This is a genomic window from Streptomyces albicerus (genome assembly GCF_008905045.1).
Taxonomy (GTDB): Bacteria; Actinomycetota; Actinomycetes; order Streptomycetales; family Streptomycetaceae; genus Streptomyces; species Streptomyces albicerus.
Genome location: NZ_VWMY01000083.1, coordinates 1 through 41,944 on the forward strand (window position 1 = coordinate 1; position 41,944 = coordinate 41,944).

Below are 41,944 nucleotides of genomic sequence, written 5' to 3' on the forward strand. Positions count from 1 at the left end.
GAAGCCGAGAGTGGGGGAGAAGCCGAGAGTGGGGGAGAAGCCGAGAGTGGGGGAGAAGCCGAGAGTGGGGGAGAAGCCGAGGGTGGGGGAGCGACCAGCCACGGACGGCCCGCGGTCGTAGTACCGCACATCCCGCGGACCGCTTTGCGCCGTAGTTGCGAAGGCACCCTCGCCGCTACCGTCGTGGGTGACGAAGGGCGCACATCGTCGTGTGTCCTGCTAGGTCCTGCTAGGTCCTGTCGTCCAGGTCCTGCTGGGTCCTGTCGTCGTCCGTGTACGCCGCCCTGGTACGTCCTCCGTGAAGGTGGAAGCTCGTGAAGGCCATCCGCAGATTCACCGTGCGTCCCGTACTCCCCGAAGCCCTTCACCCCCTCAGCGATCTGGCGCGCAATCTGCGCTGGTCCTGGCATGCCGAGACCCGTGACCTCTTCCAGTCCGTGGACCCCGAGCGCTGGGCCGCCTCCGAACGCGATCCCGTACGCCTCCTCGGGAGCGTGTCGCCCGGGCGGCTGGCCGAGCTGGCGGAGGACCGGCGCTTCCTGCGACGGCTCGCCGCGGCCGCCGACGACCTGAACGACTACGTGACCGGCGACCGCTGGTACCAGTCCCAGTCCTCCGAACTTCCCGCCGCCATCGCCTACTTCTCGCCCGAGTTCGGCATCACGGCCGCGCTGCCGCAGTACTCCGGCGGCCTCGGCATCCTCGCCGGGGACCATCTCAAGGCGGCCAGCGACCTCGGCGTACCCCTGATCGGCGTCGGACTCCTCTACCGGCACGGCTACTTCCGCCAGTCGCTGTCCCGGGACGGCTGGCAGCAGGAGCACTATCCGGTCCTGGACCCGAACGAACTGCCCGTGTCCCTCCTGCGCGAGCCCGACGGCACACCCACCCAGGTGTCCCTGGCCCTCCCCGGCGGCAAATCCCTCCACGCCCGTATCTGGCTGGCCCAGGTCGGCCGGGTCCCGCTGCTGATGCTCGACTCGGACGTGGAGGAGAACGACCTCGGCGAGCGCGGCGTGACGGACCGGCTCTACGGCGGCGGCAGCGAGCACCGGCTCCTCCAGGAGATGCTGCTCGGCATCGGCGGGGTGCGTGCCGTACGGACCTACTGCCGCCTCACGGGCCACGCGCGGCCCGAGGTGTTCCATACGAACGAGGGCCACGCGGGATTCCTCGGTCTGGAACGAATTCACGAACTCTCTTATGACGACATGGAATTCGACGCAGCACTGGAGGCGGTCCGGGCCGGGACGGTCTTCACGACCCACACTCCCGTTCCCGCCGGAATCGACCGCTTCGACCGGGAGTTGGTGGCCCGGCACTTCGGCCCGGAGGCGGAACTCCCGCGCATTGATGTCGAACGCATTCTGCAATTGGGAATGGAGACATACCCGGGCGGCGAACCGAACCTCTTCAATATGGCGGTGATGGGCCTGAGGCTGGGCCAGCGGGCCAATGGGGTTTCGTTGCTGCACGGGCACGTGAGCCGGGAGATGTTCTCGGGCCTCTGGCCGGGCTTCGACCCGGACGAGGTGCCGATCACCTCCGTGACGAACGGGGTGCACGCGCCCACCTGGGTGGCACCCGAGGTCTTCCGCCTCGGCGCCCGCCAGATCGGCGCGCAGCGCACGGAGGACGCCATGACCGTCGGCGCCTCGGACCGCTGGGACGCCGTCGCCGAGATCCCCGACCAGGACATCTGGGACCTGCGCCGCGTGCTGCGCGAGCAGCTCGTGGTGGAGGTACGGGAGCGGCTGCACGCGTCCTGGCGGCAGCGCGGCGCCGGCACGGCCGAACTGGGCTGGATCGACGGCGTGCTGGACCCGGACGTCCTGACGATCGGCTTCGCGCGCCGGGTCCCGTCCTACAAGCGCCTGACGCTGATGCTGCGGGACAGGGACCGTCTCATGGATTTGTTGTTGCACCCCGAGCGTCCGATCCAGATCGTGGTGGCGGGCAAGGCGCACCCGGCGGACGACGGGGGCAAACGCCTGGTCCAGGAGCTGGTGCGGTTCGCGGACGACCCGCGCGTACGGCACCGGATCGTCTTCCTCCCCGACTACGGCATGGCGATGGCGCAGAAGCTGTACCCGGGCTGCGACATCTGGCTCAACAACCCGCTGCGCCCGCTGGAGGCATGCGGGACTTCGGGCATGAAGGCGGCGCTGAACGGCTGTCTGAACCTCTCCGTCCTGGACGGCTGGTGGGACGAGTGGTTCCAGCCGGACTTCGGCTGGGCGATCCCCACGGCGGACGGCACGGCGGTGGACGACGACCGCCGGGACGACCTGGAGGCCTCCGCGCTCTACGACCTCCTGGAGCAGCGGGTGGCCCCGCGTTTCTACGAACGCGGCCAGGCCGGCCTCCCCGACCGCTGGATCGAGATGGTCCGCCAGACCCTCACCCACCTGGGCCCGAAGGTGCTGGCGGGCCGCATGGTCCGCGAGTACGTGGAACGCCTCTACACCCCCGCGGCCCACGCCCACCGCGCCATGGACCCCGCCTCAGCAAGGGAGTTGGCGATCTGGAAGTCCCGCGTCCGCACGGCCTGGCCGCACGTCACGGTCGACCACGTCGAGACGACGGCCGCCACGCAGACGGCCGAACTCGGCACGACGCTGTCCCTCCGGGTCCGCGTGGGCCTGGGCGACCTGGCCCCGGACGACGTCGAGGTCCAGGCGGTCTCGGGGCGTGTGGATTCGGAGGACCGCATCACCGACGCGGCGGCGGTGCCGCTGAAGCCGGCGGGCGGTCCGGACACGGAGGGGCGGTGGGTGTACGAGGGCCCACTGTCCCTGGACCGCACGGGGCCCTTCGGATACACGGTGCGGATTCTGCCTGCGCATCGACTGCTGGCGACCAGTGCTGAGGTGGGGTTGGTGGCGGTGCCTTCTGAGGGGATGGGGGAGGGGGCGGGGGTTTTGATGCGGTGAGAGCGAGGGGCCCGTCTACTTGAGGTGACTGCAGGGTTGGCCTTGAATCTCCTTCCCGTTCACCTTTCCTCGGGCTAATTCCAGCCTTTTCCTGAGCTCGAGCCGAAAACGCCCCGCTCATATCGCGCGTTTGACTTCATAACCGCTCTGGAGTGATGTGGATCACTCTTGACCGTGGGAATGGCTGTGCGTTTCTGTTCGCCCTGGTATTTGTGTTGTTCCTGTGACGCCGGGGTGGGGATCGTGGGCGGGGAGACGGGGGCTGGGCAGGCACATACGCGGCGCAGACGTCTGTGTCGAGTGGTGTCTGCCGTGGCCGCGTGGTGTGTTCTGGGGTCGGCGCCTGTGGCGCTGTCGGTCGCCTCACCGACGGGGGCGGCACCGCCCTCGTCGGTGAGGCAGCCGACAGCTTCCGAGAAGGCGGCAGCGTCCGGGGAGGCGGTGGAGGACACCGCCCAACGCACGGAGTATTCACAGACGTTCGCGAATCCGGACGGGACGTTCACGCTGACGCAGTCGACGACGCCGGAGCGGGCTCGTGACGCGGACGGGGCATGGCGGGACATCGACGCAACGCTGGAGCGTCGTGCCGACGGCACCGTGAGACCCAAGTCCGCAGTGGTGGACCTGGAGTTCTCCGGTGGCGGAGATGGCGACGACATGATCCGGCTGGGACAGGGAGGGCGGTCGTTCACGCTCGGCTGGCCTGGGCGCCTGCCCGAGCCCACGCTGGAGGCTGCGACCGCCACGTACGCGGAAGTCCTTCCCGGCGTGGACCTGCAGCTGACCGCCACGGCCGAGGGCTACCGGCAGGTGCTGGTGGTCAAGTCGTCCGAGGCCGCGGGCAGTGACGAGTTGGAACGACTGAGTTTCGCTGCCGCTGGTGACGGCCTTGAGGTGGTGCCGGGCGCAGGCGGTGGGCTGCGGGCCGTCGACGAGGACGGCAACGCCGTGTTCAACGGTCCCGCCGGTCAGATGTGGGACTCCGCCGGGGACCAGGACGCCGGTACGCAGACCCAGTTGCTGCGTTCCGCTGCTGCGGCACAAGGCCCCGAGGCCGCCGCCGAGCGGGATCCCGCACAACCCGGTGCGGGCGATGCCAGCGCCGTGCTGCCGGTGCGGGTCGAGGCCGGGACCGTCACGGTGAATCCGGACCTCGACCTGTTGCGCGGCTCGAAGACCGTCTATCCCGTCTACATCGACCCGCCCGTCGGCCTCGGCCGCTCGGAGCGTACGAAGATCTCCTCGGACGGTGACCGGTTCTGGCAGTTCAACGGTGACCTGGGCGTGGGCCGGTGTGGCACCGCGGACGGCTACTCCTGCGGAAACAACTACATCGACCGGATGCTGTTCGAGTTCGGGCCGGGCAAGTTGAGCGGCAAGTACGTACTGGACGCGACGTTTCGGGCGTACGAGACGTGGTCGTTCAACTGCGACGCCAAGTGGCTGAACCTGGTGCGTACGAACAACATCTCCGAGGGCACGCGCTGGCCGGGGCCCTCCACGATCGACCACATGGGAGACCGGCTTGTCTCGGCGGGCCGCGGTGACAATTGCTCCCCCGATCAGCCAGACAAGTGGATCGAGTTCAACGACGATCCCGCGCAGCCGGAGGAGAACCTGACCTCGACGGTGCGTGCGTTCGCGGACGGCAAGTTCTCCCGGCTGACGCTGATGTTGTGGGCGAAGGACGAGAGCGACCCGCGGGCGTGGAAGCGGTTTGACGACAACGCCGAGTTGCAGGTCACGTACGTGCCCCGACCGGGTGTGCCGACGGACGTGGGGCTGATTCCGGGCGACGGCAAGACCGCGTACTGCGAGAAGGCATCCACCAAACCGCTGATCGTCACCCGCCTCGATCCCATGGTGCAGGCACGTGTGCAGACCAAGGTGCAGCCGGGGAGTGGTGAGGAAAAGGGGTCGCTGCAGGCCGAGTTCATCGTGGAGAACAGGCACTCGGACGGAGTGTGGGGTACGGCCTGGTCCGGCGCCCAGCCGTCATCCGGATGGCATCCCGACGGCACGCTGGAGAAGATGCGCACCAATGACCGTGGGGATGGTGGGGTCTACCGCTACAAGGCGCGTACGCAGTCGCACTGGGCGTATGGCGGCAAGAGCGGGGATCTCTATTCGTCGTATTCGTCGTGGTGTTACTTCAACGTGGACGCCAGTGCTCCGAAGGTGCCGCAGATCATCAACAACGGTCCGTACCAGGAGTGCACCGACAACGACTGCCCGGGGCTCGGTGGTCCCGGAACGGCGGGCTCTTTCACCTTCAAGCCCAACACGGCTGACAAGGACGTCACGGGCTTCAGGTGGAAGCTCATCGCCGGTTCCACGGGCCGGGTCAACGAAGTCACCGGAACCTCGCCCACCGTTTCGGTCGTCCCTCAGCTCGGCGGCACCCAGGTGCTGTCGGTATGGGCCCTCGATGTGCGCGGCCGCGACGGCACTCCGGCGGAGTTCATCTTCAAGGTGGCACCCCCTGAGGCGGAATCAGGTCGCTGGCACTTCGACGACAACGCCCGCGAGGCGGGTACCCGAACGGCCCTGGACACCGCCACGGTCGGCACCCGGCACCCCGCCACGCTGACCAACGCGGGCGCGGGCTGGTCGACGATGGCTCGGCGCGGTGACGCCGATCAATCGCTGTGGTTGAACGACACCTCAAACGCGGACCAGCAGACCGGTTACGCCGTCACCTCGTCCCCCGCCGTCATCACCAGGGACTCCTTCACGGTCTCGGCCTGGGCCTATCTCACCGATGCCGCCGAGACGCGGGTCGTGCTGTCGCAGTCGTCGGCCACGCTGGGGCAGGCTCTGTCCCTGTCGTACTCACCCGGCGACCAGAGGTGGGGCTTCAGCCGCTCGGCGACGGACGCCAACAGCCCGGCGTGGATCCGTTCGCCCGCCGACCAGCCGGCCACGCTGAACGTGTGGACTCATCTGGCCGGTGTCTTCCAGACCCAGGGTGACACGGATCCGAAGAACGACACCGTCCAACTGTTCGTCAACGGGCGCCCGCAGGGCCAGCCGATCAATCTCTACGCCAAGTCGTCCGCGTATCAGCCGTGGACGGCGAGCGGTGGACTGAACATCGGGCGGTCGCCTGGGGGGCAGTACTTCCACGGGCGGGTGGACGAGGTGGCGGTGTGGCAGTACGCGCTGACACCGGCGGACATCGCGCAGGAAGCGCGAGCTCTCGGCCCGGACCGTGTGCCGGTCAACGAACTGGTGGCCCAGTGGGACGCCACGTCCGCCACGGGGGCCGAGATCACCGAGCGGACCGCCTATCCACGGCCCGCGATGAAATTGTCGGCATCGGGCGCCGTACTGAACGAGGACAGCAACGCGCTGACCCTGGACGGAGCAGCGGGTTACGCCTCTGCGACAGGTCCCGTGATCGACGAGGGCGGATCGTTCACGGTGTCCGCGAGCGTGCAGTTGGAGGCCGCAAAACTGGCGGCCAAGCCGGTCGGGTACCGAGGACAGGTGGCCGGGCAGCGGATCGGCGGGGAGTCGTCCTGGGCGCTGTGGGTGACGAAGCCCGGGGACAGGGTGTACCAGTGGAAGTTCACCCGCACGGCCGTCGGCTCGGACGGGAAGGTCACGCAGAGCGCCGAAGTACCCGCCGTGGACATCGCTGAGACCGATACCTGGGTGCAGTTGACTGGCGTCTTCGATGCCCAGGCAACGTCGGATCAGGATGATCTCCAACGCGGCCGACTCCAGCTCTACGTGGGGCAGGACGAGCAAGGCGACTCCGATGCGATGGGCTTCACCGCCGTCCAGCAGGGCAGCGGAGAGCTGGCCATGGGCCGGGGCGCTGTCGGCGGATCCACCGGCAATCACCTGCTCGGAAACCTCGGCGACTTGAGGATCTGGACCGGAGCCATGAACCGCGAGCAGATCCGCTCCCAGGTGATGGCGGAACCGGATACCACCTGACGCTCATTCTCGTTCGGCGCCTGAGGCGTGGTGGCGGGGCATGCCCCGCCACGCCACCCGTCGAGGCGGGCGCCCCCAGACCTTCGACTCACCGATCCGTGCGGGCCGCACCGGCCCATGCCTGAGTGCACTGCCATCTGCGGCGCGCAGGGAGAAGACGCGATGAAACTGTTCAGGACCGCGAGACCCGTACGTATCAGTGTCATGAGCCCTTCAGGGGCCTGGGCCCGTCGGGCGGCCGCCTCAACGGGCCTTGTCATGCTGTGGGGCCTGCTGACCCCGGTGGCCTTCGCGGCCGACGCGGACCCGCTGGGAGCGCCGAAACTGCCGACTTCCCACAGCCAGAAGGTCAGGACCTTCACGGCGAAGCCTGACAAGAAGGCCGCTGCGGCGGTGGCGCGCGCGGAGGCGGCGGACGATTCGGCAGCGGCCCGTGCGCGCAAGGACCAGCAGCGGAAGGTCACCTGGCCGACCGCGGGGCAGGCCACCGCAACACTGCCTGCGACGGGTTCGGCGACGGTCTCCCCGGGTTCGCTGCCGGTCACCCTCGCCAAGCCCTCCGAAGGCGAGGCGGCGAGCGAGGTCGCGGTCGAGGTCCTGGATCAGAAAGCCTCCGAGCGACTGGGGGTACGAGGAGTCGCGTTCCAAGTCAGCGCGAAAGAGGGAGGGGCGGCTCAACTCACCCTGAACTACGGAGCGTTCGCCTCGGCCTACGGCGGCGACTGGGCCGGCCGTCTGCAACTGCTGCGCCTGCCGGACTGCGCGCTGTCGGACCCGGCCGCCGCGATATGCCGTACACGCGACACCCTCGACTTCACCAACGACCGCTCCGAGCAACGCCTTTCCGCCCCCGTCTCACTGTCCGTCGACGGTGCCCCGATGGTGCTGGCGGTGGCGGCGGGCACCAAGTCCGGCGCCGGTGACTACAAGGCGACCCCGCTGTCGGCGTCCTCGACCTGGGACGCCGGCGGTTCGTCGGGCAACTTCACGTGGTCGTATCCGCTGCGGGTACCGCCGTCGGCGGCCGGGCCCAAGCCCGATCTGTCGATCTCGTACGACTCGGGCAGCGTCGACGGCCAGACAGCCTCATCCAACAACCAGGGCACGGCCATCGGTGCTGGCTTCGACCTGACCTCCTCATACATCGAGCGCAAGTACGGCTCGTGCGACGACGACGGGCAGACGGACAAGTTCGACCTGTGCTGGAAGTACGACAACGCGTCGCTCGTGCTGAACGGCAAGGCCACCGAGTTGGTCAAGGACGACATCAGCGGCAAGTGGCGGCTGAAGAACGATGACGCGTCCACGGTCACGCACTCGCCCGGCGCCGACAACGGTGACGACAACGGCGAGTACTGGACCGTCACCACCGGGGACGGCACCAAGTACGTCTTCGGCCTGAACAAGCTGGATGACGCGGGCGCCGGTGACCGCACCAACTCGGTCTGGACCGTGCCGGTCTTCGGTGACGACCCCGACGAGCCCGGTTACGACAGCGGCTCCTCCTTCTCCGGACGCGCCAAGAAGCAGGCCTGGCGCTGGAACCTCGACTACGTCGAGGACACGCACGCCAACGCCATGACGTACTGGTACGCGGCCGAGACTAACAACTACGACCAGCTCGGCGACGACACCACCGGCACCGGCTACACCCGCGGCGGCTATCTGAAGGAGATCCGTTACGGCCAGCGCGCCGGCGCGCTGTTCTCCGGCAGCCCGGCCGCCTCCAACAGGGTCGTCCTCTCCCACGCCGAGCGCTGTCTCGCCTCCGGCACCGGCTGCGACGAGCTGAAGGACGGCACCCGCGACAACTGGCCGGACGTGCCCTTCGACGCCGTTTGCAAGGACGGCGACAAGTGCACCGGCAATGTGGGCCCGTCCTTCTTCACCCGCAAACGCCTCACGGGTGTCACCACCTACGCGTGGAACGCCGCCGCGTCCACACCCGCCTTCGAGGCCGTGGACGCCTGGGCGCTGAAGCAGCGGTACCTCGACCCGGGCGACACGGGTGACTCCACGGACCAGTCCCTGTGGCTGGAGGAGATCAGCCACACCGGCAAGCACGGCGCCGAGCTCTCTCTGGACCCTGTGAGGTTCGGTCACGAGTTCCGGGCGAACCGCGTCGACGGCACGAGCGACGACATCCTTCCGCTCAACAGGCCGCGCCTGAAGACGGTCGTCTCCGAGACGGGCGCGCAGACCATCGTCAGCTACGCGGACGCCGACTGCACAGCAGGTCAGAGCAAGCCCGCCCTGGACAGCAACACCCGGCGCTGCTACCCGGTGTACTGGTCGCCGAACGGCGAGAAGGACCCGGTCCTGGACTGGTTCCAGAAGTACCCGGTCACCTCCGTGTCCACCACCGACCCGCAGGGCGGCGGGGAGGCCGTGCAGCACACCTATCAGTACTCCACCGAGGGCGGCGCCTGGCACTACAACGACGACCCGCTGACGCCCGAGAAGCAGCGAACCTGGTCCGTCTGGCGCGGCTTCGGCAAGGTCACCCACCTCACCGGCGCACCGAACGGCCCGCGCTCGAAGACAGTGACCGTCTACTTGCGGGGTATGAACGGCGACCGCGTCCTCGGCGCGGACGGCAAAACCCCGGACAAGGACAAGCGCAAAACGGCAGAGGTCACCGGCATCAAGGCCGGGAAGATCACCGACTCCGACCAGTACGCGGGCTTCACCCGGGAATCGGTGACCTACAACGGGGACGCGGAAGTCTCCGGCACGGTAAACGATCCCTGGTCGAAGAAGACAGCCACCCAGCACAAGTCGTACGCGGACACCGAGGCGTACTACGTGCGTACCGCCGCCACACACACCCGCACGAACATCACGAGCAAGCTCACGCCGTACGACCGAGTCCGCACGGTCAGAACCACCTTCGACGACTACGGCATGGCCGAGACCGTCGAGGACCAGGGCGACGACTCCGGCAGCGGCGATGAGACCTGCACCCGCACGTGGTACGCACGCAACGACGACAAGGGCATCAACTCCCTTGCCTCCCGCGTCCGCAAGGTCGGCAAAGCGTGCACGACATCGGACGCCGCCCTCGATCTCCCGGCCGACGCCGGCCGCCCTGGCGACGTGATCGCCGACACGGCCACCGTGTACGACGACACCGGCGCGACCGCCTGGTCGGCGTCCCAGAGCCCGACCAAGGGCGACGCCGTGTGGACGGGGCGTGCCAAGGGATACGGCGGTGACGACAACCCCGCCTGGCAGAAGGTGACCACCGCCACGTACGACAGCCTGGGACGCGGACTGACGGTCAAGGACACCAACGACCTCACGACCGCCCACACGACCTATGTCCCGGCGGGCACCGGCCCTCTGACCTCGACCACTGTCGAGGACGCCAAGACCTACAAGACCACCACCCTGGTGGACTTCACGACCGGCTCCCCGACCAAGATCACCGACTCCAACGGCAAGGTCACGGAGTCCACCTACGACAGCCTCGGCCGCACCACCCAGGTGTGGCTGCCCGACCGGCTGCGGATCCTGGACGCCAAGCCCAACTACGTGTACGCCTACCACGTCACCAGCGCCGAGAGCGACATCTCGTGGGTGTCCACAGCTTCTCCGACAGGCAACGGCACCGGCTACAACACCACGTACGAGTTCTATGACTCTCTCCTGCGCTCGCGCCAGGTGCAGACGCGCAGTCCGGCCGGAGGTCGGCTGATCTCGCTGACGCTCTATGACTCCCGGGGCCTCGCAGTCGGCACCCGCAGCGACATCTGGGATTCCGGCTCGGCGCCCACCGGCGAATTCGTGGAGACCGAGGGCAATCAGGCGCCGATCGAGACCAACACCACGTACGACGGAGCGGGGCGCGTCAGCCAGACGGTCACCAGTGGCCGCGACATCTCCGTCACGGACGCTCCGCTGATCCGTCGCCTGACGGTCAAAACCGCCTATACCGGTGACACCGTCTCCGCCTCCGCTCCCGCTGGCGGGCAGGCCACCGCGGTCGTCACCAACGCGCTCGGCCAGACCACGCAACGCCGTGAGTACGCCGGCCCGCAGCCCACCGGCACGGCCTTCACGACGACCGACTTCACCTATACGCCGGCAGGTCAGCAGAAGACGATCACAGGCCCGGACAAGGCGCAGTGGTCGTACGAGTACGACCTGTTCGGCCGCCAGGTCAAGGCCGCCGACCCGGACAAAGGCACGTCCGTCTCCGGCTACGACGCGCTCGACCGTGTCACCAGCACCGAGGATGCCGAGAAGAAGAAGCTGCTGTACGAGTACGACCTGCTCGGCCGCAAGACCGGTATGTGGCAGACCGACAAGACGGATGCCAACAAGCTCACCGCCTGGACGTACGACTCGCTCGCCAAGGGACAGCAGGACACCGCCGTACGCTACGAAGGCGGTGCGGGCGGGAAGGCGTACACGCAGAAGGTCACCAAGTACGACAACCTCTACCGGGCCACAGGCAGCGAACTGCAGCTGCCAGAAGCAGACCCTCTGGTTGCCGCGGGTGTGCCGAAGACCCTGCCGTTCAGCGGCCAGTACAACGTGCTCGGCGCCCTGGCGGCGACGACCGAGCCCGCGGTGGGCGGCTTGGCGGCGGAGGCGGTCAGCTATGAGTACAACGCCACCGGGCAGGCGCTGAGTTCTCAGGGAACGACCAACTACCTTCAGGATGCCGCCTATTCCCCGCAGGGGGACCTGACGCAGCTCAGGCTGGGCACCGACCCGACCAGCTCGGCGAAGAAGGCGTACCTCAACTACACCTACGAGCCGGGCTTCCGACGCCTGACGAACTCGTTCGTCACGGATGACGTGCACGCGTACCGCACGCAGAGCCTGAAGTTCAGGCAGGACGACGCGGGCAACGTCACGTCGGTCTCCGACGGAACGACGCAGGGCGGCACGACGAAGGCCGACCACCAGTGCTTCGCATACGACGGTTACAGCCGCCTGACAGAGGCCTGGACCCCGAAGACGGAGGACTGCGCGACTACGGGCCGTACGGCGGGCAACATCGATGGTGCGGCCCCGTACTGGACGTCGTACACGTACAACGAGGCCGGGCAGCGCAAGACCGAGACCGAACACAGTGTCGGCATACGCCAGGGCCAGGACGCAGAGCGGAAGTACTCCTACCCTCCGGCGGGGGCGGCCCAGCCGCACACCTTGTCCGAGGTCTCCACGAGCGGTGACGGTTCGCGCAGCGAGTCCTTCACCTACGACAAGGCCGGCAACACCGACAAGCGCAGCACCACGACCTCCCACCAGTTCTTCCGCGCCGGCTGGAAGCTCACGTCGGGGGAGGAAGCCCGCTCCCAGCGCGCCCGCCTCGTGATGCGCGAGGACGGCGACCTGGCCCTCTACGACCGCAAGACGGGAGACATCGCCTGGCACACCAACACGGGTGGCCACGCGGGCGCTTGGGCCACCATGCAGGAAGACGGCAACTTCGTCGTCTACGACAAGGACAACAATCCCCTGTGGGACTCGAAGACCTGGGGCTCGGGCTACTTCGCCACGCTCCAGGACACCGGGGTCTTCGTCGTCTACAACAAGGACTGGGAGCCGCAGTGGAGCGCGGGGGTGTGGCTGGGCTCCGAGCCCGTCACCTCCGGATCCCAGCAACACACCTGGAACAGCGAGGGCAAGCTCGCCACCACGACCAATCCCAAGGGCGAGCAGACCAGTTACCTGTATGACGCGAGCGGTGAGCTGCTGATCCGGCGGGCTGTGGGGGACGGGGACACGGTCCTGTACCTCGGCGGCACCGAGGTCCGCCTGACGACGAAGGGTGCGACGAAAACCCTCTCCGGTACCCGCTATTACTCAGCCGCCGGCCAGGCGATTGCCGTGCGCACGGCGACCGCAGGGGTCTCGGGCACGAAGCTCAACTTCCTGGCCGCCGACCATCACGGCACGTCCAGCATCGCGATGGACGCCACCACGTATGCGGTCACGAAGCGCTACACGACGCCGTTTGGCGCTTCGCGTGGTGAGAAGGCTGCGGACTGGCCGGATGACAAGGCGTTCTTGGGCAAGCCGGCGGACGACTCCACGGGCCTGACCCATATTGGTGCGCGCGAATACGACCCAGGCCTGGGCCAATTCATCAGCGTCGATCCTCTTCTTGAACTCGACAAGCACCAGACCCTCAACGGCTACACGTACAGCGTCAACAATCCCCTCACCTTCTCCGACCCCACGGGACTTGGCCTGGCTTGCGGCAAAGGATTCGCCGAAGGATGCGGAAACGGTGTCGTCACGCACGGCGACGGCAGTCTCTCCAAGAACGGGAATGCAACGGGTGGCGGGGTCGCGTCTGGTTGGGGTCGCACTGGCGGCACGTCTCATACAAACAGCACGGGGAGCACCAGCAGCGGTGGCGGCGGCGGTGGCGATCCCAAGAAGGGGCCGGGGGATGACGACCAAGGGTGCGGTTCCTGGGGATTCCTGTCCGGGATCTGCTCCAGCGTTGGAGAGACCTTCTACGGCATCGTAAGCAACGTTCCCCACACCGCAGAGTATTTCGCCTGGCCTTTCGACGGCGATTGCCGAAATGGCGGACCTGGAACTCCGGGCTGTGATTATGGCGCCCAGTTCGACGGATGGGTAGCCGGCCACGGCTACGACATTTCAAGCGACGAATATCGAGCGCCCAGCACATTGGCCGCAATTTTCGGAACACGGGCCGCTGGAACACCGAGCTCGGTCAGAGGAACGCGAAATCCCGGTCGCCTGTCCGACCCGCTGCCCTTTGCGAATAAGGGGTTCTCCAATCACTTCGTTAATGCCTACGACGATATTAGGGCAGGCAGAGGGACCCCGCAGGTTGATCCCGGCACGAGGCAGCAGAAGGTTTTCCGGGGCGATAAGACGCACGAAAAGCCTTGGCGAGGGGCAAAGGAGTGGCGCGTTCCGGGAATCACGAAGCATGACAAGGCTAGAATTCTGGAATTGGAGATTCCTGGCGGCAGGACCGTGATGGGATGGACGAATGACCATTACGCAACGATTCATAAATTCACCGGCCCGCACTTCCCTGATTCTGATTGGAGGTAGACCGATCTCATACCGTGGCTGACGGTGCGTAGCTGCGCCTGTCCACCCAGGTCGTCAGGCGCAGCTGGTTCAATACGTAGTATGATTCTGTGCCTAGCCTATTAGGTTTGAAACCTTTCGGAGATTCCGTCGTGAATCATGTCAGTCTGCGAAACGGATGCTATCTTACCGGAGAAGAAGGGGGAGAGCTTTGGGGGAAAGCGCGTAATTCCACTGGGTTGTTCGCCTCGCTGGGGGGCGGGCTGCGCCGGGTGAACATTGAAGGGATCGCCCCGCAAGGTCGACTGATGGACTGCGTCAACCGGATCGGCACGAGGCGTGCTGTGGCTGGAAATGCGGACCTGGTGTTGCTGGACGTTGACGGTGCAGAAGTCGGTAGCTACTTTGTTGCTGATGTCGTCGTGGAAAAAGCAGAGCCATCGTCCAACGGTGCTGACCTTATGGACGTGACCGTCACATTGGATTGTGAGGACCTGCTTCCGGACGCCGAATGGCCATGGGGTCTTATCCGCGCCGGAAAGCTCAATCGCATCGGGTTGTGGCGCTCGCTGGACGGCGCTGGGCGTCATGCCTGGCTGTCCGTCGCTCTTAATCATCATTCTTTCCGACGGCTTAGTGACGCTCGCGCTGGGACGATCTACGAAATGGATGGGCGGCATATCGTCGATGAGTCCAGCTTCTATTGTGCTCTTGGAGAAGCGGTCAACGGGCCAGGTGGATATTTCGGCTGGAACCTGTCCGCTTTGGATGATTGCCTATGCGGTGGCTGGGGAGCCTCGCGACCGTTCGTGCTGAACTGGAATCACTCTATGGAAGCCAGGCGGCGAATCCTGGCCGACTCAAATGTGGACCAGGATTATGAGGGTCGATTCCTTGAATTGGTAGCCGAAATTTTCGACGGGCGAGGGGTCGAAATCAATCTCCTATAAATTTAGGCAGGCGACCTTTTGGACGGATAAGCGTCAGTATCTTAATGCGCAATCTGAATCTCGGCCTCTGTGTGATTCACCCAGGAATAGGAGAACGTCAGGGTGCGGGGATGGCTGATGCGTCAATTCGCTCATAGCGCATCATCAAGATGATATCGGCTGAAGATGACCTGCCTGGCTCCCGTTGCGCGGTTGGTATTGCAGATGGTGAGTTCGATTCCCAAGTATGGTGCGCATGTTGTCATGCGTCGGCGGCCAGCTTCCTTGCAGTTCCGACAGCGAGGTCCCACGGGTATGCCTTCGGCTTCCCCGAGCCAGGCGCATTGGGCATGAAACCGTCCTCCCCGTACAACACCGTGACCCCTTGCTCGCGCAGCTCCCTGACGCTGCGGTCAAGCTGCCGGTGTCGTGCATACGCGGCGTTCACGCAAGGCATCGTCACCGTGGGAATGCCCTTGCCGATCCCCTCCGCGACGACACCGACCACGAACGACGAAGTGAGGCCCAGCGCCCATGCGTTGAGGCTGTTGAACGTCGCCGGGGCGAAGAGGATCACGTCTGCCTTCGGCCAGACGTCCGGCTGACCCGGGAGCTTGTACTCGCTGCGGACCGGGTGCCCGGTCTGTGCGGCCAGGTCGGCGAGGCTTTCCTCCAGCCAGTGTGCCGCTGTGGGGGTCAATCCGAGGCAGACGTCCCAGCCGTCGGCCTGTGCGGTCTCGACGACCTCCGAGATGTCGAACACCGGGGGCGCGGCCGAGGCGAACAGGTACAGAGTCCGTGAGGTCATGACCGCATCCCACCCTGCGCCGTTGATTACACGCAACCACCCACACCTTCAGGGGGATCAGCCGGGGAACCAGGGCGATCGACGGTCCAGTGCCTCAGTGCGCGGGTACCGTTCCAGACGGCGAGTCAGGAACGGAGTTCCAGCATGGCCACGGGCAACGACACCAGGACCCGGATCATCGAGCAGCGCAAGCTGGCCGGGCTCACGCAGCAAGGGATGGCGCTGAAGGCGGGGTATTCCTACAGCCTGGTTCACCAAGTGGAAAGCGGACACAAGAACCCAAGTCCCGGATTTGTCGCGGCTGTTGCACGGGCGCTTCACATCGACGTCACGGTCCTCACCGGCCAGCCCTACATGACTGAGTTGCAACAGGACCGTCTGGCCGAACTCATCCGGCCCATCCGTGAGGCCCTCGATCTGTACGACCTCGGGGCTGACCCCGATCTGACCACTCGGAGCGCCGAGCAGCTGGTCGCAGGAGCGGCGGACTTGTGTCAGCGTGTACGTGCGACGCAGCTCAACAATGCGGCTCGCGCACTCCCCGAGCTCCTTGCCGAACTGACGACGGCCGCGTACCGCACACCGTCGACGGACCTGTGGGCCGCGCTCGGCTCGGCGTACCGCAGCGCCCACGACGTCACTGTGAAGCTCGGGTTCTACGACCTGTCCACCATCGCGCTGGATCGCATGGAGTGGGCGGCACAGCGCGCGTCGGATCCGCTGCTGTCCGCCGTCCGCCAGTACATGCGCGGGCTGGTGTACTTCCGGGAAGGCGAGCACACCATCGGGCTGCGCCTGATCGACGCCGGACACCGCGCGCTCGGGCAGGCCGACGAGACCACCGACGCCATGGCTGTTGCCGGGCAACTGCACTTGGGTGCCACGGTGATCGCCGCCCGAGCGCGTGACGAGAGCGCCGTACGGGCCCACTTGGACGAGGCGCGGCAGATCGCCGGGCGCACGGGCGAAGTCGGCCATGTGCACTGGCTCAGCTTCGGCCCGACCAATGTCGACTGCCACGAGGTGTCCGCGCTCGCCGAGAGTCGTGAGTACGGGAAGGCTCTGGAACGGGCGAAAAAGGTGGAACTGCCCAGTTCCTGGGCGATGTCTCGTCGGGCGCACTTCTACGTGGACCGTGCTCGAGCCGAGATGGAGACGGGCCGTTGCGAGGCGGCCCTGGGCTCCCTCCTCACTGCTCGGGAACTCGCACCCCAGCAGACCCGCTACCACCCCGGAGCCCGCGAAACGGTCCAGGGCCTCGTGCACCAGCAACGCCGAACCCCTGACACGCTGGGGCACATGGCGGCATGGATCGGCTTGTGACACCGACTGTCACCGAGGAGTGACACTCAGGCACCTTGCCTGCCGTCAGCCTGGTCTTGGACCTGATCAGCGATTGACGGCAGGGGCAACGACCAGTGGATGCTCGGGCGACGAACAGATTCATCAGCGAATGGCTGGCGCGAGCCCATCCTGTAGCAGCGCAGGCTCACGCCGAGTGGGCGAACCAGGGCGTCGCGCTGCTGCCCCTCGGCGGCCGGTTCGCCGCGGTGCGGATGAGGGCGGACATGGTGTTCGCCGCTCTCGGCTCCGAAGATCCGGACAAAGCGGCAGCGGCCATGGCAGACCTGTTAGCTGGCCCGGTCATCCACGACCACCGCAGCACGGGTGCCACGTACTACGCGCTGATCCAGGCACACGCCGGCATGGTCTGGGCGCACGAGGAAGCCGCGCCCTGCCTGGGCCAGGGAACCTATCTGGGCGTCCCGCGTATCGACCGCTGTGAGCCGCCCGGTACGTACTGGACCGTGCGACCGCGGTACGACGGGAACCTCTGCAGGCCTCGCTCCGTCGCTTTGCTCGTCCAGGCTGGTCACGAACGGCTCGCCGCTGGCCATAACTGACCTTTTTGCAAGGCCGCGGGGTCGTCGAACTGGTGCTGATCGACGACCCCGTTCATCCGGGCGGCAGAGTCGGCGGTCGGCTCGGCTTCGAACCGGCACCAGTTGGTTTCGAGTTCATAGGCATGCCACGAGGACGATCTCGATCACGAGCCCGCTGGTGCGAGGCGCTCGGCCACGGACGAGGCGGCAGGACCTGACGACAGCAGGCCGCACACGTTGTTGTCGATCTCCAGCCAAACGGGGTCGAGGCGGAGGCTGTCATCGGATATGTCCACGCTCCGATCGTGCCTGATACCGACCAGGGCGGCCACGCATAATTGCGGACCATGGACCTGCGCCCTGAGCTGCTTCCACCCCCCGTTGACAAGCGACAGCTTGACGAGATGTGCGCGGAGATCGAGCGAATCGGGGACCTGGTCAGTCGCGGTGAGGCAGTCGCTGCCTCCGCTGTCGCTGCGTTCAATGAGCGCACCGGTCATGACTACACGTTCGCCGACTTCGTCGGTTACTACGGTTGGCGCAGTCTGGAGGAGTTCGCTGCGGAAGCCGCCCGACCGGCATGGCCCAGGGTGCCCGGCATCACGCGTGAGGAACTCGTCGAAATCGTCTCCCGGATCCTGGCCGAAGACCCCGAGGCCGAGTACTACTTGCGGCTTCTCCGGGCCAACGCGCCTCATCCTCAGGTGAGTGACCTGATCTTCCATCCCTCGCCCGAACTGGAGGACGCTTCCCCGGAGGGGATCGTCGAAGCGGCGCTGAGCTACCGGCCGGTCGCGCTGTGATGCGTCAAGGCGTTTGACGGTGTTCCTGTGATGCCGTGACGACCCTACGCCTCGTCCACCCCAGCACACATCCGCCGCAACACCGCCCCACACCTTCGCGCATACGCATGCTGCAACCCCCGAGTCGCCGCCCCGCCGGCCCGTGCGTACCACTTCGCCGGGCGGCTGAACGCCGTGATCGTGAGCCAGACCGTGCCGTCGCCCGTGCGGTCGACGACGAAGGCCTCCTCGCCGCTCTCCGGGTGGCCCGGGAGCGTGCCGTAGGCCCAGCCGACGCGGCGGGGTTCGTCCACCGTCCAGACGATGCGGCAGGGGGCCTGCACCAGACCCAGGCCGACCGTCACGTCCACGCCGGGGGCCGCCTGCGGCGCGTCCGTTGTGATCTTGACGCCCACCGCTCTGTGGAGTTCCCAGGTCATGACCGCCTGGGTCGCCATCTTGAAGAGGTCGTGGCCCTCGCCGATGCGGGTGCGGACGTGCAGGGGGTGGAAGCCGGGTGGGCACCGGCCGTCGCGGGTCGCGCCCACGTCCTCGTACGTGAAGGGCATGGGAACCAAGGGTAGGGCGGTACCCGGGAATGCCTTCGCCCCGGGTACCGCCCTACCCCTTACAGCCCAACTACAGCCAATTACGCGAGCGTCAGTTCACGTTGACCGCGGCCCAGGCCGCCTGAACCGCCTTGTACTCCGTGCTCGTCGTGCCGCCGTACAGCGCCGACGTCGCGTTCAGCGTCGCCGTGCGGGCGCCCGCGTACTTCGTCGTGGACGTCATGTACTCGGTCAGCGCCTTGTACCAGATCTTGACCGCCTTGTCGCGGCCGATGCCGGTGACCGTGGAGCCGTTCGACGTGGGGGAGTTGTAGCTGACCCCGTTGATCGTCTTGGCGCCGCTGCCCTCCGAGAGGAGGTAGAAGAAGTGGTTCGCCGGGCCCGAGGAGTAGTGGACGTCGATGCCGCCCAGGTTGGAGGACCACGCGTCCCTGGACGAGCCGTCCTTGCTCGGCTTGTCCATGTAGCGCAGCGGGCTGCCGTCGCCGTTGATGTCGATCTTCTCGCCGATGAGGTAGTCGCCGACATCGGACGAGTTGGCCGCGTAGAACTCCACCGCCGTGCCGAAGATGTCCGACGTGGCCTCGTTCAGGCCGCCCGACTCGCCGCTGTAGTTCAGGCCCGCTGTGTTGGACGTGACGCCGTGGGTCATCTCGTGGCCCGCGACGTCGATCGACGTGAGCGGCTTCGCGTTGCCCTCGCCGTCGCCGTACGTCATGCAGAAGCAGCTGTCGCTCCAGAACGCGTTGACGTACGCGTTCCCGTAGTGGACACGGGAGTAGGCGGCCTTGCCGTCGTTCTTGATGCCGCTGCGGCCGAGGACGTTCTTGTAGAAGTCCCAGGTGACCTGGGCGCCGTAGTGCGCGTCGACGGCGGCGGTCTGCGTGTTGGAGGCCGCGCCGGTGCCCCACGTGTCGTCCGCGTCGGTGAAGAGGGTGCCGGTGCCGGACGTACCGCGGTTGAGGTTGTACGTCTTGTTGGCGCCGCGGGAGGTGTCGTTCAGCTGGTACGTCGAGCCCGAGAGCGAGGTGCCGATGGTGACCTTGCCGGCGTACTGGCTGTTGCCGGTGCCGGTCTGGATCGCCTCCCACTCGTACAGCTTCTTGCCTGTCTCCGCGTCGGTGATGACGTGCAGCTGCTGCGGGGTGCCGTCGTGCTGGAAGCCGCCGACGACCGTCTCGTACGCGAGGGCCGGGGTCCCGCTCGCCGCCCAGACGACCTTGCGGGGCGCCTTGTCGGCCGCCGACTTGGTGCTGCCCTCGGCCTTCGCGGCCTTCAACGCCTGCTTCTCGGCAGTGGACTTGGTGATGTCCGGGGTGACGTCGGAGACCTTGATGGCGGCCTTGGTCGCCTTGGTGATGCTCTCCGTCCTGCCTGACTTCGTCTCGTGGATGACCAAGTCGCCGCCGAGGACGGGGAGTCCGTCGTACGTGCGCTCGTAGCGGGTGTGCGTCGTGCCGTCCGCGTCCTGGACGACGTCTCTGACGACCAGCTTCTCCTTGGCGCCGAGACCTATCTCGTCGGCCGTCTCCGCCGTGGCGGCGTCGGCCTTCTGGATGAGGCCCGTACGGGCTGCCGCGGACAGCTGGACCGGAGCCGCGGCGAGGGTCGTCTCGCCGGACCGCTCGACCGGGGACTGGGCGGTGGCACCGGTGGTCAGACCGGTGGTGATGAGGGCTCCGGCCGCGACAGCGGTGGCGATGGCCAGAGTGGTGCGCTTGCGACGCGCGTAGAGGGGGGTCACACAAGCTCCTTCGTGGGGGGTGTCCGGCCGGCATGGGGGACCGGTCGGGCGGTTGTGAAGTTGCGGTGCGGGTGTGCCGTGCGGGGTGAACGTTGCCAGGCAGGTCGCGTACATGTCAGTGGGGCGAATAAAGGTTGGCCGGAAATCGTCCGGTGCCCGAAGATCCGAGTACGCATTGCGGACTTGATCTCCAGCAAAGCGACGGCAAAGGCGGGGGAAGGGCGCGGCAAAGAGGGCGCCGCTCCGGGGAGTTGGATCTCCGGGACGGCGCCCTGTTCGTGCTGGGCCCGCGAGCTAGCTCTGCGGGAAGGTGATCTTCCAGCCGTTGATGGTGCCGACGTCCTGCGCCGCCTGGTCCTGCACCTTCAACTGCCAGGTGCCGTTGGCGACTTCGGAGGACGCGTTGACGGTGTACGGCTCGTTGACGTCGTCCGCCGAGTCCGAGGAGCTGAAGGGCTTCAGCCGGTAGCTCGTGCCGTCCGGCGCCACCAGGTCGATGACCAGGTCACCGCGCCAGGTGTGGGTGATGTCCGGTGTGACGACGAGGTTCGTGGGCGCGTTGCCGGCCTGACCGGAGACGGTGATCGACGAGGTGACCGCCGCGCCGTTGTCCGGAATCGATACCGGCGTCGTGTTCTCGAACGACGTACCGCCGCCACCGCCGTCGCCGGGCCGCGCGCCGACGTTGATGCCGGCCCAGGCGTTCTGCACCGCCGTGTACTCGGCGCTTTCGGTGCCGTACAGCTCACCTGCGACCGCGAGCGTGCCGGTGCGGGCCCCCGCGTAGTTGGTCGTCGAGGTGAACTTCGTGGTGAGTGCCTTGAACCAGATCAGCGCGGCCTTGTCGCGGCCGATGCCGGTGACGGGCAGACCGTCGGAGGTCGGCGAGTCGTACGCGACACCGTTGATGGTCTTGGCGCCGCTGCCCTCGCTCAGCAGGTAGAACCAGTGGTTCGCCGGGCCCGAGGAGTAGTGGACGTCGATCGAGCCGATGCCCGAGTACCAGCTGTCCTTGGAGTCGCCGTCCTTGCTCGGCTTGTCCATGTAGCGCAGCGGGGTGCCGTCGCCGTTGATGTCGATCTTCTCGCCCACCATGTAGTCGCCGACGTCGTTCGCGTTGTCGGCGTAGAACTCGACGGCCGCGGCGAAGATGTCGGAGGTCGCCTCGTTCAACCCGCCCGACTCACCGCTGTAGTTGAGGCCCGCGGTGTTGGAGGTGACGCCATGCGTCATCTCGTGCGCGGCCACGTCGATCGACGTGAGCGGTTTGGCGTTGCCCGAGCCGTCGCCGTACGTCATGCAGAAGCAGGAGTCCTGCCAGAAGGCGTTGACGTAGTTGTTGCCGTAGTGGACCCGGGAGTACGCGCCGACGCCGTCACCGCGGATGCCGTTCCTGCCCTGGACGTTCTTGTAGTAGTCCCAGGTCAGCGCGGCTCCGAAGTGGGCGTCCGCGCCCGCCGTCTCCAGGTTGGACGCGGCGCCGTTGCCCCAGACGTCGTCCGTGCCCGAGAAGAGCGTGCCGGTGCCCGACGTGCCGCGGTTCAGGTTGTTCGTCCTGTGGTTGCCGCGGTCCGTGTCGGAGAGGGTGAAGTTCGACCCGGACTGGGCGGTCCCGAGGGTCACCGTGCCGCTGTACTGGGTGTTGCCGGTGCCGTTGTCGACGCCCTGGTACTCGTACAGCTTCTTGCCGGTGGCCGCGTCCGTGATGACGTGCAGCTCGTTCGGGGTGCCGTCGTGCTGCAGGCCCCCGACCACCGTTTCGTACGCGAGAGTCGGCTTGCCGCTCGCCGCCCAGATCACCTTGCGCGCCCGGTCCGCCTCGGTCTTCTTCGAACCCTCCGCCGCTGCGGCCTTGAGGGCCTGCTTCTCGGCGGTCGCGGGTTTCACCGCGGCACTGGTGGTGAGGCCCTTGAGGTGGGCCTTGACCGCGCGCGTAACCCCCTCGGTCTTCCCCGACTTGGCGGTGTCGACGACCAAGTCGCCGCCCAGGACGGGGAGTCCGGCGTACGTGCGCTCGTAGCGGGTGTGGACCGTGCCGTCGGCGTCCTTGATGACGTCACGGACGACGAGCTTCTCCTTGGCGCCCAGGCCCAGTTCCTCGGCGGTGTCCGCCTTGGCGGAGTCGGCGTCGCGTATCAGCTCGGCGCGCTGGGCGGGGGAGAGCTTGACGGCCAGGGCGCCCTTGTCGAGCTTGCCCGGCGCGGGCTTGGCGTCGGCGGTCGCGGCGCCCGTCTGGACGGCCGCGGCGAGCAGGGCGGCGACGGCGACGAGCGCGCCGGCGGCCGCCTTGCGCCGGGCCGAGCGGGACGCGAATGCGGTCCGGGGGGTGCCTGCGGTGGGGGAGGTGTCTGCGGGGGAGGTGCCTGCGGTGCGGGGGGTGCGTCTGTGGGAGGTGCGTCTCAACACGGACTCCTTCTGCGTGGCCACGGATCGCGCGGCCAGGGGGGACCGGACGGTCGGGACCCGTCCGGGCAGAACAAGGCGGAACGCGGAACCACTTGCATGAGGCACGTGCGGGCGTGCGTGGGGGTCGCCACGGCACAGCGGTGCGCTTGTGGGGTTGCTGTGGAGTGGTCGTGGGAAGAGTGGCAGGAGATTGCCGCCGCTGTCAGGTGCGCATCAAGAACTTGGCCGGAAACGGTTCGTTGTCCGGGTGGTCATGTTCGGTATACGGATGCTTCATCTGGCGGTGGGCGCTGCTCCGGCGGGCGCCGGTTCAGGAAGGTCCCGGCCTCTCGCCGTGCCACGAGTGCCACAGCGCCGCGTACGCCCCGTCGGCCGCCACCAGGCTGTCGTGGGTGCCGAGTTCGGTCAGGAGGCCGTTCTCCATCACGGCCACCCGGTCCGCGTCGTGGGCGGTGTGGAGGCGGTGGGCGATGGCGATGACGGTGCGGCCTTCGAGGACGGCGGCCAGGGCTCGCTCGGTGTGGCGGGCGGTCGTCGGGTCCAGGAGGGCCGTGGCCTCGTCGAGGATCAGCGTGTGGGGGTCCGCCAACACGACGCGGGCCAGGGCGAGTTGCTGGGCCCGCGAGCCGTCGGCACTCCGGTTGCCGGAACCCAGCTCGGTGTCGAGGCCGTCCGGCAGCTCCTGCACCCAGTCGTCGGCGCCGACCGCCGCCAGAGCCGCCCACAACTCGGCGTCCCCGGCGGAGGGTTCGGCGATGAGCAGATTGTCGCGGACCGTCCCGAGGAACACGTGGTGCTCCTGGGTGACGAGGACGACCTGCCGCCGCAGCTGCTCCGGATCCAGGTCGACGATCGGCACCCGACCCACCGTCACCGAGCCGGAGCGCGGCGCGTCGATGCCCGCGAGCAGCCGGCTCAGCGTGGTCTTCCCGGCACCTGAGGGCCCGACGACGGCGAGCCGCTCCCCGGGCCGCACGGTCAGATCGACCCCGCGCAGCACCTCGCCCCCGCGGTCGTACGAGTACCGCACATCCGTCACGTCGATCCGGTCGTCCACCGGGGCGGGCGAACCGGACGGAACGGCACGCGGGGCCCGGCCGAGGCCCTCCACACGGGCGAACGAGGCGCCGCTGCTCTGCAGTTGCTCCACCCGCATCAGGATCGCGTCGAGCGGCGACTCCAGCTGCCGCAGATACAGGGCCGCCGCGACCACGGCACCCAGACTCATCGCGCCTCGCTCGTGCAGCGCTCCGCCGACCAGCAGCACGACGGCCACGGGAAGGACGTACGAGACCTCCACGACCAGGAAGAACACGGTCCGCAGGTACAGCGTGTACATCCGCGTGCGACGGGACGTCTCCAGCGCGTCCCGGCTCGCGGCGATCCGCCGGCCCTGCAGTCCGAACGCCTCGACCGTGCGCGCGCCGGAGGCCGTGGCCGTGAGGATCTCGGCGACCTCCGACGTGGCGGCGCCCTCGGCGAGATAACCGGCGCGTGCCCGGCGCAGATACCAGCGCAGGGCGAACCAGATGCCCGCCTGGGCGAGCACCGCGCAGCAGCCGAGCAGCGGGTCGAGCGCGAAGACCGCGCCCAGGATGAACAGGCACTGGACCGAGCAGATCAGCAGCTCGGGACCGGCGTCGCGCAGAGTCGTACCCACCGTGGCGACGTCGGCGGTGCCGCGGGCCGTCAGATCGCCCGTGCCCGCCCGCTCCACGGCCGAGGCGGGCAGCGCGAGCGTCCGCTCGACGAACTCCTCGCGCACCCGCGCCAGCGTCCGCTCCCCGAACCGGTGCCCCACGTACCGGGCGCCGCGCGCCAGCAGCAGCTGCGCCAGCGCACACACCAGGATGACCAGCGCCAGCCGGTCCACGACGGCCACGCCGCCGCCGGCCCGCACCTCGTCGATGATGCGGCCCAGCAGCCAGGGGCTGACCAGACCGGCAACGGCGGCGAGCGCGTTCAGGACGAGCACGGCGGTGAAGGCGCGGCTGTCCGCGCGGATCAGCCGTCCCGCGGCCCTGCGTACGTCGGCCGGTTCGGCGACGGGCAGCTGCGCGGTCATCGCAAGGCCTCCTCTGCGTCCAGGTCTGTGTCGTTCGTGCCCGCGCCGTCGACATCCCTGTCGTTCGCGCCTTCGCCTTCGACACCCGTGTCGTTCACGTCTGCGCCATCGATATCCGTGTCGTACGTGTCGTCAGTGTCGCGGGCCACCAGCGCGCGGTATCCCGGCTCCTCGTCGAGGAGTTCGCGATGGCCGCCGACGGCCGCGACCTTGCCGTCGACCAGGTAGTACACGGTGTCCACCCGGTCGAGTACGAGCGGGGAGGTGGTGGTGACGAGGGTCGAGCGGCCGGAACGCGCGGCGCGCAGCCGGGCGGCGACGGCGGCCTCGGTGTGCGCGTCGAGCGCCGAGGTGGGCTCGACGGCGAGCAGCACCTCGGGGTCGGCAAGGAGCGCCCGCACCAGGCGTACGCGCTGTCGCTGGCCTCCGGAGAGACTGCGGCCCTGCGCGTCGACGGCCGAGTCGAGCCCGTCCGGCAGCCCGAGCACGATGTCGTCCGCCACCGCCGCGTGTACGGCCCGGCCGACGGCCTCCTCATCGTGGTCCCCGCGCCCGGAGACCAGGTCGCGCAGGGTGCCCGCGAACAGGTCGGCCTCGTTGTCCGCGACCAGGATGCGCTCCCGGACCTGCGGCAGGGCGATCCCGTCGAGGCGTACGCCGCCCCAGGTCGCCGCCGACGGGGCGTACCGGCCGAGCCGGTCGACCACGGCGGCGGACTCCGCCGGACGGGCGCCGACCAGCGCGGTCAGCCTGCCGGGTGCCACCCGGACGCCGGACTGCGGATCGTGCAGCACGGAGGGCTCCGCCGGAGCGTCCACGGCGGTGCCGCCCGTGGCCATCGGCTCCAGGGCCAGGAACCGTACGACGCGCCGGGCGGCCACCACGCCCCGGCTGATCTGATAGCCGCACTCGACCATGAAGGCAACCGGGGCCACGAGGACCGCGACATAGCCGTACACGGACACCAACTCGCCGAGGGTGATGTCGCCTTGCGCGGCAAGCCGGGCCGCCAGCCAGGTCACGACAGCCAGGAACACCGTCGGCAGCCCGACGCCGAGCGCCTGGATCCAGCTGGTCACCGCCCCGACCCGGTACCCCTGCGCCCGCAGCTTCTGCGAGTCGCGGCGGAAGCCGTCGGCGAACAGCCCTTTGCCGCCAAGGCCGTTGAGGACGCGTAGACCGCCCGCGAGGTCGCCGATCCGCGCGGTCAGCACGCCCTGCCGCTCGCGGTACTCCGTCTCCGAGCCCCGCAGCCGTCCCATCAGCGGACCGACGAGTACGGCGGTCACCGGCACCCCGAGCAGGACCACCGCGGCCAGCGGCAGCGAGACCGACAGCAGCATCCCCGCCACGACGGCGTAGGCGACGACCGCGCCGACTCCCGGGCCGACGACGGTCAGGGACTGGCTGATCGTCTGCACGTCGCCGACGCCGATGGTGACGACCTCTCCGGCAGCGGTCTGCCGCGACAGCGCGGCACCCAGCCGGGTTGCCTGCCCGATCACGACCTTCACCGTACGGAAGTTGGCGTCCATCCGGAGCCTGGTCATGGTGCGGTGCCGCATGATGCTCAGCCAGGAGTTGAACACCCCGAGGCCCAGCAGTGCGCCGGTCCAGCCGGCCAGCGCGGCCTGGTCGCCCGGCTCCAACCCGTCGTCGATCGCACGGGACAGCAGATACGGCGTCAGCGCCATGAGGACCAGCCAGACGCTGCCCAGCAGAGCGCCGGCGGCGGCCCGGCGCGGCTGGCTGGCGATCAGCCACCACCAGTACCGGCCTCCACTGCGACAGTCGGGTTCACCTGGATCTCCGTACGTGTCAACCGGCCGCCGCACCCGCTGTTCTCCCCTCGCCCCGCCCGCTTCTGTGACTGCCTGCGTGTGCCGCCCCGCCGCTACACGAGGCTGTCCCGCCACGCCTGGTGCAGATCCGCGAACCTGCCCGTGTCCGCTATGAGTTGGGCCGGGCTGCCGTCCTCGACGATGCGGCCGTGCTCCATGACCAGCACGCGGTCGGCGATCTCGACGGTCGACAGGCGGTGGGCGATGACGACCGCCGTACGGCCGCGCAGGACCGTGTGCATCGCGCGCTGGACGGCCCGCTCGCCCGGCACGTCCAGGGAACTGGTGGCCTCGTCGAGGATGAGGACCGCCGGGTCGGCGAGCAACGCCCGGGCGAACGCCACGAGTTGGCGCTGACCGGCCGAGATGCGCCCGCCCCTCTTGCGTACGTCCGTGTCGTAGCCGTCCGGCAGGGCGCTGATGAAGTCATGGGCGCCGATGGCCTTCGCGGCCCGCTCGATGTCCTCGCGGGAGGCGTCGGGGCGGCCGATGGCGATGTTCTCGGCGACCGTGCCGGAGAAGAGGAAGGCCTCCTGCGTCACCATCACCACCCCGCGGCGCAGTTCGCGCACCGAGAGTTCGCGCAGGTCGACGCCGTCGAGGAGGACCCGGCCGGCCGTGGGGTCGTAGAAGCGGGCCAGGAGCTTGGCGAGCGTCGACTTGCCCGCGCCCGTGGAGCCGACCACGGCGACCGTCTGGCCCGCCGGGAGGGTCAGCGAGAAGGGCGGGAGTACCTCGCCGCCAGTGCGGTACGCGAAGCGGACGTCGTCGAAGACGACCTCGCGGCCCGGGTGTTCGGAGGCGAGCTCCGGCAGAGCCCTCGGCTCCGCCGGCTCGGGCACCGAGGGGACCTGGGCCAGCAGGCCCGCGATCTTCTCCAGCGAGGCGGCCGCCGACTGGTACGAGTTGAGGAACATGCCGAGCCGGTCGATCGGGTCGTACAGCCGGCGCAGGTACAGGACCGCCGCCGCCAGCACGCCCAGCGCCAGCGAGCCCGACGCCACCCGGTGGGCGCCCCACAGCACGATGCCCGCGACCGCCGTGTTGGCGACGAGGCGGGAGCCGACGACATAGCGGGCCATCTCCAGAATGGCGTCGCCGTTGATGCGTTCGTGGCGGCTGTTGAGCGTGTGGAAGTCCGCGTCGTTGACGGCCTCGCGGCGGAACGCGCGCACCGGGCGGATGCCGTTCATCGTCTCCGCGAACTTCACGATCACGGCGGCGATCGCGGTCGAGCGGAGGCCGAAGATCCGTCCTGCGCGATGCCGGTAGAGCCGGATGAGGAGATACAGCGGCACGAACGAGGCCACCGCGACCGCGCCGAGGCCAAGGTCGAGCCAGAGCAGCAGCGCCGAGATGTAGACGAACGACAGGACGACGGTGATGAGCTCCTGGAGGCCCTCGCTGAGCAGCTCGCGCAGCGACTCGACGTCCGTCGTGGAGCGCGAGATGAGCCGGCCCGAGGTGTACCGCTCGTGGAAGTCGACGCTCAGCGCCTGCGCGTGCCGGAAGATCCTGCCGCGCAGGTCCAGCAGCACGTCCTGGTTGACACGGGCGGACGCGAGGACGAAACCGTACTGGAGCGCGCCGGCCGCCGCCGAGGCCAGTACGTAGGCGACCGCCACGGCGATCAGCGGACCGCGGTCGTCGTCGCGGAGGGCCGGTACGGCCCGGTCGATGGCGTACGCCACGAGCAGCGGGCCCGCCTGCACGGCCGCCTGCTGGAGCAGGAGCAGGACCGCCGCGAGGACGACGCGGGCCTTGAGCGGCGAGAGCAGGGAGCGCAGGAGGGTGGACGTCGCGCGCGGGGGAGCGGGGAGGGAGTCGCGGTCGAAGGGATCGCCGTCGAAGGGATCGCCCTCCTTGTGCGGGGGCGGTGCGGGCCGGGCCGCGTCGTGCTTGCTGCTCCCGCTGGCCTTGTTGCTTCCGTTGTTTCGGTTGTTCTCGTTGTTGTCGTCGGTCGGCGCGGTGGTCGTGGGCGCCGTCATCGGTTGTCCCCCTCGGTGGTCTCTGCCGTCCTTGCCGGCTCTGTCGTCTCCGTCGCGCCGGACATCAGCCAGGCGTACTCCACGCTCGTACGCAGCAGTTCGTGGTGCGTGCCGACGGCGGCGATGCGGCCTTCCGAGAGCAGGGCCACGCGGTCGGCGAGCATGACCGTGGACGGGCGGTGGGCCACCACCAGGGCGGTCGTCTCGGCGAGGACGCGGCGCAGGGCGGCCTCGACGAGGGCTTCCGTGTGGACGTCCAGGGCGGACAGCGGGTCGTCCAGGACGAGGAAGCGGGGGCGGCCGACCACTGCCCTTGCCAAGGCGAGGCGTTGGCGCTGGCCGCCGGAGAGGCTGAGGCCCTGCTCGCCCACCTGGGTGTCCGTGCCCTGGGGGAGCGCGTGGACGAAGTCCGCCTGCGCGACGGCCAGGGCGCGGTTCAACTCGGCCTCGCCCGCGGCGTCCTCGGCGCCCATGAGGACGTTCTCGCCCACGGCGGCGGAGAACAGGGTGGGCTCCTCGAAGGCGACCGCGACGAGCTCGCGCAGCGAATCCCGGGGCATCTCGGTGATGTCCACGCCGTCCAGCGTTATGCGGCCGCGCGTGACCTCGTGCAGCCGGGGGACGAGCGCGGTGAGCGTCGTCTTTCCGCTGCCGGTGCCTCCCACGAGAGCCATGGTCTCGCCGGGGCGGATGTGGAGATCGATGCGGTCGAGTATGGGGGCGCTGTGGGCGGGGGCGTCGGGGTAGCGGAACTGGACGGCATGGAAGCGGAGTCCGCCGTTGGCGTTGGCGTTGGCGTTGGCGTTGGCGTTGGTCTTGGTCTTGGTCTTGGTCTTGGCGCCCGCGTCCGCGATCGCCGTCGCGCCCTCGCCGCGTCGCGTGGCGCCGACCCCGGACTCCGGCTCCGCGTCCATCACCTCGAAATAGCGCTCCGTCGCCGTGGCCGCCTCCTGGCTCATGGCCAGCAGGAAGCCGATCGACTCGACGGGCCACCGCAGGGCGAGAGCGGTGGACAGGAAGGCGACCAGCGTGCCGGCGGACAGGGCACCGTCGGCGACCTGCACCGTGCCGAGCACGAGCGCCGCGCCGATGGCGAGTTCGGGCAGCGTGGTGATCGCGGCGAAGATGCCGGCGAGCAGGCGCGCCTTGGCGAGTTCCGTACCGCGCAGCGTCCGGGAGAGGTCCCGGAAGGCGAGGGCCTGGCTGCGATGGCGCCCGAACCCCTTGATGATCCGGATGCCGAGCACGCTCTCTTCGACGAGCGTCGTCAGATCGCCGACCTGGTCCTGCGCCCGCCGCGCCACCTTCGAGTACCGCTTCTCGAAGAGCCAGCAGACGACCATCACGGGCACGGCGGGCGCGAGCAGTACGAGCCCGAGCGTCCACTCCTGGGCCAGCATGATGATGACGCCCACGAGAATCGTCACGCTGTTGACCAGCAGGAACGTCAGCGGGAACGCGAGGAACATGCGCAGCAGCATCAGATCCGTCGTGCCCCGGGACAGCAACTGGCCCGAGGACCAGCGGTCGTGGAACGCGACGGGCAGCCGCTGCAGATGCCGGTACAGATCCGCCCGCATCGCCGCCTCGACCCCGGCCAGCGGCCGAGCCACCAGCCACCGCCGCAGCCCGAAGAGCACCGCCTCGGCGAACCCGAGCAGCAGCAGATACAGCGCCCCGAGCCACACCCCGCCCGTGTTCCGGTCGGCCACCGGTCCGTCCACGATCCACTTCAGAACGAGCGGGATCACCAGCCCCGTGCACGAGGCGACGATCGCGACGACCCCCGCCGTGAGCAGCCGGACGCGCACGGGCCGTACGTACGGCCACAGGCGCAGCAGGCCGCGTACGGCGGAACGGCTCTTGGCCGGCTCGGTTTCTCGGGCTTCCTCGGCGAGTGTGTCGGTGGGTGTGGGTGTCGTCGGCATCAGCTGTGAGCCTACGGATCGGCACTGACAACGCCCACCGAGTTTTGGCCGGTACCGGGTCCGCTTCTGGTCCTACGACCTGCGTGTTCGAGGGGTCGTACGACGCCGGGGCCGGGGGGTCTTACGAGGCCATCAACCGATCGGTTGATGGCCGCTCGAGCGCGATGGCCGATGTGGGCGGACCCGCCCCGCCGGGACCCTCGGGGTATGCCAGTCATACCCGTCATCGAAGTCAGCGACCTGCGTAAGTCCTACGGCGGCCGGGCCGTCGTCGACGGCGTCTCCTTCGCCGTCGAGGAGGGCGAGATCTTCGGCGTCCTCGGCCCGAACGGCGCGGGCAAGACCACCACCGTCGAATGCGTCGAGGGCCTGCGCGTGCCCGACACGGGCCGCGTCCGCGTCACCGGCCTCGACCCCGTCACCGACCACGAGGCCACCCGCCGCGTCCTGGGCGCCCAGCTCCAGGAGAGCGAACTGCAGGCCAAACTCACCGTCCGCGAGGCCCTGGAGCTGTACGCGGCCTTCTACCCCAGCCCGCTCGACTGGCGGCCCCTCGCCGAACGCCTCGGCCTCACCGACAAACTCACCACGCGCTTCGCCAAGCTCTCCGGCGGCCAGAAGCAGCGCCTGTTCATCGCGCTCGCCCTCATCGGCAACCCCCGGATCGTCGTCCTCGACGAACTGACCACCGGCCTGGATCCGCGGGCCCGCCGGGACACCTGGGAACTGATCGAGGACATCCGCGCGAACGGTGTCACCGTCCTCCTCGTCACCCACTTCATGGAGGAGGCGCAGCGCCTGTGCGACCGGATCGCCGTGATCGACAAGGGCCGGATCGCCGCCCTGGACACCCCGGCCGGCCTGATCCGCCGCTCGGCGGGCGCCACCGTCATCAGCTTCACCCCGTCCGCGCCGCTCGACGACGGTGACCTGAACGCGCTGCCCGCGCTCGCGTCGATCGAGCACAAGGACGGCCGTCTCACCCTGTCCGGCACCGACGAGACGGTGAACGCCGTCATCACGCTCCTCGCCCGCATGCACATCACCGCCCACCAACTCCGTGTCACCGACGCCACGTTGGACGACGCGTTCCTCGACCTCACGAAGGAGGCAGCGGCATGAGCACGGCCCTCGTCAACACCGCCGTACTGAAGACCGAGGCCCGCCTCTTCCGCCGGGAACCCAGCGCCCTGTTCTGGATCCTGCTGTTCCCCACGCTGCTGCTGGCGATCCTCGGCACCATCCCGGACTTCCGCGACCCGGACCCCACCTTCGACGGGCTGCGCGGGGTCGACGTCTACGTCCCGATCACCGTGCTGCTCGGCCTGATCGTCGGCGGACTCCAGTCGATGCCCCAGGCCCTCACCGGCTACCGCGAGCGCGGCATCCTGCGCCGGATGTCCACCACGCCCGTACGGCCCTCCGCCCTGCTGTCCGCGCAGATGCTGGTACACGGCGGGGCCGCCCTGGCCTCGGCGCTGCTCGCCCTCGCGGTCGGCCGGTTCGCCTTGGACGTACGGCTGCCGCGGCAGGGCCTCGGATACGCCGTGGCCCTGATCCTGGCTGTCCTGGTCGCCCTCGCCCTGGGCTCGGTGGTCTCCGCGCTGTCCCGGACGACGAAGATCGCGACCGCCGTCGGGACCTCCCTCTTCTTCCCGTCGATGTTCTGCGCGGGCGTGTGGCTGCCGCTGCAGGCCATGCCGGACCTGATGGCCCGAGTCGTCGGCTACACCCCGTTCGGCGCGGCGGCGCAGGCGCTGAATCAGGCGGCGGCGGGCGACTGGCCGGGCTGGGACCACCTGGGGGTGCTCGTCGCCTGGACGGTTCTGCTCACGGCGGCGGCGTCGCGCTGGTTCCGCTGGGAATAGGTGACCGGCCGTGCAGACTGGTGAGATGACCGCGGTGGACCGGCACATCGAGAAGCGGTGGGAGCAGTTCCACACCTGGGGTCCGTACGCGCTGCTCGGTTTCTCCACCGTCCTCTCGGCCTTCACCACCGAACTGCTGGACGGCCCGGGCGAGCGGTACGCGGCCGGGGCCCTGGTCGTCGCCGCGCTCGCGCTCCAGTTGTGGTGGGACCGGAGCCGCTCCCGCCGGACCGGCCGCGGGATGACACCCACCAGGGTCGGGACGTCGTACTACGTCGTGCGCTGGGTGATCGCCTTCGCCCTCACCTGGATCAACCCGTTCTTCGCGTTCTACGCGGTCACGGGCTACTTCGACGCCGACAAGCTGATCCCGGGCAGGCGCAGGCAGCGGCTCGCCATGGTCCTCACCTCGATCGTCGTGGCCGGCTCGCAGTCCGGCGGGCTGCCGCCGAAGAGCGGGGGCCAGTGGGCGGTGTTCGCCGGGCTCCTGGTGGTGAACAACGCGCTGCTGATGGCGGTCGCCCACCTCACCGAGCAGGAGGAGATCCGCTCCCAGGCCCGGGCGGCCACCATCGCCGAACTCGAACGCACCAACACCGCCCTGCAGCAGGCCCTCGACGAGAACGCCGCCCTGCACGCCCAACTCCTCGTCCAGGCAAGGGAGGCCGGGGTCGCCGACGAGCGCCGCCGCCTCGCCGCCGAGATCCACGACACCCTCGCGCAGGGCCTGACGGGGATCATCGCCCAGCTCCAGGTCGTGGCGAACACCCCCGACCGGGATGCCGCCGCGGAGCATCTCGACCGGGCCGCCGCCCTGGCCCGGCACAGCCTCGGCGAGGCGCGCCGCTCGGTACAGAACCTCGCCCCGGTGGCGCTCGCGAACGACGGCCTGCCCGAGGCCCTGAAGAAGACGGTCACCGAATGGGCCGAACGGACGGGCATCCGCGCCGAGTTCACGGTGACGGGCACGGCGGAGGTGCTGCACGACGAGGTCTCCGCCACGCTCCTGCGCATCGCTCAGGAGGCCCTCTCCAACGCGTCCCGGCACGCCCACCCCACCCGTCTGGGCGTCACACTGTCCTTCATGGGCGACGAGGTGATCCTCGACGTACGGGACGACGGCCGGGGCTTCGACCCCCTCACCCGCGCCGAGCGCACCGGCACCGGCGGCTTCGGCGTCCCCGGCATGCGCGCCCGCGCCGAACGCATCGCCGGCTCCTTCACCGTCGAGTCGGAGCCGGGCCACGGTACGGCCGTGTCGGCTCGCGTACCGTTGGTCCGCGATGACCGCTGACGCCGCCCCCATCTCCCTCCTGATCGTCGACGACCATCCCGTCGTACGCGACGGGCTGCGCGGCATGTTCGAGTCCGTGCCGGGTTTCGTGGTGCTGGGCGAGGCGTCGAACGGGGTGGAGGCGGTGGCCCGGGCGACGGCCCTGGACCCCGACGTGATCCTGATGGACCTCCGGATGCCGGGCGGCGGCGGGGTCGACGCGATCGCGGAGCTCACCCGGCGTGGTGCCCGCGCCAAGGTGCTGGTTCTGACCACGTACGACACGGACACGGACACGCTGCCCGCGATCGAGGCGGGCGCGACCGGCTACCTCCTCAAGGACGCGCCCCGGGACGAGCTCTTCACCGCCGTGCGTGCGGCGGCGGAGGGGCGTACGGTCCTCTCTCCGGCCGTCGCGACCCGGCTCGTCTCGGCGGTCCGTACCCCCGCGGGCGGCCCCCTCTCCACCCGCGAACGCGAAGTCCTCGCGCTCGTCGCCAAAGGCACGTCGAACCGTGAGATCGCCCGGGTCCTGTTCATCAGCGAGGCCACGGTGAAGACCCATCTGACCCACCTGTACGCCAAACTGGGCGTGAACGACCGGGCGGCGGCGGTGGCGGTGGGGTACGAGCGGGGCATCCTGGGGTAGCCGTTTTCGCCCGGGCCGCGAAAATTCAGCTCCTTGGGGGCACCTCCCAGCGGTAGCTGGGGGAGTTTGAGGAGCGGGGGTCCAGGGGGCAGAGCCCCCTGGCGGGGTCTGGGGCGGAGCCCCAGAAGGATGGGACGGGTAGGGGCGGCGGGGGCGAAAACACCCCTCACCCCACCACCCGCAGCAGCAGAACCGCCCGAGCCGGCACAGTGATCGCCACCCCCGCCCGATGCACCACCCCCGGCGCCTCCGCCTGCTCCTCCCGCGACGTATCGACGACGACCTCGTACCCGTCCGCCCACGGCGGCCCGGGAAGGACGAAGCTCGCGGGCCGGTCGCCCGCGTGCAGCACGGCCAGGAAGCTGTCGTCCGTCACAGGCACACCCCGCGCGTCCCGCCCGGGTATGTCGCGCCCGGACAGGTACATCCCCAGGGTCGCCGCAGGCGCGTACCAGTCCCGCTCCGTCATCTCCGTGCCCCGCGCCGTGAACCACGCCAAGTCCCGCAACCCGTCCACCGAATGCGCCCGCCCCGAGAAGAAGGCCCGCCGCCGCAGCACAGGATGGGCATGGCGGAGGGCGATCAGACGGGAGGTCAGGTCGAAGAGGGCCCGCCAGCCGGGCTCCTCCAGCAGAGCCCAATCGACCCAGCTGATCTCGTTGTCCTGGCAGTAGGCGTTGTTGTTGCCCCGCTGGGTCCGCCCGAACTCGTCACCGGCGACCAGCATCGGCACCCCCGTGGACAGCAGCAGAGTCGTCAGCAGATTGCGCAACTGACGCCGCCGCAGACCCCGTACACGCGCGTCCTCCGTCTCCCCCTCGGCCCCGGAGTTCCACGCCCGGTTGTCGTCGGTACCGTCCCGGTTCCCTTCCCCATTGGCGTCGTTGTGCTTGCGCTCGTACGACACCAGGTCCCGCAGCGTGAATCCGTCATGAGCGGTCACGAAGTTCACCGAGGCGTACGGCCGCCGCCCGCCCCACGCGTACAGGTCGCTCGACCCCGACAGCCGGTACCCGAGGTCCCGCACGTCCGGCAGCGCGCCCCGCCAGAAGTCCCGTACGGCATTGCGATAGCGGTCGTTCCACTCGGTCCACAACGGCGGGAACGCCCCCACCTGATAGCCCCCGGACCCCACGTCCCACGGCTCGGCGATCAGCTTCACCCGCCGCAGTACGGGATCCTGCGCGATCACGGCCAGGAAGGGGGACAGCATGTCGACGTCGTGCATGGAGCGCGCCAGCGCGGCCGCCAGGTCGAACCGGAAGCCGTCCACCCCCATCTCCGTCACCCAGTAGCGGAGCGAGTCCGTGATCAAGCGCAGCACATGCGGCTGCACCACGTGCAGCGTGTTCCCGCAGCCCGTGTAGTCCGCGTACCGCCGCGCGTCGCTCTGCAGCCGGTAGTAGCCGCGGTTGTCGATGCCGCGCAGCGACAGCGTCGGGCCCAGCTCGCCCGCTTCCGCCGTGTGGTTGTAGACCACGTCGAGGATGACCTCGATCCCGGCGGCGTGCAGCGCGCGGACCATGCGCCTGAACTCGCCGACCTGCTGCCCGGTGGTTCCGGAGGCGGCGTACGCGGCGTGCGGCGCGAAGTATCCGATCGAGTTGTAGCCCCAGTAGTTCTTCAGGCCCCGCCGCAGCAGATGGTCCTCGTGCGCGAACTGGTGCACCGGCAACAGCTCGACCGCCGTCACCCCGAGCCGCACGAGATGCTCGATCGCCGCCGGGTGCGCCAACCCCGCGTACGTGCCCCGCAGTTCCTCCGGGATCCCGGGGTGCAGCTTCGTGAACCCCCGCACGTGCAGCTCGTAGATCACCGAGTCCGCCCACGGCGTCTTCGGGCGGCGGTCGTCCGCCCACTCGTCGTCGGGTGCGTCATCGTGGACGACGACACCCTTGGGGACGTACGGCGCGGAGTCCCGGTCGTCGCGCACGGTGTCCGCGACCTGCTGCTGCGGCCAGTCGCGCACATGCCCGTACACCTCGGGCGGCAGACTGAAGTCACCGTCCACGGCACGGGCGTACGGGTCGAGGAGCAGCTTCGCGGGGTTCCAGCGGGCGCCGGTCCACGGGTCCCAGCGGCCGTGCACACGGAAGCCGTACCGCTGTCCGGGCCGTACGCCGGGCACGAAGCCGTGCCAGATCTCATGGGTCAGTTCGGTGAGGGGGACCCGGATCTCGGAGCCCTCGCCGTCCTCCCCGCCCTCGTCGTCGAAGAGGCACAGCTCGACGGACTCGGCCCCGCCCGCCCACAGCGCGAAGTTGGTACCCGAGACGCCGTCGGGCCCGGTCCTGAAGCGCGCCCCGAGCGGGGTCGGCGCACCCGGCCACACGGACACGGCAGGAGCCGTACGCCGCGTGCCGTTCAGCACGGGGGACGACTGTGCGGGCAGCCCGCCTTCTGGGGCGCGCCCCTCCGGCACTGCCTCCTGCTCGGCTGCGCTCGACACCTCACGGCCTCCTGCGGCTCGGTTGGAACGACGCGAAGGGAGCACACAGCGTCCCAGCCGCTGCTCCCCGTCGCGTCGTCCTCCCCACTGTTCTGCCCAGAGCCGGGCTCGCACTCACGTTTCCCCAGGAGGACCTGAGGGTCTCGGGGAAGTGAGGCACGCTCCCACGCGGGCGCGGAAACGCACCCCACTTCCCCGAGACCGCTTGATCGTTGGTCCTCACGTGATGCACGCACAGACGCGCGCGCGGCGCGCAGGGGCCGCGCTGGCCGCCGTACTGACATGGGCAGGTCTGCTGGCCGGAGCCGCGGGATGCACCTCGCACGGCGTGGACGGGATGCTCGGCAAGCCCCGTTCGCCCGAGGAGACGATCCGCGTCTCACCGGACGACGGCAGCAAGGCCGTACGCCCCGAGGAGGGCCTGAAGGTGCGGGTGCGGACCGGGCGCCTGGAATCGGTGAAGGTCGTCAAGTCCCAGGACGCGCAGGAGTCCCCGGTGCCCGGCCGGATCGGCGAGGACGGCATGACCTGGCAGCCCGACGACCCGAAGCTCGCCCTCGCCGCCAAGTACACGATCGACGCGGTCGCGCTCGACGGCCACGGCCGGCGGGTGGCCCGGCACGCGACGTTCACGACGCACGTCCCCGACGAGCGCTTCATCGGATACGTCATGCCGGAGAACCGCTCCACCGTCGGCACCGGCATGATCGTGTCGCTGGAGTTCAACCGCGAGATCGAGAACCGCGCGGCGGTCGAGCGCGCCATCCGCGTGACGTCCGTACCGAAGGTGGAGATCGCCCCGCACTGGTTCGGCAGGGACCGCCTGGACTTCCGGCCCGAGAAGTACTGGAAGCCGGGCACTAAGGTCACCGTCTCGCTGCGGCTGCGGGACGTCGAGGCGAACCCGGGCGTGTACGGGCTGCAGTACAAGACCTTCTCGTTCACGGTCGGCCGCAGCCAGGTCAGCCGTGTCGACGCCGCCGAGCACACCATGGAGGTACGCCGCGACGGCGAGCTCCTCGCCACCGTGCCGATCACCGCGGGCGCCCCCAAGAGCACGACGTACAACGGGAAGATGGTCGTCACCGAGATGCTCGAGGTGACCCGGATGAACGGCGCCACGGTCGGCTTCAAGCGGCCCGACGGCAAGGGCGAGTACGACATCCCGGACGTCCCGCACGCGATGCGCCTCACCACCTCAGGGACCTTCCTGCACGGCAACTACTGGGCCGAGGGCGTCTTCGGTACCGCGAATGTCAGCCACGGCTGCGTGGGCCTGCGCGATGTGAAGGGCGGCAGCTCCGCGACCCCGGCGGGCTGGTTCTTCGACCGCAGCCTCATCGGTGACGTCGTCGAAGTCGTGAACAGCAATGACAAAAAGGTCGCTCCTGACAACGGCCTCGGCGGGTGGAACATGGGCTGGAAAGCCTGGAAAGCGGGCTCCGCGGTGAAGTAGACCGACATAGGGGTACGCACATGAGGGGGCCGGCAGCACCCTGAACGGCCAAGGTTGGGGCGAGGTTTGGGACCGAACAGTGACCATCCCGGGAGGCCGTCGCCTCGGGCGGTGTGATTAATTAGCGCGATACCCGCGTGGGACGCGGTGTGAGCTGCAGTGGCGCGATGCGCAGTACGGGCCTGACCATGGCCGTGCGAGGGGAGACAGAACTTGAACGGGCGACCGATATCGGGGGCGTCGGTTGGCGCGCGGACACGGAGCGGTAAGGGGGCCCTGGCACTGCTGCTGGGGGTACTTCTGCTCGTCGTGACCGCATGCGGCGGGGGAGGGGGAGGGGACTCGGACTCCAAGTCCGGCTCGGGGAAGGGCAAGGACAAGGATTCCAGCCAGACGGACACGAAGGTCTCGCAGGCGGTCGTGACCATAGCCCCGAAGGACGGCGCCGACGACGTCAAGACCAGCGGCGCGCTCAAGGTGACGGTGGCCAAGGGCATCCTGAGCGAGATCACGGTCGAGGACACCAAGGGCAACGAGGTCGACGGCAAGATATCGGGCGGTGACACCTGGACGCCGTCCACCCACCTCGCCGCGGCCACCAAGTACAAGGTCCACGCTGTGGCCAAGGACTCCGAGGGCCGTGAGGCCGCCGAGGAGTCCGCGTTCACCACGCTGACCCCGAAGAACACCTTCGTCGGCATCTTCACGCCCGAGGACGGTTCCAAGGTCGGCGTGGGCATGCCCTTCTCGGTCCGCTTCACCCGGGGCATCACGAACCCCGAGGACGTCGAGAAAGCGATAGACATCAAGACCGAGCCGGCGGTCGACGTCGAGGGGCACTGGTTCGGCAACGACCGCCTCGACTTCCGCCCCGAGAAGTACTGGAAGCCCGGTACGAAGGTCACGGTCAGCCTCAACCTCAACGGCGTCGAGGGCCGGCCCGGCGTCTACGGCGAGCAGGCCAAGACCGTGAAGTTCACGATAGGCCGCAGCCAGGTCTCCACCGTCGACGTCAAGACCAAGAAGATGACGGTGAAGCGCGACGGCAAGGTCATCAAGACCATCCCGGTGACGACGGGCAAGCCCGGCTACGAAACCTGGAACGGCCAGATGGTCATCACCGAGCGCCTCGAGGTGACCCGTATGAACGGCGAGACGGTCGGCTACGGCGGCGAGTACGACATCAAGGACGTACCGCACGCCCAACGCCTGACCACCTCCGGCACGTTCATCCACGGCAACTACTGGGGCGGCGATGCCTTCGGCAACTACAACGCCAGCCACGGCTGCATCGGCCTGCGCGACGTGCGCGGGGGCTACGACGGCAAGATCGCCGCGGCCTGGTTCTTCAACCGGTCGATGATCGGCGACGTGGTGGTCGTGAAGAACTCCAACGACCGGATCGTGGACCCGGACAATGGGCTGAACGCCTGGAACATGTCGTGGGAGAAGTGGAAGGCGTAATCCTTTCGGAGCCTTCGGAGCCTTCGGAGCCTTCGGAGCCTTCGGAGCCTTCGGAGCCTTGGGGGACGAGGGCGACGCCGAGCGCGGCCCTTTGAGACCGTACGGCCCCGGTGTGCTGCTCACTGCTCTGTGACGCAGCACACCGGGGCCGTTGCCGTTAGCCCCCGTTAACCTGCCCTCATGACTGTGCATCTCGAAGTCGCCGAAGGCGTCGGCACGATCCGCCTCGACCGTCCGCCCATGAACGCGCTGGACGTCGCCACACAGGACCGCCTCAAGGAGCTCGCCGAGGAGGCCACGCGCCGCGAGGACGTGCGCGCGGTGATCCTCTACGGCGGCGAGAAGGTGTTCGCGGCGGGCGCGGACATCAAGGAGATGCAGGCCATGGACCATACGGCGATGGTCGTACGCTCCCGGGCCCTGCAGGACTCCTTCACCGCCGTGACCCGTATCCCCAAGCCGGTCGTCGCCGCGGTCACGGGGTACGCGCTGGGCGGGGGCTGCGAGTTGGCGCTGTGCGCCGACTTCCGCATCGCCGCGGACAACGCGAAGCTGGGCCAGCCGGAGATCCTCCTCGGGCTGATCCCGGGCGCGGGTGGCACCCAGCGCCTGTCCCGCCTCATCGGCCCCTCCAAGGCTAAGGACCTCATCTTCACCGGCCGCATGGTCAAGGCCGACGAGGCGCTGTCGCTCGGCCTGGTGGACCGGGTCGTGCCGGCCGACGAGGTGTACGCCGAGGCGCACACGTGGGCCGCGAAGCTTGCCCAGGGGCCGGCGCTCGCGCTCCGCGCGGCCAAGGAGTCGGTCGACGCGGGTCTGGAGACGGACATCGAGACCGGGCTCGCGATTGAACGCAACTGGTTCGCGGGGCTGTTCGCGACGGAGGACCGGGAGCGGGGGATGCGGAGCTTCGTGGAGGAGGGTCCGGGCAAGGCGAAGTTCCTCTGACGCGGCTCTGACGCGGCTCTGGCGGCACATGGTGGCGTCTGGTCGCGTCCGGGGGGCCTCTGGCGGCGCCTGGCGGCGCTTGGCGGTGCCGTGAAACTCACACTCCAAGTCCCGCTGATCCACTTGCAGTTGACTCGATGTCTTACCCGTGTCCCCCGAAGGAGCGGTTTATCGCAGTCTTAAGGCAGCCTTAAGGCTGCCTTGTCGGTGGAGTCGGGCGATTGCCCGCGAGAGAGCCGTTCCAGCAGGCCAGATGGGCTGTGATGCTCGTCGAACTGCCTGTGGCATATGCCGATCGAATTGAGTGGAATGGGGGGTTCCGGGGGGCGTATTCCTCCGGAACGCCCCCGGAGAGGCTTCTGGGCGGCCATGATGGGGTCATGGCGGGGCTGGAGGGTATCGAACAGCCGCGGCGGCACGGGAGTGCGACCGCGGCGCGCTGGTCGCCTGCGGTCGAGGACGAACACGCGCTGAAGGCGCTGGAGTTGTTCGGGAACCCGACGGAGGCCGAGGTGCCGTTGCCGTCCCGGCCCGAGTCCGCGGCCACCGCTCGTCGGCTCACCCAGGTCGTGGTTCTGCGCCACTGGGGGCTCACGCCGAAGATGACCGAGGACGCCGTGCTGCTGGTCTCGGAACTCGTGGGCAACGCCGTGCGCCACACGGGGGCCCGCGTCTTCGGGCTCCGCATGCGTCGTCGCCGGGGGTGGATCCGGGTGGAGGTCCGTGATCCCTCCCGTGGCCTCCCCTGTCTCATGCCGGTCCAGGAGATGGACGTCAGCGGCCGCGGCCTCTTCCTCGTCGACAAACTCTCCGACCGCTGGGGCGTCGACCTCCTGCCTCGCGGCAAGACCACATGGTTCGAGATGCGAGTCGCTGACCGCTAGGGCCGCGCCGGGTTTTTCTCGCCCCCGCCGCCCCTACCCGTCCCATCCCTGGGGGCTGCGCCCCCAGACCCCCGCTATCGGCCTGAACGGCCTCGTC

General features: G+C 68.9%; 25 protein-coding genes. 15 read left to right on the forward strand and 10 right to left on the reverse strand.

Annotated elements, in window-relative coordinates:
* Positions 1-314: 314 nt before the first annotated feature.
* From GAS53_RS46280 to GAS53_RS46295, 4 genes are all read left to right on the forward strand, one after another.
* A complete protein-coding gene (locus GAS53_RS46280; protein WP_151483799.1) occupies positions 315-2,933 on the forward strand; it encodes a glycosyltransferase family 1 protein in 2,619 nt (872 codons plus the stop codon).
* Positions 2,934-3,326: 393 nt separating this feature from the next.
* Positions 3,327-6,881 carry a LamG domain-containing protein gene (locus GAS53_RS46285; RefSeq protein WP_225859533.1) on the forward strand — a complete coding sequence of 1,185 codons (3,555 nt, stop codon included), beginning with the start codon at positions 3,327-3,329 and terminating at the stop codon, positions 6,879-6,881.
* Between the two features lie 204 nt (positions 6,882-7,085).
* The gene (locus GAS53_RS46290; protein ID WP_192583588.1) at positions 7,086-13,934 is read left to right on the forward strand and encodes an RHS repeat-associated core domain-containing protein; all 6,849 of its coding nucleotides are present in this window, start codon (positions 7,086-7,088) and stop codon (positions 13,932-13,934) included.
* Positions 13,935-14,065: 131 nt separating this feature from the next.
* Positions 14,066-14,863, forward strand: coding sequence for a barstar family protein (locus GAS53_RS46295; RefSeq protein ID WP_151483802.1), 798 nt, complete (start codon positions 14,066-14,068; stop codon positions 14,861-14,863).
* Positions 14,864-15,104: 241 nt separating this feature from the next.
* Here the strand turns inward: GAS53_RS46295 and GAS53_RS46300 are convergent, their stop codons facing one another.
* Positions 15,105-15,650, reverse strand: coding sequence for a flavoprotein (locus tag GAS53_RS46300; RefSeq protein WP_151483803.1), 546 nt, complete (start codon positions 15,648-15,650; stop codon positions 15,105-15,107).
* Positions 15,651-15,794: 144 nt separating this feature from the next.
* Here GAS53_RS46300 and GAS53_RS46305 point away from each other — a divergent pair, with 144 nt between their 5' ends.
* A complete protein-coding gene (locus tag GAS53_RS46305) occupies positions 15,795-16,973 on the forward strand; it encodes a helix-turn-helix domain-containing protein (protein WP_151483804.1) in 1,179 nt (392 codons plus the stop codon).
* 95 nt (positions 16,974-17,068) lie between these two features.
* Complete coding sequence (locus GAS53_RS46310; protein ID WP_151483805.1) at positions 17,069-17,554, forward strand: hypothetical protein; 486 nt, start codon at positions 17,069-17,071, stop codon at positions 17,552-17,554.
* Positions 17,555-17,697: 143 nt separating this feature from the next.
* Here GAS53_RS46310 and GAS53_RS57845 read toward each other — a convergent pair whose 3' ends face one another.
* Positions 17,698-17,829: a hypothetical protein gene (locus GAS53_RS57845; RefSeq protein WP_263974232.1), complete on the reverse strand. Its 132-nt coding sequence runs from the start codon at positions 17,827-17,829 to the stop codon at positions 17,698-17,700.
* A 51-nt stretch (positions 17,830-17,880) separates the two neighbouring features.
* On the opposite strand from GAS53_RS57845, the gene GAS53_RS46315 reads away from it, so the two are divergent.
* Positions 17,881-18,336: a bacteriocin immunity protein gene (locus GAS53_RS46315; RefSeq protein WP_151483806.1), complete on the forward strand. Its 456-nt coding sequence runs from the start codon at positions 17,881-17,883 to the stop codon at positions 18,334-18,336.
* Positions 18,337-18,380: 44 nt separating this feature from the next.
* Here GAS53_RS46315 and GAS53_RS46320 read toward each other — a convergent pair whose 3' ends face one another.
* From GAS53_RS46320 to GAS53_RS46350, 7 genes are all read right to left on the reverse strand, one after another.
* Positions 18,381-18,884 carry a DUF1990 family protein gene (locus GAS53_RS46320; protein ID WP_151483807.1) on the reverse strand — a complete coding sequence of 168 codons (504 nt, stop codon included), beginning with the start codon at positions 18,882-18,884 and terminating at the stop codon, positions 18,381-18,383.
* 91 nt (positions 18,885-18,975) lie between these two features.
* Entirely contained in the window at positions 18,976-20,628 is a 1,653-nt protein-coding gene (locus tag GAS53_RS46325; RefSeq protein WP_151483808.1) for a M4 family metallopeptidase, read from the reverse strand.
* A 294-nt stretch (positions 20,629-20,922) separates the two neighbouring features.
* Positions 20,923-23,034 carry a M4 family metallopeptidase gene (locus tag GAS53_RS46330; RefSeq protein WP_225859534.1) on the reverse strand — a complete coding sequence of 704 codons (2,112 nt, stop codon included), beginning with the start codon at positions 23,032-23,034 and terminating at the stop codon, positions 20,923-20,925.
* Between the two features lie 310 nt (positions 23,035-23,344).
* Complete coding sequence (locus GAS53_RS46335; RefSeq protein WP_151483810.1) at positions 23,345-25,099, reverse strand: ABC transporter ATP-binding protein; 1,755 nt, start codon at positions 25,097-25,099, stop codon at positions 23,345-23,347.
* Positions 25,096-26,793 carry an ABC transporter transmembrane domain-containing protein gene (locus tag GAS53_RS46340; protein ID WP_225859537.1) on the reverse strand — a complete coding sequence of 566 codons (1,698 nt, stop codon included), beginning with the start codon at positions 26,791-26,793 and terminating at the stop codon, positions 25,096-25,098. Before GAS53_RS46340 ends, GAS53_RS46335 begins: the two co-directional genes overlap by 4 nt.
* 200 nt (positions 26,794-26,993) lie before the next feature.
* Positions 26,994-28,928: an ABC transporter ATP-binding protein gene (locus GAS53_RS46345; RefSeq protein WP_151483812.1), complete on the reverse strand. Its 1,935-nt coding sequence runs from the start codon at positions 28,926-28,928 to the stop codon at positions 26,994-26,996.
* Entirely contained in the window at positions 28,925-30,856 is a 1,932-nt protein-coding gene (locus tag GAS53_RS46350) for an ABC transporter ATP-binding protein (RefSeq protein WP_151483813.1), read from the reverse strand. The genes GAS53_RS46345 and GAS53_RS46350 overlap by 4 nt, the downstream gene beginning before the upstream one ends.
* A 207-nt stretch (positions 30,857-31,063) precedes the next feature.
* Here GAS53_RS46350 and GAS53_RS46355 point away from each other — a divergent pair, with 207 nt between their 5' ends.
* The 4 genes from GAS53_RS46355 to GAS53_RS46370 are packed head-to-tail and all read left to right on the forward strand — an operon-like array spanning position 31,064 to position 34,646.
* Positions 31,064-31,978, forward strand: a complete 915-nt coding sequence (locus tag GAS53_RS46355; RefSeq protein ID WP_225859535.1) for an ABC transporter ATP-binding protein — start codon at positions 31,064-31,066, stop codon at positions 31,976-31,978.
* Positions 31,975-32,724 carry an ABC transporter permease gene (locus tag GAS53_RS46360; RefSeq protein WP_151483814.1) on the forward strand — a complete coding sequence of 250 codons (750 nt, stop codon included), beginning with the start codon at positions 31,975-31,977 and terminating at the stop codon, positions 32,722-32,724. Before GAS53_RS46355 ends, GAS53_RS46360 begins: the two co-directional genes overlap by 4 nt.
* Before the next feature lie 25 nt (positions 32,725-32,749).
* On the forward strand, positions 32,750-34,018 hold the full coding sequence (locus GAS53_RS46365) for a sensor histidine kinase (protein ID WP_151483815.1): 1,269 nt from the start codon (positions 32,750-32,752) through the stop codon (positions 34,016-34,018).
* Complete coding sequence (locus GAS53_RS46370; RefSeq protein WP_151483816.1) at positions 34,008-34,646, forward strand: response regulator; 639 nt, start codon at positions 34,008-34,010, stop codon at positions 34,644-34,646. Before GAS53_RS46365 ends, GAS53_RS46370 begins: the two co-directional genes overlap by 11 nt.
* A 166-nt stretch (positions 34,647-34,812) precedes the next feature.
* On the opposite strand, the gene glgX is transcribed toward GAS53_RS46370, so the two are convergent.
* Positions 34,813-37,095 carry a glycogen debranching protein GlgX gene (gene glgX, locus GAS53_RS46375; protein WP_151483817.1) on the reverse strand — a complete coding sequence of 761 codons (2,283 nt, stop codon included), beginning with the start codon at positions 37,093-37,095 and terminating at the stop codon, positions 34,813-34,815.
* A 223-nt stretch (positions 37,096-37,318) separates the two neighbouring features.
* On the opposite strand from glgX, the gene GAS53_RS46380 reads away from it, so the two are divergent.
* The 4 genes from GAS53_RS46380 to GAS53_RS46400 all read left to right on the forward strand — a co-directional run bounded on the left by GAS53_RS46380 (position 37,319) and on the right by GAS53_RS46400 (position 41,847).
* Complete coding sequence (locus GAS53_RS46380) at positions 37,319-38,551, forward strand: L,D-transpeptidase (protein ID WP_151483818.1); 1,233 nt, start codon at positions 37,319-37,321, stop codon at positions 38,549-38,551.
* Positions 38,552-38,764: 213 nt separating this feature from the next.
* The gene (locus GAS53_RS46385) at positions 38,765-40,015 is read left to right on the forward strand and encodes a L,D-transpeptidase (RefSeq protein ID WP_192583586.1); all 1,251 of its coding nucleotides are present in this window, start codon (positions 38,765-38,767) and stop codon (positions 40,013-40,015) included.
* A gap of 180 nt (positions 40,016-40,195) precedes the next feature.
* Positions 40,196-40,963 carry an enoyl-CoA hydratase/isomerase family protein gene (locus tag GAS53_RS46395; protein ID WP_151483819.1) on the forward strand — a complete coding sequence of 256 codons (768 nt, stop codon included), beginning with the start codon at positions 40,196-40,198 and terminating at the stop codon, positions 40,961-40,963.
* Positions 40,964-41,238: 275 nt separating this feature from the next.
* Positions 41,239-41,847: an ATP-binding protein gene (locus tag GAS53_RS46400; RefSeq protein ID WP_404829417.1), complete on the forward strand. Its 609-nt coding sequence runs from the start codon at positions 41,239-41,241 to the stop codon at positions 41,845-41,847.
* The last annotated feature ends 97 nt before the right edge of the window (positions 41,848-41,944 follow it).

Bases quoted from the DNA above. Each gene is read 5' to 3' on its own strand.
- GAS53_RS46395 (WP_151483819.1), top strand. From the start codon at position 40,196: ATGACTGTGCATCTCGAAGTCGCCGAAGGCGTCGGCACGATCCGCCTC.
- GAS53_RS46370 (WP_151483816.1), top strand. From the start codon at position 34,008: ATGACCGCTGACGCCGCCCCCATCTCCCTCCTGATCGTCGACGACCAT.
- GAS53_RS46340 (WP_225859537.1), bottom strand. From the start codon at position 26,793: ATGGCGCTGACGCCGTATCTGCTGTCCCGTGCGATCGACGACGGGTTG.
- GAS53_RS46355 (WP_225859535.1), top strand. From the start codon at position 31,064: ATGCCAGTCATACCCGTCATCGAAGTCAGCGACCTGCGTAAGTCCTAC.
- GAS53_RS46305 (WP_151483804.1), top strand. From the start codon at position 15,795: ATGGCCACGGGCAACGACACCAGGACCCGGATCATCGAGCAGCGCAAG.
- GAS53_RS46365 (WP_151483815.1), top strand. From the start codon at position 32,750: ATGACCGCGGTGGACCGGCACATCGAGAAGCGGTGGGAGCAGTTCCAC.
- GAS53_RS46360 (WP_151483814.1), top strand. From the start codon at position 31,975: ATGAGCACGGCCCTCGTCAACACCGCCGTACTGAAGACCGAGGCCCGC.
- GAS53_RS46290 (WP_192583588.1), top strand. From the start codon at position 7,086: ATGAGCCCTTCAGGGGCCTGGGCCCGTCGGGCGGCCGCCTCAACGGGC.
- GAS53_RS46315 (WP_151483806.1), top strand. From the start codon at position 17,881: ATGGACCTGCGCCCTGAGCTGCTTCCACCCCCCGTTGACAAGCGACAG.
- GAS53_RS46345 (WP_151483812.1), bottom strand. From the start codon at position 28,928: ATGACGGCGCCCACGACCACCGCGCCGACCGACGACAACAACGAGAAC.
- GAS53_RS46320 (WP_151483807.1), bottom strand. From the start codon at position 18,884: ATGCCCTTCACGTACGAGGACGTGGGCGCGACCCGCGACGGCCGGTGC.
- GAS53_RS46335 (WP_151483810.1), bottom strand. From the start codon at position 25,099: ATGACCGCGCAGCTGCCCGTCGCCGAACCGGCCGACGTACGCAGGGCC.
- GAS53_RS46300 (WP_151483803.1), bottom strand. From the start codon at position 15,650: ATGACCTCACGGACTCTGTACCTGTTCGCCTCGGCCGCGCCCCCGGTG.
- GAS53_RS46350 (WP_151483813.1), bottom strand. From the start codon at position 30,856: ATGCCGACGACACCCACACCCACCGACACACTCGCCGAGGAAGCCCGA.